Raw genomic sequence first — 49,747 nt, forward strand, 5'->3', positions numbered from 1 at the left:
GATCGGTTGCCTCTTTTCCGATTTCGTCCTGGCGCGGGCTATTAAGTGGCGGCAGGCGCTGCCCGTGTCTGCGCAGCGGCTGACCAAAAAGGCGCTGCGGGACCTGGCCTCAGACGAGAAGAAGGCCGAACTGGCAGTCCAGGTACGGATCCTCGAGTCCATCGAAGAGACGATCCGGTTGGCGCGAGATCTGGCCCCTCGAGCAGAGGCACTTCGGGCGGTCGCGCCAAAGCTACGAGCGAAAAGATCGGGCGCGGCGGTCGACGTGTTCCTGACGGAAGATGCCGTGGCCCCGGCTTCGATGCTATCCCCGTGCATTCGCGGGACGTCAATCCCCATGACTGATCGAGCGGCGCGACGGTTTTGCGACCGGCTGGTCGAGCTCGGCGTGGCCCATGAACTGACTGGGCGGCCGACCTTCCGGCTTTATGGGATCGCACCATGAATGTCGCGACTAGGAAACGGAAACCGGCGGAGGAGGGCGGCGCCGTCTTTGACCGAGAACTCGATGATCTGCCACAGGAGCTGCGCTGGCGCGAATGGATGGGGCGGATCGAGGCGGTGCTCTTCGCCAGTGTCTCGCCGGTCGGCCGCGACGACCTGGCCCGCGTGGTGGGGCAGGGGGCCTCGGTCGAGATGCTGGTCGAGGACATCCAGGCCGAACTCACCGGCCGTCCCTATGAACTGGCACAGGTTGCCGGCGGATGGATGTTTCGAACCAAGACGCAATTCGCCGATGCCATCAAGGCCGCCGCCGATCTTGGTGATCAGTCGCTCGCCTTTACCGAGATGGAGATGGGCGTGCTCTGTGCGATCGCCTACCACCAGCCCATCGACCGCGCTGGCCTCAAGGACATTTTCGGCAAAGAGGTGAGCCGCGATCTGTTGGCCCGATTGCGCTACAAGGACCTGATCGCGAGCGGACCGCGGTCTCCGCGGCCGGGCGCGCCGCATACCTTCGTGACAACGGAGACGTTCCTGGTGACGTTCGATCTGCAGAGTCTGCGGGACTTGCCGGAATTGGAACTCGACCTCAACTTCAATGCGAATGCCGAGACTTAACGCACTCCGTGATGCATCAATATCGCATTCGTGAATCGAACCGGAACCTCAGATGTAGTGGCGGAACGGCAGCGGCTTCGAACTGACTTCGGGAATGGCTGTTAGGATTTCCCCGACATCGTCGGCAAAGCGCAACGTGACCGGAAAGCCGTCGCCATAGATGCAGGTGTTGAAGTTGAGCTTGGTGAGCGCGAGGATATCATCGAGGACCTGCTCGATGGGCGTATCGCCGAACACAATTTTCACCTTGAGCGGCGTCGGGATTTCTCGTCCGGGATAGGTTTTGAGCTTCGGCACGTAGCCGGACGTCCAGAGAAAAGCGTTGCGCTTGTCGACCTTGAGCGCAAGGCCGCGCATCACGCCACGCTTTCCCTCTTCGCGGAACAGTTTCAAGTCGTTCGGCCGCCTGATCTGGATGCCACATACCTGCGTACCGTCCGGCGCGCCCTCACGGAAACCCTCGATTTCCTCGCGGTTGAAGTTTGTCTTGCCGTGAATGAAGACCTCACGGGGCGGCGTGTCATCGTGCCAGCGCCTGTAGCTTGCAACGCAGCGCCGGATGATGTCGGCTGCCTGCTCCCGCGGCAGGTGGAACTCGCCGGCACGTTCGGACGCCCATGACCCGACCGAACCCTTGAAGACAATGCCTTCGCCCGTGTGCAGGAACATCTGCGCGCCGCAACACGCTTCGAATTCATCATGCGGGCTATTCGTGCGTTTGAAGACGAGGCCGATATAGCAGACCCCGTCGCGGATATCGGCAAGCGTCCAGGGTTTGGCCCCCGCCTTGTAGTAGATCGCCGTCCCGAGATTCCAGGCGATGGTCGCAGCGTCCTGAAGGTTGCGGATCGGCTTTCCGATACTGTTGAGATGCGCGTCCGGCGCGATGGTCGTCTGCCGCACGATCTGCGTCACGGCCTCGCAGCCAAGCAATTTCGCCTTGAGCTGGTTGTGGAAATGGTTCTCGTAGCGGTGCTTTTCCGCGGCCTCGTTGATGTCGTCGAAAAGGTCCGGCGCGTCCCATAACGCCATCGCATTCCGGTGCGATAGCCCCGTATCGCTGGTCACCCCTTCGGCCTTCGAAATCGTCTGATTGGGGCGGCACAGCTTCCAGAGCTGTTCCGGCACGACAACGAACCAGAGCGCGACTTTCGCGTCCTCCTCGGTGACCCACTGCCTGATCGGTCCGGCAAAAAGATCGACGGCATCATAGACGCGCTGATGGGCGTCCCGGTTGCGGATGGTGCGGTCAAGATCGTCCGCATCGACTGTGATCGACACGCGCGGGTCAGCGTTCCAGCCCGTCCGGAAGGCGGTCTCGAAGCCGGGGAACATCACCGAACTGCCGACTTTCGGATCGGCATCGATGGCACCCGCGAGCTTTGCCGCCCAGGCCTTGAACTGGGCGATACCTTCTTCGGTGCCGATGACACCGTATTCGATGGCCGGATGGGATTTCGGCGGGCCGAACAGGAGCAGCCCGTCCTTCGGGTCTTCGAGCTTTTGCTCGTGCGCGAATAGCAGCCGCGGCTCGGCCAGCGGCAGCAGCTTGCGCGTCGCTTTCCGTTGTCTATTCCGCCGGGTCGCCATCCGGCTCCTCCCCGTCGTCGATAGCGGCGTCTTCGACCAGTTCGATTTCGGCGGTTTCATCGAGACCGGCCGCCCCATCCTCGAAATAGCTGACCGGGCTTATGATCCGCTCGGGCTTCATGGTGACGAGGAGAGGATCGCCGCCGGTAGCGACGCCCAAGACCCCCTCCTCGTCATGGAATTGCCCGCAGAAAGCGAGCAAACGGTCGCGCCAGGCGGCGTTCCACCACTGCTTGCAAACGCTCCGTCGTGCCTTGTGCATGCGGTCCGACTTGTCCCACGGCGTTTGTCCGTCATCGGTGAAGATCACGTGATGGCGCAGCACGATACGAGGAAACGCGCCGAACTGCGGCGAGGCCGAAACCCCGTAATGCCAGTAGCCGTCGGGGACCTTGCCGCCGCCCGCAACCGTCCGGCTCTTGCGTCCGACCAGTTGCCGCCAGGTCGGCTTGCCGTGCGCGGGCGTGAAATGTGCCTTGTTCTTCTCAAGTTGGCCATGGGGGAAGAACCGCGCGACAAGCCCGCTCGAAAGCGGAAAGGCACACAGGCCGCGCCGCGTCATTTCGGCTTCCCAGGCCTGCCGCACGAGATCGCTCACCATGTTCGACGCATCGAAGGGGGCAATGGCGAGCGTTTCATCGCCGTCGGAAGAAAACTCGCGGGTTTCCAGCACGGCCAGCTCGGCCTCATCAAAATCAACACCGAGCGCCATCACGACTTCATGGGCGGGCGCGAAAGTGAGAAGCCGGTCCCCGACAACACGGTAAGGGTGCGGGAACGCTTTCGCGAGCTTTCCGAGCGTGCCGGATGGCCCCCGATAGCGATGCGCAAAGAGCCGCTTCGGCAAGGTCAGCCGGAACCAGTTCGAGAGATAGCTGTCAGTGGTCCGGACAGGCTTGCGGTCGGCCTCGATGGAACGGGTGTACCAGTCCATGACGGTATTCGCGCCCGCCGCCTCGGATTTCGGGGCGCCTTCACGCTCAAGCAGAGCCAGCAAGCGCCGCAATCCCTCGGCCCAGCCGAGATCGAACCGCATGATATTCAGGTCCTGGATGCTCTCCTGCATGCTGTCGAACGGAAACGCATCGATCTTGAGCGGCACAATGAAATCACCCAGCCCGTGCTTCTCTTGCGCCGCCTGTGCCAGCTTGAGTTCGCGCAGCGTACCGGGCTTCTTGTTGGCATCGAGAGTCGAGACGAACAGAAAGCGGAAGGTCGCCTGATCAATGGCTTCCTCGATATTGTTCCAGAAGCGTTCGCCGCCGAGCAGCGCCGTCACATCGCACCAAACTTCGTAACCGGCGATGGAGAGCTGGCTTGCGAGCCACTTGGCGAAGGTATTGTCCTCGGGTGTCGCGTGGCTGAGAAACAGCACGCGGCGCGTCTGCGCATCGGGTGGGCCGACGTGTCCGGCCGCCGGTGCGGCCATCTGGTCTATCTTGGGAATCTCGGTCATGTCTAAGAATAGAACATACCGGCAACATTTTGTATAGGTGAACGCGACAAACACACATTCTTGTGGAAAATCGCGCCGCGTTCGAGTGAAGCAATCGAAGATTGCCGCTCGGTTTTCGGAAGCGTTCAGACGTCGCCCAGTACCCTACCAACAGGCCGGTCAAGGTTGTTGCCGAGATTTGGCAGACGCCCCGCGACATCCTCGAAGCAAAGCGCGAACGCGGCCTGCGCCTTGATGATCTCGGCCTCCTTGACGGTCGAGCCGTTGTGAACGATCTCCCCTCGCGCTTCCATGACCGAGTTCACGGCATCGATATACTCGTCGATCCCGCGTCTGCCTTTCAAACAGATGCGGAGCCGCCGTTTGACGCGCTCCGCCACGCCGCGGGCATACGCATCGGTCAGGAGTGTTTCAAAGGCGACGGCAAGTGCGACGACGGCCTCGTCGTCCGTTACACGGGCGCTGAAAGACTGCCGGTACCAATTGAGCGCCGTCACGACACGGGCAAATACCTTACGCCTGACGCGATCATTGCTCGCGGTGTTGACGTGCTCAAGATGTCCGGCCTCGACAAGCTTGAGGGCTTGCGTCAGGCGCCGCTGTGCATTGCGCACGAAAGATAGCCGCTGTGTCTCGGCACCCAGGGAAAGCGTTAGGTCCGAGAGGCGCGCCAGTTCGAGCGCGGCAACATTCATCGGTACGCGTCGCAACTCCACGGCATCGGATTTTTTCTTGCGCGCCTCGCCGACCAGATAGTGATGGATATCGAGGGTTTCCCAGTTGTTGACCCTTGCCGTTGTGTGAAAAGTGCCGACCTTCTTCCCGCGGTCCGCGGCAAGCGCATAGAGCATGGCGGCGAACGCCGCAGACACCCTGATCTTCAGGGTATAGATAAACTGGTTCTCGAAATAAGCGCCGGTATGGGAAGCGACGCGCACCATCATCAGCGGATTACTGGTCATCCAGTCCATGTTTCCGGCACGGGTATGATGTCCAAGATCGGAGGCGTCGATTTTGCCTGCCACACCAAGCCTTGAGGCCATGCTTGACACAAGCCGGCGTGTTGAATCGAAATCGTTGGTTTGTGCCGCGAGACACATGGCCATGCTTCGGAAGTGAAGATACGTTTGTGAATCGCGCCCCGACTGAAACGGAGTTTCTGTCCCTATGCCGAACCCGTGCAACGGATAGAGCACAAAACCCGGATTGCCCGCGCGCGATGTGGTCAGGAAGGAAAGCACCTCCTGAACGATATTCCCGGGGTTGTTCTTTGCGGCGTGAAAAACAAGTTCGTCGATGATCGAGACGCCTACATAGACTTCGGCTTTCCAGAGTGCGCGCGCTAACGCGGACCTGATAGCCATGAGATGATGTGCAAGGCCGCCGTAAGTACCTGATTCGAGAATGTCCTCTCCTTCGAGAATAAGGTGCTCTAGCGTGTCGAACCCGCTGAGCTCATTATGCTTGCGGCCGAGATAAGTCTCGGCGTCACTGATCGGCTTTCCGGCCGGCACCTTGACACTGCTCAGGGACATCTGTCGGAGACCTCAGGGCAAATGCCCCACACTTCACGCACAAATCCTATTCCCGACGGTCCAGCGGAGCGCTTGCAAATCCTCTTCATTCGTCGAGACTCAGCCATTCGATAAAGTCCTGCCGCTGCTCGAAAACGGCTCGAAAAGCATCCTTTATTGGCGACGTGCGCTTTGAAAGATTGATGACCAGTGTGTCCATCCCACGGGTTAAAGGGATCATCGTCCATTGTGCGGCGAATGCAGCGGCCAGGTCTTCCTGTGTTTCAAACAGCCCGCCCAGGTCCTGCGGAGCGTTCATCCATTGGCGGTATTTGTAGTCATAGAAATCATCGAATGCGTAGTTGATGACTGTCCAGCCTTCGAGTCCGCGGCAAGAGTCGTACTGCACGATCCGTAGCGCATCGCGATCAGTCGGATACTGTGCGCGAACGTCTACGGCCGTAGCATCCCAAATGAGGCCTCCTTCAGCATTTATGGTGCGTCCAGGTACAGAATAGGTGCTGTCTTCGTCGCGAATGACGAGTGACGGCGGTACGCAGGCGAGCAGGTCGACAGGATAATTCCCGAGTTCTGCCGCCTCGGCTCTCAGGCGCTCGTAGTTTGCGGTGTCATGTGCCATGTCGCCTTCAACAATCAGAACGCGGCCGCCGTTCGCGTCCGGATTGGGCTCAAGGTCCCAGTTCTGAAGATTGAGCCCCCGCGCAGTATCAGCAACAAAGTGTGCAAGATTGGCCTTCATGCGGAGGCAGCGCCGCAACCGCCTGGGGCGTAATTTTTCACGGGCAAGGCCCGCGTCCCAGTCCGCAACCGAGGCGCGCACATACTGGTCCACGCCGTCCGCAACGACAATCCGCTCTGGTGGATAAACTGCACGCAGAATGTCGATCTCGTTGGACGGCCAGTCCTGCCCTTCATCGACAAACACGACATCCCATGCGAACGCCTCGGCTTGTGCTTCGACGATTTCAGCGAGGTCTTCAGGTGAAACTGCGCCGCTCCGGACGTAGTCGAGAAGCGCCTCCTTGTGCTTCTCGTAGTTCTCCAGAAAAGAGTCATCGCTTCCGATGATCCCCAATTCACGCATCAGGCGTCCGATGAAAGCATGCACGGTATCGATGCTGATGCCGCCCTTCTCAAGCTGTCGCGGCACACCGAGAAGCGCCATTGTACGCCGCATATCTGCGACCAGTGCCTTGTTATAGGTGAGTATGAGCGAGCGCATACCGCTATTGTCATAGGCGCGGTATGCCATCTGAAGCAGGATAACGGTCTTGCCGACACCGCCCCTGCCTCGAATAACGATCTGTCGTGTGCCAAGATCGTCAAGCCACGTTTCTGGAAGCGCCGCTTTCACAATGCGGTCCATTCGCCGGCGATCAATGGGCGTTGGTTCAAGTGTCTTTAGAACATGGGCATCTGGCGCCAGGATCGCCTCGAACTTCTCGCCCGGCCCGAAACTGATGGTCACAAAACGGTCTCTCGCGAGGGGTTGTGAAATTTGACCGAGGATATTCAGTATCTTCTCGAAACTCGCATCGATACCGAATGAATTGTGTGGACGATCTGGAAGGTCGGCCTCGCGCAAACCCGAAAAGAAGATCATATCCTGAATGTATGGAGGAGAAAAACCGCCCCGCTCAAGATAGGTTTTGAGTTCAAAAACCTGTTTGAACGCTTTCTCCGTAACGCATTCCCACCCTCTCGGGTATTTCACGGAAGCGACCTTGTCATTGAATTTGACGCCGGTCGCATCATGGGATTTGACCTCTATCGCGAGCGCAAAGCTCCGTACCGAAGCGGCGCGTGGAACAATGGGATCGCCGTTCTTGGGATAGAACCGGTTCTCGACGTCAAACGAGCGTGGCTCAGAAAAATGTCCAACGACGAAGACATCGATGTCTTCATATTGCTGACCATAGAGTTTGAGACTGACGAAGATTTTGACATGGTCATCCGGACTTTGGCTGAGATCGGGCCACACAGCGAGGATTTGCTTACGAAGATGCAGCGCCGCTTCGTATTCCTGTCCTTCATTTGCGCCTGCCAGTTCGATCAACTTTCACTCACAATCCCAATTGCTGCAAAACCCTCCGGCTGACAGCCGGTAGGTTCCCGCGCACTTCAAGTTCATTCTCGACGATGACCCGATACTCTGTGCCGCTATCTCGCAAATCCGCGATACGTGCATCCGCCGGATGGCCGGTCGTCAAAGGCCCCGAGAGGGCAATGACATACTTCTTGCCACCCGTCTCAACGAGGATAGGGGCTTCCAGGGTCTTGCCGGAACCATAGGAGACTGTACTCCCTGCCGAAAAACTCACATCGTCTTCGCAACGTCGACGGAGATCATTCAGGAGCAGTTCTGTTGAGTTTCGCAGCCGTTGCTCGTCGAAGCCCGGACGCTGGCCGGACAAAAGATACTCCAGGAGTTCGACGCCGACATGCCGGTCAAGAAGGCGGTGCTCAAGTTTGTTCTTGAAGCTCCTCAAGCATCGATAGCACGAGCCGTCGCAACCCTCCGGGCAATTCTTCAGGAGATAAAGTGCGCGCTGGAATAGTTCGAGGCCGCGCCCTGCAATCTGGGTCGCAAACCCCGCGCCTCCCGGCAGCGTGTCGTAGAGAAATATTTCGACCTCCTTGCCCGATTTTCCGCCGATTGTCAGGGCCGGCCGAAACTCAGCCATCAATTCTCCCGGCTCAACCTCAAGGATTTGACATGCGGCCTTGGCAAGCGCCTCACTGGCAGTCCGCAGCGCTACCTGAGTTGAATAGTGGACAGGCCGCAATTCGATGGGCTTTTCAACGCGCATCGAAAACAGGGCAATGTCGGTGATGAAGTCGGTGCCCAGCACAAGGTGGCGGGAGGGATTCATCCCGTCGCACATTTGCTTGTCGTCGGCGTCGGGATAAGGCTTTCGATGGGGTCCCGCGAGGCTTGGCGTGGGCGTAGAACTCGCCTCGATGCGGCCGCACTTCACGCAGTACGTATATCCGTCGTCTTGCGGACCGGTGTTGGAGACGAGAAGATGCTCGCGCGTGCTTAGGCTCCGGATGCGGTCGTTGGCCGGAAACCAGTCTGCACTGTCACCAGGGGTACCCATCGTGAGTTTGGCGCGCGTGGCATAGCTTGTCTCCGGAATTTCGTCGGGGGATGTTACTTCATCTTCAAAGACGGGATGGGCAAAACCGGGCGGGCGCAACCAGTAGCGTGCGGGACCGAAGGTCCCGCTTTCGCCGCAGGCCTCGCAGTCTGCTGTATCTTTCCGGATCACCTCGCCCTGTTCGTAGGTTCGTGCATAGCCGCATTCCGAACACTCCATGTATAGGCGCCGGGATTGCCAAGCTTCATAGCGATCATCTTTCATGACAGAGTAGATCGCCCCAGATGTATAACATTTCCCGGAAATCCAGACCTGTTTGCCGGGGGCGTATTGCGAGAGGGCCACGGGAAGGCCTTGGGACGGTGCGAACTTCATGATGTGGCGGTAGGGAGACGAGCGATCTCTATCAAAAACATGGAATGTCGCGACATCTGTCGGGAACGCGTAGCGCGGAAGTTTCCCGCAGTATAAAAGCCGGTCGAGGAGCTTGTTTGGCTGCGAGCCCTGCTGTGGTCGCTCCTCACCTTCTTCTGCGGCCTCTTCGTCTCCACCGTCATCATTGTCGCTATCGTCAGAAGCGTCCGACGCGATCGCGTCATCAACGGCCTTCAGGCAATCATCAACGAAGCCGTCCAGCAACTCGGCCTTATCGTCATCAGAGAGGTCGGAGGGCAGCCAAGAGGCGATCCGGTCTTTCAAACGGGTTTCACTCTTGGCGAGCCAAGATGCGAAGTCGTCACGATTCAAGACGGAATCCGGGCGGCGGAAAGCCGATACGCTCCCAAGAACCGAGAACAGGTCATGAGGTTGGGTGGCATCAACGACAGGAAGGCGTTCTTGGTGGTAATTTTGTAGCAGGAACGCACGGATATGGCGGCGGGCAATCTCCGGATTATCGAGCGTTAGTTTTGGATCGATGACGCTGCCGCGGATCATTTCGTCCGGTCGGGAAAAATAGTGTTCGTCGTGACTGTCCGCGCTTCCAAAAGCCAAGACGGTTGCGACGGCATTGCCACGGCGACCGGCGCGGCCGGCGCGCTGCTGATAGTTGGCGCGGCCGGGCGGCATGTTTCGGAGCGCTACGCCGGAAAGTGCGCCGAGATCGATCCCGACTTCCATCGTCGTTGTACTCGAAAGAATATCGATAGCAGCGGACCGCGTACCTGATCCGGTGCCCGCGATTGCGATGTCCTGAAAGAGGAGTTCGTTTTCTTCCGCTTTCGAGAAGACGTCCTCATTCTGGGGCGCGTTGAGTTGCGCCGTGTGTTCGGCAGCAATGAGTGCCATCGGTTGACGGGGCGGGTCAGCGAGCGCTTCAGTTACAGGCTTGCGGTAGAAGCCCTTACGTGCCTGGAAAACGGCATCGGTATCCGGATCGAGTGCGTTTACACTTGCGCTACCGCAATCGAGGCAGGCTGCATAGCCGGGAATTGGCCGGTGGACGGACTTGCAACTGTTGCAGTGGACCCATTCACCGTCGAACTGGAGCGATAGCTCGCTTCCGTTGAGGTAGCGATTGCCGCCCGCGTTCGAGCTTGTAAACTTCGACAACAGCACGGGATGCCAGTGATCCCAGAAGGTCTTTCTCGCATTTTTGTCGGTGATGACCTTGTTGATGGCGTCGATCTTCGACTTTGGCTTGCGAGAACGGATTCTGTAGCCTTCGGACGCACTCCCATCGATCCAGGTTCCGGGCGAGTGCGTCAGACCGAATCCTGTCCAGCAACGCATCCAGAAGCGCGCCAGGGCGAGCTTGGACTCATCGTCCTCGGCAATGTCGGCAATTGAAGGCAGCCCTGTGACGTCGCCACGATTGCCATCGCGCTCCCGCAACGAGGCAAGCGCCAATGCTTCCATGCCGTAGAACCTGTCAGAGAGCGTCGTAAGCATGCTGCTAAGGAGCGCCTCGGGCGGCCTTTTGGCTCGCAAACCCATCAAGAGTTGAAGGAGTTTCATCGGATCTTCGTGGTCTTTGGCGTCGATTGCCTTCTCGACCATTTGCTCGGCTTCGATGAAGTTCTCGTTGAAATGAAGTTCCGGACGTAGGCGCACATTGAGTTCTTGCGAGGCAATCAACACCCCGAGGAACAGGTCGTCCAGATTTAGAAACGGGCCGAGTGCCGCTTGATCCTGAAGCCATTTGAAGCCGGCGATAATCAGTGGCCGAAGGGAATCCCGTTCGGAGAACATTTGTACGTTTGGTGCCAGGCGCGCCGCGACCTGCCGCGAGTCCGAAAACGCAAGAACCTTTCTTCCCCTTAACGGAGCGAAAGCCGTCGCTTCCTGCGGTCCTGGCGGCTGAATCTGGATTTGACGGGTCAGCAAGGCCTGAAAAGGCTGGTCACCTTTCGTCTGGTGATCTTGAACATAGCTGCGGCCGAAGCGCGCCGTCTTGCCGCATACAGCACATGGCACAAATTTGCCGGGGGGCTCCGGGTTTCCGCCGCCTTCGTCATCATCATCATTGCTGTCCGCGAGGCGGCCTTGGCGCAGATAAACGGTCCGCATGCGGGGACCGAGTGTATGGGGGTTCAGTTGACCGGTTTCCAGGTCATAGCCTGCCGGCTCTGCTGCATCCTCGTGCGCCGGGTCTTCGAGAAGAAGATCAAGCGGTTCGAGAGGAGCAGACTCGCCGCCGGCCATCCTAAGCGCTTCTCCTGGCTCCGCCCAAAGGTCGCGCGGCTCGTCGACGTCGTCCGTGTAGGCGCGGGCATAGGCTGTACCGCAGTTCCGGCATGTGAACAGTTCTAGCACGCGGGCGCCGCATCCACATTGGTCCATCGGTTGCGAGTACATCTTTCCGCAGATGCCCCCAAGTTCATCGCCAGAGATTTCGGTGCATTCCGGGTCCATACAGACCCATAGCCCCGGTAGGCCGCGAAAAAAGTTATGGACGCGACATGGCAGGAGCCCCGGCAATCCGGGCGCAGGCCGGGCAACGCTACCGAGTGCCACTAGGACGGTTACGGCCTCGTCAGCCAGTCGCTCCGACACGCCATCACTGAACAGAAAGGAGCCGAGTTCGGCGATAGGTTTCGCCTCTTCCATCGTTGCGTTGACAAGACGACCCATAGGCGCGAAATCCTTCAGAGCCTCATAGAGTGCACGTTCTACGGAGTCTGCCGCCGACATACCGCGATAGTCGAGCAGGGTCCGCACCGCCTCGATCCGGCCCTCCTCTGAATCTGCGTCGTAGAATGCTTGCAATTGCACCGCGGCAAGCATCTCGGCGTCTTTCTCTGAACCGGACTCATCGTTGGGCTTGAGGTCAAGAGACCCTTTCACCGGCACGAACGTCTCTGCGGGGACACCCGTAAGTTGCGCACCAAATTCTGGTGCGTATTCGTGGTCACTGAAGCTGGCCGTGGCGCAAATGACCTGAAGTCGCTCGTCCGGAATACCGAGACGATCCCGAAGCCTGCGAAGCAAGAGGCCGACCTCGGCACCAGCTGCGCCGCGATACAGATGGGCTTCGTCAAGGACCACAAGGAATGTCTCTTCAGGGTTCTTTTCGAGCCACTCGCGCGTTCTGTCGAAGATCGGTCGCTCGATGGGCCGCATCAGCATGTATTCCAGCATCGAGTAGTTGGTGACCAGAAGGTCCGGAGGAGCAATCTGCACTTCGTGACGTGTCAGGAGTTCCGAGTCGTTCGGAAGCGTCACAGCGCGCACAAATTCCCCTGTGCGCCTGTCCTGCCAGCCCGAACCCTTCTGTCCGAACCACGCAGCCAGATCAGGTTTTGCCGGCCACTTCCCTCTTTCCTTCAAGGCCTTGAGAAGGGTCTCGGCTTCCGCCTTCTCATCTGCATCGTCACTTTCCGCCCGCCGGAGGACGTCGACATAAAAATCGTCGAATGACTGGAGCCTTTGTGAGTCTTTTTTTGACGTACGAACACCGGCATACGGCGTCCGGCTTGTGTATCGGGCAAACCGGGGCGGCCGCCCGCACCAGGACTTGAATGTATCGACAAGGCGCGGGTCACCAAGCAGGGCACGAAGCCGACCCAATTGGTCGTTCACGAGCGCGTTCATCGGATACATGATCAAAGCCCGCATTGCGGGCTCTTCCGCGAAAGCTGTCGGTCTTTCTTTGGCTTCCCTTGCGAACTTGCCAAGGATCGGCAACAAGAAGGACTCCGTCTTGCCGGAACCCGTTCCGGTCATGATGACGAGGTTTTTTCCGTCGACGAGGCTCCCCTTCAGCGACTCTCCCTGATGGCGATAAGGCGGGTCGTAGATAAGCTTGGGTAACTCACCTTCCTGCGCACTGAGCCTATTGAAGAGCTCCAAGGCCGCCTCCGGAAGACCAGCCATGGAGCCGAAGGCATCGCCGGACTCATACTTCGGCGTAGATTCAAGATAAGGAACGCGATGTATCACACCGTCACGGTCGAGAAGCCGTTGCCGCTGGGCAATGAGCGAAGGCGCGCTAATGTGGTAAGTGGCTTCGATATAGTCCTTCAGCGACGCATGCAGATTTTCGATTGTTTGCTTGATCGTTTGCATCAGGCGCTCCTCCCTTCACCCGTGTCGTCTTCGCGCACGAGCCACAAGTTTGTTTGTAGAAAATCTTCTTCCTCGCGTATTTCGGCCGTAGGTATTTCGAAGGCAAACAGGCTTTTTTCGCCTGGACGTTTCTCGCCAAGAACCAAGAGACGCCTCTCGGCCCAGAGCGGCAGCGGAGAGAAAAAGTCGAGTCGGCAAATATTCCCGAGATCGGTAATACGGTATCGCTGCGGTCGGCCGTTTTCCTGATCAATCGCCATCTGTAGGTGCCATGCCGCATCGCATGCCCGCCAGCGATAGGTTCCTAGGGGAAGATCAATAATACGGACAAGTAGACCCGCCTGGAGTTCGGCAAAGCACCAGATCGGCGCACCAAATTCCTGTGGTCGCCGCGAAACGTAAGTGCCGCTTTGGCTTTTTGGTGCCGTCCAGCGCCCTCGATAGTATGTCGGTCGGGTTTCTGGATCGATGATTTCAAGGCCTGTGATCTGTGCGCATGTTGGCTCTGATACCAATCGCTGCATCGCTTTTTCGAGGTTCGCGCTTGCGGTTTGCGTCTTCGGTGCTTTTAGCCACGCATTTTCCGGGAGACGCGCAAGGCCCTCGGATGCCAGAAGTTCGGCAAGGTCCTCTTCGGATTGCGGCTCGATATAACGGGTGTTCCTGCTATACACGACACGACTACCGAGGGATTCAGGCAAGACGGAATCGTGGTCTGGAACGATGCCGGTCAGAAACACGCTGCCGCTCTTTCGTTCAACAAACGCAGGTGGCGCAGCAAAAACCCATGTCCCTTTAGCATCGGTCTCTGCTGTCGTGACGTCTGTTAGTTCCAGGAGATCACCGACGACAATAAGTTCGTCAGTTAGCTCCTCGATCCGCGAAGGAAGGTCGTCAAGATCGTGAAGAGACGAGAGAGATTCGACGATGGCAGCACGAAGCGCTGTTCTTGAGCAAGGGCATAGCATGCCTGCTGTTCGTCTGAGCAAAGCAGCGAGAAAGGCATCATCGACGGCCGCATTATGTGGCTCAATGCCGAGAGCCGACCGGCATTGCGTGATAACGTCCTGACGAGAGATTTCGGCTATCATGCGTTCACCTCAGGAATCAGGGACGGAGCGCTCTCCTCAACTTCCATTCGGCTAAGCACGGCCAGTCGCGCGCCCCTGACTAGAACTTGATGCGCGCCAGCGCGCCGTATCAGTTCCGGTAGGCCTTCCAAATAACGTTGCTGCAAAGCGTAGGGACGGACGGCCAGATCGATTGCGAAACGGCATAGCTGCTTGTCTGATGACATACGGTAGCGGGCCGCCGTTTCCGTATACCAGGACGATAGCGCGCCGTGGCCGCCGGAAACGGACGGAGCGTTCAGACGGATTGCACTCGCGAAACCGCTCTTCGGGGCCACGAGCGACTGGAGCCGGTCCAGATGTACTGTGGCATCCGGAGCGGTGGAAAGCTTTGCCTCGACACGCGCCCAGTCCCAACCCGCCATGATACCGACGAGACCATGCATTAGGGTATCAGTCACCTGGCGGCGCCGCGCACCGGCAAGGTTCCCCTCTACTCTTGCCTTGTGCCAATACCTCAAAACGCGCAGCAGTTTGATAATTGCTTGCGGAGACCCGCCAATATGGCCGTGGTTTGGCTGGACACCCAGTCCTTCCAATCCTTGTCCGGTCAGGCCGGTGCTGACGACGACCGCGTCCCTGTTCTTTCCTGCACTGGCGATGAACAGGCCGCCGGGTGATTCAACCGGGACGCCGTCGAGGACTTTTGCCACGTCCAAGCTCCGGAAAGAACGCGGGCGCTCCATCTCGCTGAAGTAACACTGCCTCTCGGCACCTTCGTCGCTGGTTTCGTCTACGAGCCGGACTGATACGCCCTCGCCACTTTGCCGCAGAACCCATCTAAGCGGCCGAACATTATGCTCGAAACGCATAACAAAGCGCCCGAGATCGCCTCCATCAAGTTCGAGAAGTCCCGTTGTTGCTTCAAGATATCGCCAATCGCACTTTTCCCGCTTCAGAAAATCAGAGAACCGTTTCTTCCAGGTATCAGGCGTAACCGGAAGTTCGAGGGGGCCACTGACCTGCCTCTCGAAGATCGTTTCTTCTTTGGCGTCCTGAAGAATAACGCGCGGTGTGACTTGCCGACTTGGCGGACCGTAGACCGACAAATCAAGTTCGTTCTCCCAGAGCGCGTTCAATGCGGCGTCATGGGGGTCGCCGGACGCAATAAGTCCGGCATGTGAGGCAGTGCCAGGCATCCAGGGCTCTGGCGCACGCACGCGCAGTTCCAGGAAGCCTTCATGAGGTGGCTGACGCTCTGCACTCGGGCTCGTACGTCGCGCACGGACTGTGAGAACGTGCCGGCCCGGTGGCAATTCTGACAATTGCACAAAGGTTGGCGAGCCGGGGCTGCCGGCTTCGAATGTCATCGACTCTTTGCCGTTGAGCCCGATTTCATATGTCTCGACTTCGTGGTCCGGCATGATCCCGAAACACGGCTTTTCAGTCGTCAGCCATTCACTTCGGCCTTCCCCGTCCCATTGACGCCCCGGGAAGCCTGCGGGCCAGACACGAATAGTACGCGCGAGTTCGAGACCCCTCGCTGCTAGCCATTGCGCGTAGGATTCGGTGAGCGCAGTCGGTACGGCCATCCGTATTGCATTGACGCCGGGACTGTTTATCTGACAGGGCTTCATCCCCTCCAGCAGTTGCTCAAGTGGCTCTTTTGTTACGACAATGTATTCGTAACCGGGGCGCACGATGCGTCCCCCGATTTCCCGCGCAACACCGTCACGACCAATCCGAAATAGCCAATATGGCCCTTCGCTCATGCGGCACTCGCTCTCAAGAAGATGCGTGAGCGTGCCGTTTTGCTTTTCGAAACCGACAAGGGGCTTGTCCGGGTCCGGCCATTGCTTGAGCAAGGCCTGTCTGCGGCCTGACAGAAGCCAGCCCGGTGGCTTCTTTGCCGATGTACCATTAAGTGTGCATCGCGTATTTCTGAGAAACTGTCTTACGTCCTGGCTAAATGCGGCAATATCCTTGAAACTCGGAATGTCGATCTGCAAATCCCACTGATCCTCTCCCTTATAATGTAGCCGCAGGTCAGGGCGAATATCGGGGCGCTGCTGCTTCGCGCTTGCGTGGCCAACATCTGCTGTATCCCTAGCCGACCGTGGTCCCGAGCCTTTACCGAGCCCGGAAAAACGATCAGACACCACGCGGCTAGTCTCTTTCAGCCAGCCCCGGGCGTTGCGGATGGATTCAAGATCATGAACGATCCGTTCAAGTGTAGCCGGCAATAAGGGCTCTTCACGCGGGGCGTCGTCTTTCTGCTGCAGAAGAGCCAAGACCATTCGCCCGACAAGTTCCTCCTGTTGAAGAAACTGCTCGAAGCGCGTGGACGCATCATAGGCGTTGGCTGCGATCATCCGGCCGATGGCAGCAGGCTCGATGTCGTCGAGACGTGCAATCTGGAAGCGAAGCACATAGAGCGTCCGCGCGAACTGTCGTTGAAGGTATCGCGGCAGGACGGCATGGGTAATCGGCCAGGCGATAATACTGAAGTGCGATGCCCATGGCCCGGATGGTTTGAAGCCGCTGTAGTCTTTTCGGAAGCGCGAAAACCATGCGGACACACGATACCGGTCACGGCTGTCCCACCCCGGCGTTACTTGCTCGAAGGATTGCCAGTACTCGCCGCCCTCGTATGTGTAACCGCGTTCGGCCGCGTAGATCGTCCAGAGAAGCCAGTGCGGTGCGAGGCGCGCGCCGCTGACGAGTCGCGCGCGCAACTGCCGTGACACATCGTCGATTTCATCATCACTCAGGCCATGTTCAAGCGCGAAGAGCGGCAACCCGGAAGATGCACGACGTTCCGCAAGCGCCTCGAAATGGCGCTCCATACGCTCCTGCCATTGATCGAGAGGAACGGCCATCGACAACTACGCTTTCGTTGCGGTCATCCGGGCGGACGCGGAGGAAGCGGCGTTTAAACGAAGAGCGCGGCTCTGACTGCCAAAGAGAGAAACGAGATCGTCGGTGGTCCACGTGCTGAATTCCGGCCGTCTTTTCGCGCGGGGTTTCATCCAGCGTTCGATGCCACGCTCAGCAATCTCTTTGGCTGAAAGGAGCGTACTCGTATCCGGTTCGCCCTGTCCGGTGCGCAAGAGCGAAGTGGCGTTCTCCGCCAGCCGCGCAATAAACACTTCACGTTTCACACCGTGTCTCAGCATGTCCTCCTTGAATCCGAGTGCCGACAAGGCTGCGCGCGTTGTTCGCAAGCGCCAATTCGGACCCTGTCCATAGCGATGTTGATCAGCGTATGTGTGGTCATTGTCGCGAAGGTAGTCCCGAAGTTCGACAAAAAGACGGTCGGGAATGTGAAAATGGCCCCAGCCTCCGGTGTAACCAATCGACTGTAGGTACTGGGTGCCATCAAGCTTCAGACGGTTGTAGACCGATGAGCGCCCCATCGATGACGATGTCGTCACAGCCAGCAAGCGAGCCTTCTTGTCTTTCCCAGAGATAATCCCCGTCGTGTCGCCATAGGCCGCCGCGAAGTCATCATAAAGATCGCGGCTCCGCAGGAGACATGCCATCAATTTGCCGCCCAGCAAGGCATTGTAGGGGGGGATCGCACCGAGAACGTAGGCATCCATGATGTTGACGAGGCGCGCACTGCGATCTTTGGAAGTCCAACCGATCAGTTTGTCCCTGACGGCAAGGTTGAACACGGGATCACCAATGGCTATGAGCCCCATGAGCTTGCCGTTGTTCTCGTCCCAGACGACATACCGAAGTCGACGCCCAAATCCGTTGGATACCGGTACCGACCAGGTAAGAGATGCTAGCCGGAAGAGGTCGCCGTTTCTGGTTCCGGAAGAAACGCGTTCAATGACAGGTGAGATGCGGTCCGGATCGACGTCCTGACCCGATGCAAAGTAAGGAAGAAGTCCTTCTGCCTTCGTTGCAATGAACTTGCTGTTTTCCTTCAGCCGGTCCTCACGCTGCACGCGGTGAAGCGCACGAACGATATCCTTCCCTTCGCCTTCTATAGCGAGTTCGCCGCTCTCGGATTTCGTGAAGCCGATGCTATGGAGATGCCTGCGCAGCTTGCGCTTTAGGTTCGCTTCGCGCGAGGCAACGCTAACAATCGAATGCACATCGTCGGACAATTTTGCTGCTCCCTCGTCTTTTCATCGGGTCTAGCAGATCGTTCCGGTGCCCGCCTCCCCAAATTCGTCAACAAAGTCCTTTTATCTTAGCTATGTCCAGCGCCATATGGGAAGTTTATTCTCACGATAACATATATTTACGATGACATTCTGCTTTGGTTCCGCCCTGCAGCGCTGGAGCCGTCCGCCAAGGATCTCGGATCGCCCGCTTCTGAATGTGAAATGCGCGAGTGTCAGGAGAGATCCTGAGGCACATTTTTTTGTCCCTTCACTCAATCTTGGCGTCGTCTGAACCTCACTTCGTCGGAAGCCATCTTTGACGAGCGAGCTCACGGTCTGCTTGTCCGAAATATGTAGCAAACTTCGGACTCGCGTATGTCCGAAATATGCGGTAATCTTCGGACATGACGGAGACTAGATCACCTGCGACCTTGCCAACTCAGATCCTTGATCGGATCAATGCCGAACCTGCCAAGGTTTGGACGCCGGGAGATTTTGCGGATGCCGGTTCGCGTGACGCCGTCGACAAGGCCCTCCAACGGCTTGCCAAGTCCGGAGAACTCCGTCGTATCGAACGCGGCCTCTACGACAAGCCGCGACTCAACAAGCTGACCGGGAAACCGTCGGCACCGGACTACCGCGCCGTCATCGAAGCTGTCGCGCGGCGGGACAAGGCGCGCTTTGTTGTGGACGGAATGACCGCGGCCAACACTCTCGGTCTGACCAACGCCGTTCCAGCCAGGATCGAGGTTCTGGTCGATGCCCGCCTGAAACCCATCGAACTGGGCAACCAAAAGATCGTCTTCAAGCATGCTGCGCCCAGTCGTCTGTATTGGGCGGGACGTCCTGGAATGTATCTTGTTCAGGCACTGCACTGGGTCCACGATACCATGCGGGCTGAGACCGAGCGCTCGAAAGTCGATCGGACCATTCGAAAGCTCCTTGCCGATAGTGATGGGGGGCCAAAACTCACCGAGGACCTTCGCATCGGCCTCTCGGCGATGCCGATATGGATGCAGGACATCCTGCGCAAACCGATCATGTCGGCAGGTGCGGAGAGAAACACATGACGACAGAGGCATTCTTGGAGGTCATGCGCGCCGAGCCCGCTGACCGCGCCGACCTCTTCCTCACGACGGCCCGGCGGCTGGGTGCACCCCTGATCAACATCGAGAAAGACTTCTGGGTGTGCTGGACACTCAACACCCTCTACCATCGGCTGCCGAAGGGCGGCCCGCGTCTTCTCTTCAAAGGCGGCACGTCGCTTTCAAAGGCATATGGCCTAATCAACCGGTTCTCGGAAGACATTGACGTCACCGTCTTCAGAGATGACCTCGGTCACCCTGGGAGCACTGCTGAGATCGCGGCACTTTCCAACAAGAAGCGGAAGGCTGCTCTTGACGCGATTGCAGCGGATTGTAGCCGCTATATCACCACAGAGCTTCTGGAGGCCGTCGCCGAAAATCTGGCAGCCGACACGGGTGGGACGGGTCGCGTCGAGATCGACGATAGCGATCCAACTTCTCAGACCTTGCTGGTCTGGTATCCGCGGGTGGATGCATCTGAGACCGGATATGTGCAGGCCGCAGTCAAGATCGAGTCAGGCGCAAAGTCCGCACTCGATCCGAACCGTCCCGTTACCATTGGGCCCTATATCGATGCTGATCTCGAAGCACTGGATCTTAGGGTGCCGGATGTCACGACGATCCATGCCGAGCGAACCTTCTGGGACAAGATAGTGATTGTTCACGGTTTGCGCAGCTGGTTCGAGCGGCGCGGTGAGCTTCGCCAGGACGGCCAGCGGATTTCGCGACATTACTACGATCTGCATTCGCTCCTGCACTCGGATATTGGCGCCTCGGCCGTCGCCGATCTGGCTCTCGGTGCGGATTGCATTGAGCATGCCCGAACGTTCTTCAGTAGACCGGACTACGACCTCGCGGCCGCTGAACCCGGTACGTTCGCCCTTCGGCCCGTAGGTGACATGATTGATCGACTGGAACGGGACTACCACAACACAAGGGCGATGATCTTTGGCGATGCACCCGATTTCGAGTATATCCTTTCTTCCATCGGTGAGATCGAAGACACTCTCAACAGAAATACCTGATGCGGATAGCCAAGGATGTCGTCGCGCGAGATCGGTTCATTGATCTGGTGAAGATTGGTATAGCGGGCGAAAGTTCGCAGATCCTGGGCATAGGCCCTGCGCGTGTGATGGCCGACGCCGCGTTCATCGCGGCAGGCAGTGACGAAGGCCGTGTGATCGAGATGGGGCATGGAGGACTCCTGTTGCGGTGTCCTGGCAGTCCATCACAGGGTCTGAATGGGTCGAAATCGGCCCCTTCTCCGGTAATGATAATGGCCCGCCCCTATCGTTGCCTAAGCCTACAAGCCCATGGGTGTTGCGGACTTTCGCTGCGTTTGTCACGAACTGGCAACATGCGGGACTTTTGCTGCCGTTCACTGCCGTGGCCCTAATGACCGCTTACGGCCAACGGAGCAAACGGTTCTTCGTGTCCTTCAGGCTTGCCGGCTTACCTGACCCTCATTCTCCAACTCCGCCAATCGCTCCCGATCTCCGTAGATCAGAACATGGTCTCTGGGATTGAGCCGCGTGTCCCCATCTGGCGCACCTTCATAGCTTCCATCGGAATGTTCGACCCCGAGAACATTGAGACCGGCTGCCGGCAACCTCAGCTCCTTCAGCGTCTTGCCGGACCAACTGTCAACGGCGGCCACCTCCACCCTAGCGACGCCATAGTTGTCCCTGAGATGCAGGAGGTTGGCATAATCCCGCAGATCGAGGTCCGTGCTTCTCTGAAGCAGGCGGCGGATCACGGGAGTCGCCACACGTTCGAGGCGTCGAGACCGCGCGACCAGGAATATCCCAAAGACACCCACGCCAAGCACGAGCAGCCGGTCGATCGTCGCCGCCCTGTCGGCGCCGATCATCGACAGCATCAGGGTGGAAATCGCCGTCACGATCCCGACCGATCCGAGCCGTATCAGCATTCCGATGATTCGTCGTCTTGCCGGCCCAGCGACCACCTTTTCGGCCTCGTCGGTGGTGAACCCCGCGCCGGAAAAGGCCGACAGTGCCTGGAACTTGGCCACCTCCTCGGTCAGGCCCGTCATCGTGAGGGCGATGGCGCCGATACGCACGATCAGCAACGACAGGGCGATGACCAAAAGAAGCGAGAAGATCGCGATCATCAGGTCCGGCCGACCTGTTTCAGCGCGGCGATGCGCTTCTCAAGCGGCGGGTGGCTGGCAAAGAGCGCCTGCACCCGGCCAGCGCTGATGGCGAAGGCGCGCATTTCCTCCGGCAGGGGCGGCGCGTTCTGCGCCCGTTTCAGACGCTCCAGCGCCGCGATCATCTTGTGGCGTCCGGCTAGTGTGGCACCCCCGGCATCGGCGCGGAACTCGCGCCAGCGTGAGAACCACATCACGATCATCATGGCCAGCACGCCCAGGATCATCTCCATGATCAGGGAAACAAACCAGAAGCCGGGACCATAGCCGCGCTCGATCCGCAGGATCAGCCGGTCGAAAAGAAGCCCCGCGATGCGTGACAGGAAGATCACAAAGGTGTTCACCACACCCTGGATCAGCGCCAGCGTCACCATGTCGCCATTGGCGGCATGACTGACCTCATGCGCGAGCACGGCCTCGACCTCGCCGCGGTTCATGTGGTGCAAGAGCCCGGTGCTGACCGCGATCAGTGCGTCGTCGCTGTTCCAGCCGGTGGCGAAGGCGTTCGGGGAGGGGTGATCGAAGATTCCGACCTCCGGCCGCCCGATCCCGGCGCGATCGGCCTGCGCATGAACCGTCTCGACCAACCAGCGCTCGGTGGCGCTGCGCGGCGTGGCGATGACATGGACGCGCATAGCCGCCTTCGCCATGCTCTTCGACATGAAGAGCGAGATCAGCGATCCGGCGAAGCCCAGCACCGCGGCGAAGACCAGCAGGGCGGTCAGGTTCAGATCGACGCCGTTCGCCGCAAGCAAGCTGTCGATCCCGAAGAGCCGGAAAGCGACCGATAGCACCGCTAGGATGGCGAAGTTGGCAGCAAGATATAGACCGATCCGCAGCATCTTCGGTTTCTCTCCCTGCCCCTCTTAATCGAACAGGCGCTGCTTCAGCCGGATGAAGCTGTCTCCGATCCGGTCGAAGATGCCGCCGGTGTTGTCGGCAAGGTCGATCTTCTCGTCGAGTTCGTCGAGGTTGTCGTGAAGCTCCTCGAAATCACCTTCTTCGCCATAGCCAAGCGCCTCGGCGATCTTCAGCTGGCTACGCGCGGCCGCGACATACTCGCCAGGGGAAATTGGTTCCGGCTCGGCGCTCTCGACGGCGTCTTCGACCGCTGACGCGTCCGCATCCCCGGTGCTCTCCTCCATTTCAGCAAGCGCCTCCTCTGCCGCGTCGATCAATAATTGCGCGCGCAGAACCGGCAGAGCGATCACCTCTTCGGTGATAACCAGGGTGCCGAGCGCCGTTTCGAGGGTCTGTTTCGCGGTTTCGATCTCGCCGGCGTCGATCTGGGCCGTCGCGCGCAAGAGCGCGTCTGGATAGGTCGCCAACGGCAGGTTGGTGGTCTCGATGACGATCTCGCTGGCGAACTCGCGCATCAGCGGACGGGCCTCCTGGAGCCTGCCATCGGCCACCAGATCCTCGATGACCTCGCGGGAGGCCTCAATCGTTTCCACATCACCGAGCAGGTCACGCTGGAGCAACCGCACATCGACAGGTGCCAAAGCGAGGCTCGGATCGCGGGCCACGACGCTTTGCAACTTGCCGGTCGCCACCGCCAGAGCCTCCAGCGCGGCTTCGGTGTCGTCTTCGTCAAGCGTGGTCGATGCCGTCTCGGTTTCCTCCAGCGCCCGGGTCGCATCGTCGAGCAGCTTTTGGCGTCTTTCGTCGATCTGCGCTGTGGCTTCATCCCGGACGCCCTCGCTCACGGCCTCGTTTGTCTGGGCGGTCGGGGGTTGCGATGTCTCCTGGGCAAAGGCAGGCGGCAAGGCCAGCATGCTTGTCAGCGCGAGGACACTGACCGTCGAGGTGAACAGGTTACGATATGGCATGGGTTTCTCCTCCTTTCAGTTCGCGATACCGTTGCAATTGCGGCCCAGGTGCAGGGCGGGCACGGAATCGGGCCGCTATCCCGCGCCCGTAACATTCAGCGTCCCCCCAGGGTCGTGCCGGTCCAGGCCGGAGGATCGGAAGCGGGAAAGCTCTCCAGCAATGCTAGATCCACCGGATCGGTGCCGATTTCTTCTGTCGGGGTTACCTTTGTCGCGTCCTGACCGCGCGGCTGCGGTTCGTCCAGCTGATCGAGGGGCCGTAAGATCGGCTCCCGTCGAGGTTTGGAGCTGCGCCGGCATTCGTCGCGCACGATGTAATCCCAATCGTGGCGCTCGGCATAGTCGATGGCGCTTTCGCGGTCCGGGAAGCTGAGCCGGATCGGGCGATAGGGATCGCGCGTGGCGGTCCAGCCCATCAGGGGCTCGATCTGCGGGGATGCCGCGGGTTCGAACTCCAGTATCCAGTGACGGGGCCGCGAGCCCGATTGCATCGCATTGCGGGACGGGCGGTAAATGATCGCCGTCGGCACGTCCGGCGACGGCAGGTCGGTGCCGGGGATTTTTGGCCGGAAGGGTGGCCGGTTGTGTCCTCTCATGCTGAACATCGTGACCTCCTTTCAGAACAGGTTACTTTGCCAGGGTTTCAGGCTGTCTTCGCCGACGCGCTGCCCCCCGATCCGCCGTCGGTTTTGCGCAGCTTCAGTCCCAGCAGGATCATCGTCACGCCGAAGACGGCGGCGTAGATGGCCAGCACCCAACCGAGCGCGAAAAGGCTGCTTGCCGGGCTGAACGTCAGGAAGAAGATGACGACCGCACCCAGCAGGATTGACAACAACCCGCTGAGGCCCATCCATATCTCGCCTTCGATTTCCTTGCGCAGCCGGATCGCCGTAGCGATCTCGAACGCGCCGGAAAAGATCGACCAGACCGCGATGCTGGCCCAAAGGAAGAAGGTCAGCACAATCGTCGCCACGAAGGGTGTGATCAGCACGACAAGACCGGTCAGGATGCCAAGGACACCGCTGAAAGCGAGCCAGCCCCAGCGTTCGCCCTCGCGCATCTGGCGCACGGCCGCGATGAGGCCGAAGACGCCATCAGCAAAGGTGAAGGCGCCGAATACCAATGCGAGCGCAAGCACGGCTTCGACGGGCATGAACCAGGCAAGTCCGGCGATTATCACAGCCAGAACGCCACGCAGGACAAAGGCCCACCAGTTCTTCGAGAGCGAGCAAAAGCCCTCGATCTTATTCGTGACATCGGTCATTGCTTGGTCCTCCTTTCTCATTTCGCCGGTGCCTCCTCGGACGCATCGGACTCCCCTCTTGTGTCCGTGGTTTCACTGTCTTCATCGCCATCGGCGGTGCCGGACGTGTCAGCCGGTTTGTCTTCCGGTTCGGCGCTGTCCTCCTCCGCCACCTCCTGTTTCTCGAAGGTGATCTTCTGCTCCTCCGCCGACCAGACCGCACGCACCTTGTCGCCATCCTCGACCGAGCCGGAGAGCATCGCGCGGGCCAGTTCGGTTTCCAGTTCCGACCGGATCAGGCGGCGCAATTCGCGGGCACCGAATTCGGGCTGGAAGCCCACGGCGGCGAAATGATCGGTCACGCTTTCGTCGAACGCCATCTCGACGCCCTGGCCAAGCGCGGTGCGCGCCACGCGGTCGAGCTGCAACTCCACGATCCGGCGGATTTCCGGGCGGTTGAGCGAATGGAAGACGATGATCTCGTCGATCCGGTTGATGAACTCGGGGCGGAAATGCTGCCGCAGCACCTCCATCAACTCACTGCGTTGCTTGCCCTCGTCGAACTCCTTCGTGCCGCGCTTCTTGAGGTTGCGCTGGATGATCCCCGAGCCGAGGTTCGAGGTGGCGATGATGATGGTGTTGGTGAAATCCACCACCCGCCCCTTGCCGTCGGTCAGCCGCCCGTCGTCGAAGACCTGCAACAGGATGTTGTAGACATCCGCGTGGGCCTTTTCGATCTCGTCCAGCAGAACCACCGAATAGGGGCGCCGGCGCACGCGCTCGGTCAGCTGGCCGCCCTCGTCATAGCCCACATAGCCCGGCGGCGCGCCCACCAGCCGCGCGACGGCGTGGCGTTCGCCGTATTCCGACATGTCGATGCGGATCATCGCGTCCTCGTCGCCATAGACGGTCTCGGCCAGCGCCTTGGCAAGCTCGGTCTTGCCGACGCCCGTGGGCCCGAGGAACATGAACGTCGCCGTGGGGGCGGACCCTTCGCGCAACCCCGCGCGCGCCAGCCGCACCGCGTCGGCCACGGCACCGATCGCCTGATCCTGGCCGATGACACGTTCGTGCAGCTGGTCCTCCAGCTTCAGCAGCTTCTCGCGTTCTTCGGTGGTCAGGTCTGTCACCGGGATGCCCGTCAGTTTCGAGACGATCTGCGCGATGTGATCGGTGCGCACCTCGGCGCTGGCCGACGCGCGGTCGCGTTTCCAGGTTTCCAGCAGGGCATCCAGTTCGGTCTGCTTTTCCTCCAGCTCCTTCTTCAGCTCGCCTGCGCGGTCGAATTGCTTGCGCGCGGCGGCGTAATCCTGTTCGCGCTGGATTTGCTTCGTCTCCGCTTCCAGCTCCTGCACATCCACCGGCCGGGCGGTTGCGGAAATCTTCACGCGCGCAGCGGCCTGGTCGATCAGGTCGATGGCCTTGTCCGGCATGAAGCGGCCGGTGACATAGCGGTCGGACAATTCGGCCGCGGCGACGATGGCCTCGTCGGTGATCGTCACCTTGTGGTGCGATTCCAGCGTGTCGCGCAGGCCCCGCAGGATCATGATGGTCTGCGCCACCGTGGGTTCCTCGACATAGACCGGCTGGAAACGCCGCTCCAGCGCCGCGTCCTTTTCGATATGCTTCTGGTATTCATTGAGCGTGGTGGCACCGATCAGGTTCAATTCGCCCCGTGCCAGCGCCGGCTTGAAGGTGTTGGCCACGTCGAGCCCGCCTTCACCGCCGCCCTGGCCCGCGCCCATGATCGTGTGCAATTCGTCGATGAAGAGCACGAGATCGTCCTTGTTGGCCTCGATCTCCTTCAGCACCTTCTGGATGCGCTCCTCGAATTCGCCGCGATATTTCGACCCGGCCACCATCGAGTTGATGTTCAGCTCAACCAGCCGCTTGTCGCGCAGGGCCTCGGGCACCTCGCCCGCGACGATCCGCTGCGCGAGGCCTTCGATAATCGCGGTCTTGCCGACGCCCGGTTCGCCGATCAGGACGGGGTTGTTCTTCTTGCGCCGCGCCAGAACCTCGATCGTGGTCTCGATCTCGCGGGCGCGACCGATGACAGGGTCGAGCTTACCGTCGCGAGCCAGTTTCGTGAGGTCGCGAGAAAATTCATCGAGGTCGGGCGTGTTCGAGGGCGTCTCGACCCGGCCTTCCTCGGCCCCCTGACCCACAACCTTCGTGACCTGCTGGCGCAGCGACTGCGGTGTCAGGCCGAGCTTGCGAAGGATGTCGGCGGCCAGGCCTTCGCCTTCTTCGGCGAGTCCGATCAGCAGGTGTTCCGGGCCGACATAGGAATGGCCCAGCTCGTTCGAGGCGACGAAGGCGCGGTTCAGCGCATCCTTCAGACGTGGGCTGACGCCGATTTCGTCGCCTTCCCTGGCTTCGCCGCGAGGGGCCTCCTTGTCGATCTGGCGGCGCAGATCGTCCACGTCGATCTTGAATTGTTCCAGCAGCGTCCTGACCACGTCGCTGTGGCTCAGCGCGAAAAGCAGATGTTCGGTATCCACCTCGGCGCGGCCAAGCTCACCGGCCTTCTGCGCGGCCTCCTGCAACAGCTTGTTGCCCTGTTCGCTCAGACGGTCCGCGATGCTCGCCCCACCTTGTCCGCGCCGGCTGCCGCGGTTGACGGGGATGCGCTGGCCCTCGCTTTCGTCGCCGATACGCCGACCCATCCCGCCAAGCGGGCTGTCACCGAAGAATTCGTCGAAGAGCGAGCCGCCGCCGAACAGCGATTCCAGTGGAGAAGACGACCGCCGCTGCTGACGCGCGAGCTTGCGGTAATCCTGGTCACAAAGCTCCATCATCTGGCGTTCGCCATTGACCGAGACCTGCGCCCTAAACGAGGCCGGGCGGCGCTTGCAGATATCACAGATTCCGTTTGCCATATTCGTTTCCTCCTTCGGGCGTTCTATGAATTTACTAATGAATGGGGGCGGTTGTTCCCGCCCCCGAGGGCGCGAGCCGCGGACGGCCCGTGCAGGTTTCACCCGGACTTGACGTCGATCCGCTTCACCTTCGCCCTGGCTTCCTCGGTCTTGGGCAGCGTCACGGTCAGCACGCCGCGCTTGAACTCGGCCTCGGCCTTTTCGGCGTCCACGCCCGGCGGCACCGGGATCATGCGGTGGAAGCTGCGCCGGGACTGCGAGGTGAAGCCCTCCTTCTCGGACTTTTCCTCGTGCTCGCCGCGGATCGTCAACATGTCGTCGGTGACGTTCACCTCGACGTCCTTGTCATCGAGGCCCGGCAGATCGACCGAAACGAGCATTGCCTCGTCAGTTTCCGAGATGTCGGTGCGCGGCCCGCCAGCGGCCATGCCGCCGAAAGGGCTGTCGAACCGGCCCCAGAAATCCTCGAAGACGCGGTTCAGGTCGCGTTGAAGGGACATCATCGGGTTGTCGTCGTCACCTCTTCGGTCGGGCATGTTGTTGCGGTCCCGACCCCAGGGAATGAGATCGCTGAATGCCATTTTCATTTCCTCCTTTCTCTGGCTGGCCCGGGCCGCGTCACGCGGCCTTGACCTTGATCTGCTTCGGCTTGGCGGCCTCGCTCTTCTTCAGGGTGAGCGTGAGGACGCCGTCGCGATGGGTGGCGTCGATCTTGTCCGCGTCGATGGTGTCGGGCAGGCTGAAGGCCCGCTCGAAGGTGCCGGGCGCGTATTCCGCATAGATGCGACGGTAGCCCTCGGGCACGGGTGCCTCGATCGTGCCGCGCACCGTGAGCGAGCGGTTCTCGACCGAGACATCGACGCTGTCCGGGACAACGCCCGGCATGTCGATGGTCAGCGTCACCACATCGTCCTTCTCGAAGATGTCCGTGGCGGGACGGAAAGTCGGGCCCATGTCGCGGGTTTCCTCGTTGCGGGCCACTTCACCGCCGGTTTTCTGCACTTCGTTTGCCATGGTTCTTTCCTCCTCTCGTTTCGGCCGTCAGCTTGCCTTGACCTTGATCTTGCGCGGCCGTTCCGCATCGGGGCGGCCCATCTCGATCTCCAGCACGCCGTTCTTCGCGCGTGCCTCGACCTTGTCGGGATCGACACGCAGCGGCAGGCGGATGGAGCGCGAGAATTCGCCCGAGGGGCGCTCGCGGCGGTGCCAGGCGGCATCGTCGTCATCGGTGGACGGATTGCGCTTGCCCGAAATGATCAGGGTGTTCTCGCGCACCGTCAGGTCGATATCGTCCTTGCCCACACCGGGCATCTCGGCGGTGACGACGACGCTGTCGTCGCCCAGCCACATGTTGACGGGGGGCCAGTTGCCATCGCCCGCGCGCTGGCTGCGCCCGCCACCTTCGAACATGCGGTTCATCTGCGATTGAAGCTGGCGCAGTTCCGCGAAGGGATCCCATTGCGCCTGGGACAGTCCGTAGTTCAGCATCGTATCCTCCTCTTCCTGGTCACAACATCGGGGGTCCGCGGCGGAGCGGACCACGTTTTCACGTTGCGGGACTGTCGCGAAGGGAGGAGCTCGGAAAGAGAGCCTGCACGAAGACGCATGGCGACCACGTGTTTCGATACGCAAGGCCAGTTCACTGCACCTCGCGGCCGATGACGGGACCGAAGCGTTGCATCATGCACACGCCTCGTATCTCACCAACATCTCCGGGACCCATTCAGCGGCATCCCGCATCCAAGCATCTGGGAATGATCTAAAAACTTGTCAAGATGCCGTGACGGAATTTATGCTCGGCGGCAGCGAGCCGGGAGAATTGCCGCCGATGGACAAGAAAACACAGATCAATTTCTGGTATATCCTGCTGGCGATCTTCGGGGTCGTCCTGCTGCGCGATTTCTGGGTCCAGTCCCAAACCATTGCCGCGATCCCCTACAGCCAGTTCGAGGATTATCTCGGTGAGGGTGTCATCGAGGAGGTTGTGATCGGCAGCGACACGATCCGCGGGACATTCATCGAACCGCAGGACGGCAAGACCGGTTTTGTCGCCACCACCGTGCCCGCTGACATGATCGAGCGTCTTGAAGAGGCGGATATCACCTATACCGGGGCTGTCGAGAATACCTGGCTCACAACGCTGCTATCCTGGGTGCTGCCGGCGCTTGTCTTCGTCGGCATCTGGATTTTCTTTATCCGCAAGTTCGCCGAGCGGCAGGGGATGGGCGGGTTCATGTCGATCGGCAAGAGCAAGGCCAAGATCTATGTCGAAAGCGACACCAAGGTCAGTTTCGACGACGTGGCCGGCGTGGACGAGGCCAAGCAGGAACTTCAAGAGATCGTCGAGTTCCTGAAGGACCCCGAGCACTACGGCGGGTTGGGCGCACGGATGCCTAAGGGCGTTCTGCTGGTCGGCCCGCCCGGCACCGGCAAGACGCTGCTGGCCAAGGCGGTGGCGGGCGAGGCGGGCGTGCCCTTCTACTCAATTTCCGGCTCGGAATTCGTCGAGATGTTCGTGGGCGTCGGCGCGGCGCGGGTGCGCGACCTGTTCGAGCAGGCGCGCAAGGCCGCGCCGGCGATCATCTTCGTCGATGAACTGGACGCGCTCGGCCGCTCTCGTGCGGCGGGTCAGCATCCCGGCGGCGGCCATGACGAGCGGGAGCAGACGCTGAACCAGCTTCTGACCGAACTTGACGGGTTCGACCCGACCGAGGGCGTGGTGCTGCTGGCCGCAACCAACCGGCCCGAAATCCTCGACCCTGCCCTGTTGCGCGCCGGGCGCTTCGACCGGCAGGTGCTGGTGGACCGGCCCGACCGGGCCGGTCGCGTGCAGGTCCTCAAGGTCCACATGAAGAAGATCAAGGTGGCCGATGGCGTCGATCCCGACCAGATCGCGGCGCTGACCACCGGGTTTTCCGGCGCGGACCTTGCCAACCTGGTCAACGAAGCGGCCCTGATGGCGACGCGGCGCCGCGCGAACAGGGTCGAGATGGAGGACTTCACGCAAGCGGTAGAGCGAATCGTCGCCGGGCTGGAAAAGAAGAACCGCCGTCTGAACGAGAAGGAGCGCGAGATCGTCGCGCATCACGAGATGGGGCACGCCATCGTCGGCATGGCCCTGCCGGGCGTGGACGAGGTTCACAAGGTGTCGATCATCCCGCGCGGCATCGGCGCGCTCGGCTACACCATCCAGCGCCCGACCGAGGATCGTTACCTGATGACGCGCGAGGAGCTGGAAAACAAGATCGCCGTGCTTCTGGGCGGTCGCGCAGCCGAGAAGATCATCTACGGCCACCTGTCCACCGGCGCGTCAGACGATCTGGCCCGCGCCACCGACATCGCCCGCTCGATGGTGGCGCGCTACGGCATGGACGACGGGCTGGGCCATGTGGCCTACGACACCGATCGCGGCAATTTCCTCGGCCAGGGCAACCAGGACTCATGGGTCAATCGTCGCTACAGCGATGCCACTGCCGAACGCATGGATCAGGCGGTAAAGGACGTGATCGCCAGAATATTCGAGCGCACGCTCGCGCTTCTGGACGAGAACCGCGCGTTGCTGGAAAGCTCTTCGGCCCAGCTGCTAGAGCGCGAGACACTGGAAGACGCCGATCTGAAGCAGATCGCCGAAGACGTCAAACATCCGGCCGAAGCGGCCTGATACAGCTCACCGCGGCGCGGGATCCCCTTCCGCCCGATCCGGTGCGTCCCGATGCAACGGCAACGCCGCATGGCTGGTGCTGGGCGTGGCGATGTAGGACTGCTTGTCCGAAACGATCGTCTTCTCCCGAAGTCGGATACGTAAGGCGCCGTAGGCCGCGAACAGGCTCAGGACCGCAACGATGAAGTAGAACAGGCCGGACGGTCCCACCCATCCCATCGCCACGCTTGCCGCAAACGGTCCGGCGGCGGACCCGACGCCATAGACCAGCACGAAGCCGCTCGCCGCGGCGATCAACTCGCCCTCGTCGATCCGGTCGTTCACCTCGGCCAGACAGACCGAATAAAGCGGCAGAAGAGCGCCGCCCAGAATGAAGGACAGGGCCACGACAGTGAACTGCGCAGCACTCGGCAGGACCAGGCCGAGCGAAAGCGCGGCGACTAGACCGGTGAGGCTGCTGCCGAGGATGATGAGGCGTCGATCGGCCTTGTCCGACAGCCAGCCCAAGGGCCATTGAAGGACCAAAGCTCCGATCAGGGCCGCCGAGAGGATCGTGCCGGTCTGGGTATCCTGAAAGCCGACCTGCTGGCTGGCCACCGGCCCCATCCCGAAGAAGGCCGCGATCGACGCCCCCATCACGAACGCCCCGGCAAGGGCCGTCGGCGAGATCGCGAACAGTCGCCTCAGCCCCAGACGCGTTGCAAGCACGACACCCGGCTCGCCCGCGCGGCTCAGCGTGATCGGCACCAGTGCCAGCGACAGGCAGATCGACACGACGGCGAAAAGAACGAAGCCCGATGTCGGTGCCAGTCCGACCATCGGCTGGCTCGCGGCCCAGGCCGCGTACATCACGATGGAATAGATCGCGAGCACACGTCCGCGCCAACGGTTCTGCCTCAATTTGTGTGGCGCAACTATCCTGAGCTTGGAACATTCGGGAGGGATAGTCGTGATTTCAAAAAAGCACTGGTCGCCCGGGAGCGACGTTTCGGTTCAAGGCGTTAAGCGACGTGATTCCGGCCGGTGGCTTGTATCCGGTGTTTTGGCACCGAGAGGCATCTGCCCAGATTGTGGTTTGCATTCTCGGCGTCGTCACGGGTGGCGGCAAAGGCGGCTACAGGATTTACCTGCACTTGGCGACAAGGTAACAATCGCACTCTGGGTCTGCAGGTGGCGATGTCGCGCTTCCACGTGCCCGCGGCGGACTTTTTCGGACTACACCTCGTCAATTGCGCGTCCATTTGCACGTCGAACTTCGCGTGCTGATGAGATTGTAGTTCATCTGGGGCACGCCACGGGTGGACGGCCTGCCGAGCGGCTCTTGCGCCGTTTAGGCGTCGGTGTCAGCAATGACACGGTGCTGCGACACCTCAAGAAGTGTGCGGAAAGCGTCGCCCCGCCGCCAACGGTCATTGGCATCGACGATTGGAGCTGGCGCAAGTCGCAGACTTACGGAACCATCATCGTCGATCTCGAGCGGCAGACCGTAATTGATATTCTTCCGGATCGGAGCGTTGAAAGCTGTGCGAGCTGGCTGCGGCAGCACCCTGAGATTGAAGTCATCAGTCGGGATCGTTGTGGCGGATATGCGAAGGCCGCACGTCAGGGTGCACCGCAAGCCCTGCAGGTCGCAGACCGTTTCCATCTCGTCCAGAACCTGCGCCAGGCCATTGAAGAGCAGATGAATATGCATGGCCGCGCCACCGGGCGGGCGCTATTGTCAGATGCCGAAAACATCAGCACGGCCAATCATCTACTGCGATCGCGTCTTGCTCATCGGAAATCACGTGAGGAAATTTTCCGAAACATCCATGCGCTTCGTGATCAAGGGCTGTCTTGTAGCGAAATTGGACGTCGGACCGGCTTCCCGCGTCGTAGTGTGGCGAAGTGGTTGAGCTCCGACTCGCCACCAGACCGCCGCCGAGCTGCATTGAAGCCCACGTCGCCGTGGTATTTTGAGAGCATACTGGCCGATCTCTGGAAACAGGGTATCCGGTCCGGCCAGGAATTATTGGTCGAAATTCAACGCCATGGCTATGAGGGCAGCTTGTCTCATTTGCAACGTCTGCTGGCCGGATGGCGAAGGGATGAACAAACCGTTCTAGCAGGCCCGACCGACACGCCGCTGCCCCTGGCGCCTGTGCGGGACCCGCAAACCGGTCACGCCATTTCGCCGGTTGTCGCAGCGGCGCTCTGTATCAAGCCGCGACGCAAATTGACCGCAGACCAGGCCCAAAAGGTAGATGCATTGAAGGCCGGATCGCCAAGCTTTGCCACGATGCGGAGCCTTGCCATGCGGTTTCAGGGCATTTTGCGCGGCGACCAGTCCGCCCCGCTGGACGCATGGATCGACCTGGCCATTGAGACTGGCATCCCACCAATCATGCGCTTTGCCCGCACGCTGCACCGCGACATCGAGGCCGTGCGCAATGCCATCGAACTTCCGTGGAGCAACGGTCAGGCTGAGGGCCAAGTCAATCGCCTGAAGACCCTCAAGCGCGCCATGTACGGTCGCGCCGGACCAGAACTCCTCAGAGCCCGAATGCTGCCACTGCGCCACACAGATTGAGGCAGAACCTTTAAATCTGAGACATGGCGCTTTGAGCGTCGAGTTTTGTCCTTAACTGTCACTGTACCCTAATTAATCAGATTCTGCGGGTTCAGGGCATTTTGGGGCACTTTTGTACCCTTAATTACAATATATCCACAGGCTGCTCGCTTCAGGATTTAACCCCACTTGAGCGCGTCCAGATTGCATCGGCGCGCGCCAGTAACGCTTGACGATTTGCATCGTGTCCGAGCTCTGAGATGGCCTGACGTGCTGCTCGCAAAGCGCTCTCGGATGCATTTGGGCGGCTCATTCCGTGTGTTTCCTGGCCGGTCGGATGCCCCGTTTCGCGCAGTCCCGTCAACTGTTGATCGAGGTCACGCGACAACCCACGGACCCGCTCGATCACCCTGCGATGCTGAGGAAAGACGCGGCGCAACTCCCGAACCACCTGGCCGTTTCCTCTCAGCATGATGGCGGCACCCAACAAGGGACGGGTCATGCCGACACCAACCGCAGCAAGTGCCATCAATCTTTCGAGTTCGTTCATGGAGATGACGGACGCTGAGTTGCCGACGCCCAGAATCGATACAATAGACAGGGTCAAATCCATTCGGCGCAAACGCCTGAGATCGTTGCTCGCCACAGCCGTTTCCCAGACCTGCGCGCCACGTGCAGCGCGCGCAAGTAGCCGGTCTGATACGGCTTCGGCTGGATGTTTCGCCGCGAGGGATTGACCGCAGGTTTCGCAGGTCATCGACCACGCGAAGCGCCAATGACGAAGAGCGAGACCGGGTGTTTGCTCCGTGCACCCCGGACAATACTGGAAGTCATGCCGTGACACGTATCGTACGGCATGATGCACCGTATCCGGAAGGGTCATGGCGGCGATTTCATTCCGGGTCCGTTGAACTGCCGAGCAGAGGCGGGCCCAGTCCATCTCTCCGGGATCGTTGATACGCTCCGGCACCCTGCCCTGCCCCAAGCCGAGATAGCCGCAAAGCTCTTCGACAGAACAGTGATTGGCTTTTGCCAATCGCCCGATCCAACTGGACAGAAGCTCATCGCGCGCTGGCGGTGGCCGAAACGGTAGCGGTTTGACGTTCACCCGAATGTAGCAACGGGCTGGCGAGGAATGCTCCAGGCATGCTTCGTCCAAACCGGTTGCCAGGCCTGAACTGCTTCGTCCGTGATCCGCTCTTCTCCGGTCTCAATCGCATCGATAGCCAGGGACTTGATCATGATAAACACGCGGGAGGTCACACCCCCGGTAACCTTCAGGATCGTCCGAAGCGACGCCACCGTCAGGCCTGAGCGTTGCTCAAGCGCCATCGCCGCGATCAGTGTCTGGATCAGGCGAGAGAACTCCACATCGTCTTCCCAGAGCGGCAGGTAGTGTTCGTCTAGACGTCGGGCCAATTGATCGTCTCCTCGAACCGTCTCCAGGGCTTCGTTCACACCGAAGACAACGAGTGAGGCGCAGAGATCGTTGGCGAGGAACCGGAGCATGTTCAGGAAACGGCGTTGCTCCCGGTAGCTGCCAGCAAGCAGATTGTGCACCTCGTCGATCATCAACATCCTAAGGTCCATGTCCCGAAGGTGACTGAGCGCGCGCACCTCGAGCTCGGACACGGTATGCCGGCCCCACATCGGCGCCCCAATCGTCGCCAGGATGTGCTGATAGAAGCGTCTTTCGTCCGGTGCGGGCGGGGCCTGAACCAGCAGTATGGGTGTCTTCGTGGCGCCCAGTTGGGCGTTGTACTGCGTTGGATATTTGCTCGCCATGCGCTTGGCGATCATCGTCTTTCCGATGCCAGAGCTGCCATAAACCATCAACCCTGGCATCCGGCTTTGCTGTGGCATTTCCATCAGGGATGTCAATCGGTTGAGAACGATGGTGGCACGGTCGAACGCGATCCAATGATCGCCGCGGATACGGTCAATTCTTTCGTCTGGGGTCATTAAACTCATCAATCTCATAGGTTGGCAGATCAGGATTGCCCGTGTCGATCGCGAACATTTCGCGTGACGGATCGCGACGTGGTTGGTGCCGGGGAAGCCGAGCACCTCTTTCGTTTTCCAACCGGGCAGTCCTTGTCTTTTGGCGCGCCGCTTCGGCCAGCCGCCGTTGCGCGTCAATCAATTGGAATAGGACCCGCTCGTTGATCCGGCCACCGTGTTTTTCCTGCCAATCTTTCCGCGCCCGCCGACTTTCCCAAAGCGAGATCCGCGGGTGGCAGAGATCCCGGTAGCGCGCCGGGGTCACACGGCCATCACCGGTGATGACCCAGACCTGCGACAAGTCTCGCGGATCGTATTTCACCTGCACCTTGCCCTGCCCGCGTCCGACCAACGACGCGAAGACATCACTCCAGTAATGGACCCCGAAGAGCGTGATCCCGGTACGCCCGAGCTGGCGCCACTCGAAGGGCAAGAAGCTCGTCCGAAAGGCTTCGACGTCAACGACCTGCCGCCCCGCAGTATCCCCGCCGAGGTCAGCCCAGGCAGCCAACGGCGTTCGGCCGAGGGCTTCGTGAACCGTATTGTGGTAGCGGCAGATTTCGAGATGAAGCCAGTCCTCGAACTCGGTCAGTGTCAGGGCCGCATGCTTCTCGCTGTCATAGTCGCCCTTCTCGACGATTGAGGAATGCGTCGTCCCGGGCAGTACATGAACGGCACCCATGGTCGTTCCGATCAGCCGTTCTACATGGCCGCCATAGTGTTTGCCGCCAAGCGGACGATACTCGACAGAAATGCCCCAATCTTCGCAGGCCACTTTGAAGGCATCGCTGTGGAACTCCTGCGCATTGTCGACGTGGATCGCCTTCGGAATGCCCGCCGTCGGCCAAACCAACTCTTCCATAGTTCCAGGGACGTGCACCGATTTCCGGCGCACGCAGTGATCGAGACATAGGGCGATCGACAAGACAGATGGCTCATCGAAAGTGACATAGACCCCAAGAACGATCCGGCTCGCGACATCGATGGCCACCGTCAGATAGGGGCGCGCAAGCGGCCGTCGATTGACGTGATCGACCAACGTGATGTCCGAAGTTGTATGATCGATCTGAACGACTTCCAGCGGGGCCGAAACTTCAAGGCGGCCAGGACGCGCGGCAAAAACCTTGTCAGCCTCCTCTGCCCCGCGCCGTTTCCGGAAGACCTCTCGCTGATCCATCGCGTCGAGACGGGCTTTGACCGTTTTCCGGGTCGGGGGCTGAAACCCCTTCGCTTCGCACTCGGCACGGATCTCGCGCCAGATGCGAAGAAAGCTCGAGCGCTCACGAACCAGATAGTAGCGCTCCAGACTCTCATCGATGATGATTTCGACGTCTTGTGCGATCCGTTTCGACCCCGGTTTCGGCCCGCGACGGTCCAACTCCAACGCCGTGGCACGTGCATCGTTCTCTCTCAGACGCCGGTAGAGCGACCATGTGTGGCTTTTCGCCAAGCCGAGTTCCCAAGCGGCGTCCCCGATAGCAGCGCTGATCGGCTCGCCCCTCTTCTCAAGCTCCAGGATCGGCCGAAGAACCGCTGCACGATGTTTCGCAATACGCTCGCTGGCCACGTAAATCCCCCACCCCAACAGGCCGACACTTATCCACAGTTCCGACCGTACGGCAATTAAGGATACAGTATGGTAATTAACGGTACAATATGAAAATTAAGGGTACAAACCGCCATTGATTTTATGGGACAAATTCAGGCCCGATTCTGATTAATTAGGGTACAGTGACACCTGGTGTGGTCGATCTGGACGATGTCGAGCGGGTGTTTCGCCGTGAGCGTACCAGGCGTGGCCAGGTGAATGCGTTCGGCTTTGTCCTTGCCCTCGCGTCTGGCCATGAGCCGTGCCTGGTCCCTCAGGCCCAGCCAACGCCCCAGGCGGCGGATCGAGGGTGGTGCCAGCCCCCGCGCCTGGCAATCGGCCGCGACCTCGCGCCAGAACCGCGTCTTGGTCGGTTTGCGCCGTGTGGCATAGAAGTCTTTGAAATGGTGGGCCACAATCGCTTCTACTGCCGGGTCCAGCGGCTGCATGCCCGGCTTTGGGCCGGACGTGTTCGGCAGAAGTGCACTGGTCCGCGCATCTTCGCGAAACTGCTTCGCCAAACGATAGACCGTCGCCCGGCTCACATCCAACTGCCGCATCGCCCAAGCAACGTCACAATCCGTGAGCTGTTCCGGCAGCTCGGCAAGCACTCTTGCGCGAAACTCGGCTTCTTCCCAATCTTTGTCGGCTACGGGATTATCGGACATGACTTGAACGGTGCACGGATGCTGTGTAGTCTCACGAATAGTGACTCATATCCATGTACAGTCTCATGAACTCCGACTCAATCTGAAAAATGAAGAACCGGGAAACCCTTGAAAACAAATGCATCGAAATCTCAGAAATTCCGGCAGTCCGACAAGCGGTACCAAATCAGCCTCCGAGGCTGAGATATCGAGCTCCGCACCCCATGAAACGCCGCACGGTGACGAGCGCGACGAGAGAGAGCCTGCAAGTGGCGATGGGATCGCCCTGCCCTCCCATGTCGCGGGCTCCGGCACGCTGGATCGCCTGGTCGACACCGCCCGCGACTATGCGAAGGCGTCGACGGCCGAGAACACCAACAAGGCCTATGCCGCCGACTGGAAGCACTTCGCACGCTGGTGCAGGCTGAAAGGCACGGACCCCCTGCCCCCCTCTCCCGAGATGATCGGCCTTTATCTGACAGATCTGGCCGCACCAACAGGCGGACCCCCTTCGCAGTCGGCGTCCCGACCCCTGTCGGTCTCGACGATCGAGCGCCGCCTGTCAGGCCTCGCCTGGAACTATGTGCAGCGGGGCTTCGCCATCGACCGCAAGAACCGCCACATCGCGACGGTGCTGGCCGGGATCAAGCGCAAACACGCGCGCCCGCCGGTGCAGAAAGAGGCGATCTTACCCGAGGATATTTTGGCCATGGTGGCCACCCTGCCCTACGACCTGCGCGGGCTCAGGGACCGCGCCATCCTACTGATCGGGTACGCCGGTGGCCTCCGTCGCTCCGAGATCGTCAGCCTCGACCACGGCAAGGACGATACCCCCGACAGCGGCGGCTGGATCGAGCTCTTCGACAAGGGCGCGCTGCTGACGCTGAACGCCAAGACCGGGTGGCGCGAGGTCGAGATCGGTCGGGGATCGACGGACCAGACTTGTCCCGTGCACACCCTCGAGCAATGGTTGCACTTCGCCAGGATCGACTTCGGGCCGATCTTTGTGCGCACCTCCCGCGATGGCAAGACCGCCCTGCCCCACCGCCTCTCGGACAAGCATGTCGCCCGCCTGATCAAGCAAACCGTCCTCGATGCCGGGCTGCGCCCCGACCTGTCCGAAAAGGACCGGGTCGCGCTGTTTTCCGGTCACTCGCTGCGCGCCGGGTTGGCCAGTTCCGCCGAAGTCGATGAGCGCTACGTCCAGAAACAGTTGGGGCATGCCTCGTCGGAGATGACCCGCCGCTACCAGCGCCGCCGAGACCGGTTCCGGATGAACCTGACGAAAGCCGCGGGGCTCTAGCGGGCAAATTTGATCTCGACGCTCTTGCCCGCCGGGCGCGCCCAGGGCTTCCTTTCGGAGGACAGAGTCAGCGCGAACTCCTGCAGACACCCGATGGCCCCGCTTGAAGCCGGGGCTCGATGCGCAATTATCTCCGTCATGAGGCGCCGAGGCGACGGTTCAGCGCCGTCGTCGGCTTCATGGAGCAATCGGACCAGAAGCAGCTGCCATTCTAACCGGTGAACCCGCCCCGCCAGGGAGTCGAATGACCGCCGACGCTATCCCCTGGCTTCTGACGGCCAGGACGCCGCCACAATCAACTGCCGCCCAAACCTCCCGGCGCACTTTGACGCGATAGATGGCAAGCCGTCCATCACGATCGCGCGTTCCGAAAGCGCCTGCCCGTGCGATCTGGCCCTGATCGAAAATCATTGCACGCGCTTAGAGATCTTCCGTCTCGCTTTCTAGCTGCCCAAGAAGGGCGTCGATCTATTCGCGAATATTGTCCTGACCGGAATATTCCTCTTCCAGCGCCTGATACTCGGCAAAGAACTCGGTATGGGTGCAGCTTCGTCATCCGTCATCGGCGCCGGATCACCCGCCAGACGCCGCGAGCCGAGGCTGAAGCGTTAGGGCAGGTAGGGCGACACCTTGATCCACTTCCAGCATTCGGTGGCGATTGTCTCGGCCTCGGCTCGCGGCGGCCCGAGGCCCGGAGCGAGGTCTCCGTCAGCATCCGCTGGATCCGGTTCGGCTCCTTGTTCCAAGACGGCTCGATGGCTTCCCAGACCTGCAACTGGCGCCAGTGGTCCGGGTTCGCCGTGAACGCCATGAGCTGCTCCAGCATCATGTCACCGTCGGCGTAGAACTCGAGCAGGGCAGGGGTCACCGACGCGAGTTTAGGGCGCTGTTTCACCACCTGCTGCGTGACGAAGAACGCAGCGGCGATCTCCTCATCGCCCTGACCCTTTTTCCGCAACGCTACGAAGGCGCGGAACTGGTCGAGCGGGTGCAGAGCAACCCACAGCATGTTCTCGGCCAGCAAGTCATCCTCGGTGAGGATCGCGGAATCCGCTTCCCGCACGATGCAGGGGATCGGCGTCGTTTTGTTCAGGCGCTTCTGCTTCACCAGCAGCGACAAGACCTGGAAGCGCCGGCCACCGGCCGGGATTTCGAACGTGTCGGTCTCGAGACCGACATGATCCAGCACCGCACGTACGCTCAGGCTCCGTAGCAAGCCGCGGCGAGCGATATCCTCGGCAAGGTCCTCGACCGATACGCCAGCCTTGATGCGCCGCACATTAAATTGGCTCAACACCAGCTTGTTGAACGGGATATCCCGCGAGAGGGACAGGGTGATTTTCTGGGTAGATTTCACCATCAGGTCGGCTCCAGGACAGGCGCGGGAAGCCACTCTCCCGATCTCACTTCCCGAAACCCTCAAATCAACAATCCTTTTACTCTCACCGTTCAGAGCCGCGGCACAGTCAGACTTAACAGCTGTTAAGTCTGGGTGGGATCGGATTCCAATCGCGGGTTAGCGTACCAAAATTAACAGCTGTTAAGCCGCGCTCCGCCTGCCGATCAGCGCCATCACCATCGGCCCGCAGGAGAACTCGCCTGCCGCTGCCTTGGCTGTCAGCGCCCGCAAGTAGCCACCCGGGGACCTGATCTCCGCAAAACGTTCCAGCATCGCCACGACGACAGTTGATGCCTGCTCTGGCCCCATGCAACGCTGAGCCTCCTCCCAAGCCGAGGGACTGATGCCCATCGCTGGACGCACGTGAGATGCCGCGTCGAAGAGTTGGTGCCAGTGTCGGATCTCACTCTGGTAAAAGGTCTTGAGCGACGGACAGCCCGCAATAACGAGATGAAGCGGAATCTTCGGCACTTGTCTCTTGTCAGGCTCTTCAGTCCCGCCCTCCGGCACGTCGGGTTGGTCTCCTGGCGCTACGGCCGCCGCCCCGGCTTTTTCTAAGCCAGGTTCAGAATCTATAGATTCTTTATTTGAATTATGATGGTGACGCTCAATACAGGCATCATTGGTGACCATTTCTTCTGTTTCGGGGCCATCAATTACGTTGCGCGCGCGATCGAGCAAGGCTTCAAGTTCTACCCGATACTGGTTAAGGTCTTCGAGTGACAGCTTGCGGCGAAGTGCCCGGGCCGTCAGGACAGCGGCGTCGCGTGACTGGTCCCACAGGCCGAGGCCTGGCTTCATCTCTTCGCCAAACTCCGCCAGGGCCGCGAGGTCGCGCCGCATAAGGCTCACGATCTCTCTAAGCCGCCGAACCCGGTCCTCTGCCTCACGCACGGCCTCTGCTGCACGCCCAATCTCCTCCGATCGGCAGTAGAGCGGAGACAAATCGAAGCCGAAGGCCACGCGTTCATCGCCATGCTTGCGGACGTAGCGCTTGCCATTCGGACTGTCGCGCCGCACAAGTAGGCCCGCGTCGACCAGTCGGGCGAGATGACGCCGCATCGTCGAGCAAGGCATGCCATTGAGCCGCTCGCAGATGGCCTTGTTGGACGGGAAGACGACCATCTCGGCGTTCCCGCCAAGCGCATCGTCGGGAAAGAAGCTGAGAAGCCCCTGAAGAACCGTCAGATCGCGCTCAGTAACGCCGAAGGTGGCCTGCGCTTTTGAAAGTTCCCGGAGCAGCTCCCATTTGTTGATCGGCTTACCCGGAACGGATGCCTCCGGCTTCTCGATCACGCGCAGATGGGCGTGCGAGATCGGCCGCATAAACGGCGAAAGTGGTGTGTACTCCATGAAAACGCTCACGAAGGCAAAAATTCTACGGCCCGCGAATCGCTTTGCGCTTGCGGGATAGGGGCCAGATCGCTACATTCAGAGGTGCGAAAACTGAGATTTGTAGCGGGTCAAGCCCGTTGCGAAACCCTACAAAGGTCTCGTGAAGCTAGCTTCTCGGGGCCTTTTTCTTTTTTGCCTGTATCGTGCCTCCTTCTTGTTGGTTGCTCTTCCTCAGTCTTCTGAACGCGTCCAGCGTTCATGAAGCTCGGTTATCAGCTGTGGTGCATTGCCATTCAGCCAGCTGACGAATCCTGTCTCTTCAGCTATCAGATCGATTTTCAGTTGCTTGCCTCGACGTCCGGTCGTAATGGTCGCCGATCCGACCCCCCGGATCAGAACAGCGGGAACTCGTGCGTCGGCCGATGGGCCTGGGCGCACTGCTTTTTGCGCTGCTGAGAGGACCGCAAGAAACGCCTTGTCAGACTTCTCATCAATTCCACCGGGATGGCTCGCTTTGGCCTCGTTGGCTACAGTTGCCAGCTGATCCCGATCCGACTCGACAGTTCCCAAGGACTTCTTGAGTTCTTCCCATCGCGGACGGCCGATGCCGGGGGCGGCGCCAATTGAGAGGACCAGATCTTCGCCCACAGTTCTGACAACACTCAACAGCTGTGAGACACCAGCCTCAGTCAGATTCAAAACCTCGGCGACGCCCTTGTTCGTGCGTTCCGTCTCGTTCAGGTGATCACCGTCCAGCAGAGCAGCGGCGACAAGCGCCCGCTCTATAAAACTCAGATCGCGGCGTTCCTGGTTCTCGAGAAGCTGATCGCGGAGAGCCTGATCTCCTTCAACCTCGGTGACAATGGCGCGGACCTTAATTCCAAGCTCGCGGCAGGCTTCGAGACGCCGACGGCCATAGATCAGGCTATAGCGATCACCTTCCAATGGCCGCGCCAGGACGGGCACGCGCTGACCGTTCTTGGAGATCGACGCCTTCAAACTTTCAATCTCGATCTGGAGACGGTCATCAAGCCGTCCCGCCGTCTCGATTTGCCCGGTGTCGATCTCGAACACTCCACCGCGAAGACGACGTCCCTCCAAGGCGTCGGGCGCATTGCGAAGGGTCTGCAATGGCAGACCGAGTTTAGGCTTTCGTGCCATTGCGCCCCCACGTGCTTTGGATGATCGCAGAGATCTCGTCGTTTACGGCGTTCATCGAGTCGATAGCCCGATCAAAGGTTTGCCGCGTGAACTCCCGCCGATCGGCTTCATAAAGTGTCTGCTTGGTCAGCCCGGCATCCGATATCGCCGTGGACTCCACCATATGGTTGGTGAGGACCGATCGGCCAAACAGGCCGCGGATGAAGGCAATCACTTCGGTTTGTGGAGCATCACCTACCTTGTAGCGAGTTGGCAGGAAGCGCAGCCAGTCAAAGCGCAGGTTTGCGCCCGCATCCCGGATGACCCCTAGCAAATCAGCCGTCATCCGCAGGAACTGTGACATTGACATAAGATCGAGCATTTGTGGGTGAACGGTCACTAGCACCCCCGATGAGGCGGAGAGAGCCGACATGGTCAGGAAGCCGAGCTGCGGCGGGCAGTCTATCACGACGACGTCGTAGCTCGCTTCCACGCGATCCAACGCATCGCGAACCCGGGCGAAAAAAGCCCGCGCACCGCTACGCTGGATCGCGGCAGGGGTCTCGTGCTCGAACTCCATGAGTTCGAGGTTTCCAGGAATCAGGTCGAGGCCGCGAATGTAAGTCTTGCGGATCACGTCCGAGATCGGAACCGGATCGTCGTAGCGGACCGCATCGTAGAGCGTCCCGCCTTCCATGAGGTCAAGCTCCGGCTGGATGCCGTGGAGCGCGGAGAGGGACGCCTGCGGGTCCAAGTCGATCGCGAGGACCCGATACCCCTTAAGGGCAAGTCGTTGTGCCAGATGTGCCGAGGTGGTGGTTTTGCCCGACCCGCCCTTGAAGTTCACAACGGATACGACCTGAAGCTCGTCCCCTTCGCGTCGCCCCGGCAGGTAGGTTCCTGGCTTTTTTGTATTTGTTTCCAGCGTCGTACGGATATCCCAGATATCATCAAGCGTGTAGCGGCGGTGACTGCCGGCTGTCGTCTCGACATCTGCGATTTTTCCTTCTCGATGCAGCTTGCGAAGGTAGGTATGATCGACGCCGAGCAACTCGGCCGCCTCGCCGCTGGTCAAAGTGCGCATGACCTTCTTCGCGTCCGGGGGAAAGTGAGCCGCACGCTGAGCATGCAGATTCGACGCGAGAAGTTCCGCGTAATGCCCGATGGCGATGTCTAAGTCCTGCTCGGCTTCGCTCATGTCTGCCCCGATCCGTGGGCGCGTTTTTTATGTGACCGCGCGTTATTTTTCGAGACTATTGCCCGAGCCACCAGATTCGTGCAAGCACTTTCTAGATTTGGTAGGCGACTTACCCGTCACCACAAGAGGCCTGGAAGGCCAGCTTGATTTCAGAGGCGGGTGGATATACATGTTACTCAGTATATCCAAACTAGGGAGGCCGAGATGCAAATAGCAAAATGGGGCAACTCGCTGGCAGTCCGCTTGCCTGCGGAGCTGGTGCGTAAGCTCGGCCTCAAGGAAGGTGACCAGATCGACCTCGTGAAGGACGGCGGCAGGTTCAAGGTCCAGCGCCAGCCTCGCGCCGATGAAGTTCTCGATGGGCTGCGTCGTTTTCGTGGCAAACTGCCCGCTGCCGAGCGGTTGACACGCGATGCCGCGCATGAGCGCTGAGTTCGCAGACACGAATGTCATTCTCTACTTGCTTGATGACGGTCCTAAGTCTGATCGAGCCGAGGAAATCCTGGGACAGGGGCCCCGGATCAGTGTTCAGGTCCTGAACGAAGCGCTGGTCAATTGTCGGAGGAAGGCGGGCCTGAGCTGGGACGAGACGGGCGCTTTCCTGGCCGGCATTCAGGCACTCTGTCCCGTCGAGGATCTGACCCTGCAGACGCACGAGGTCGGGCGCGCCCTGGCGGAACGCTACGACTTTTCGGTCTATGACGCGATGATCGTGTCTGCCGCACTGATCGCGAAGTGCACAACATTGTGGAGCGAGGACATGCACGACGGACTGCTGGTGGAAGATCAGTTGCGCGTCGTCAATCCATTCTCCTGACACGTCATGGCGGGGCTGTGTTCCAACAATCCAAGTCGCTCGGCGCGTTCCAGCAGCATCCTCACGGAAGAAGGCTGCCAGCTTGTCCGGCCGCGCGGGGTCCGTTCGCGCATGGCCTCCAGCCTGTCGCAGATCGCCTGGAGCGTGATGTCAGGATCGGCGCCCTTGATACCTGCCACGATGGCGGGCAAGCGGTCGTCGGTATCGCGCCGCCCTGCACGGTCAAGGACGGTCTCCGGCAGGAAGCCGTCGCGCACATAGGCTTTCACGGCACGGAGCAGGCGGCTTTGGGTCCAGCGCCGGTCATGGGGCAGGGGGCCATTGATGATCCGCAACATGTCCTCCCAGGCCATATCGGGACGCAACCGACGGACATGTGGAACCCAATCCTGCGCCGTCTCGTTCAGACGCTCCATATAGCCGTCCTGTCGCGCCAGTCGGACCTTACGCAACGCGGTCGGGTCTTTGGCGCGAAGGCCGGGGTTGCCGCCGACTCGGCCCGCTTGACGCGCGCTGGCAAGACCGGCCTTGGTGCGCTCTCGGATCAGCGCGCGCTCGAACTCGGCCGCGGCACCCAGGACCTGCAGGGTGAACTTGCCCTGTGGCGAGGAGGTGTCGATCGGATCGGTCAGCGAGCGGAAGAAGGCACCCTTGGCCTCCAGTCGCTCGATTACTTCCAGAAGGTGCGACAAGGATCGCGCCAGACGGTCGATGCGCACGACGACCAGCGTATCGCCCCTTCCGATACGCTCCAGCACACGCGCAAGTACCGGCCGAGCGCGATCACCGCCTGAGGCGTGCTCTTCGAATATCTCGACGCATCCCACGGTTTGCAGGGCCTCAGACTGGGGCAGGGGGGTCTGATCCTCTGTCGATACGCGCGCATAGCCTATCAGGGGCATGAAATTCGGCCGTTTGCAATTTAAGATATCGCCAATAAACGACCGTTTGGTTCCGTTTTGTATGAGCCGTTCTTGCACTTTGGCAAACTTTGTCATACATGCTACTAATAAGGAGATCACCATGGGCACCATGAATATTTCGTTGCCGGACCAAATGAAAAACTGGGTCGAAGAACAGGCAAAAACCGGACGATATGCGAATTCCAGCGACTACGTTCGCGATCTGATCCGGCGCGACCGTGCCCGTCGCGAGGCCATTGCTGAAATTCAGGCTGCTGTCGACGCAGGCCTCTCCGGTGGTCCCGCGACCTCGCTTGATCGCAGCACGTTCAAGTCTCGGATGCACGCCAAATATGCCGGAGAATAACGGTTGGGTCATTCGACCCGCGGCTGAAACCGACTTGTCCGACATCTGGCACTACGGCGCAGACACCTGGGGCATCGAACAGGCAGATCGCTATGCTGATGGCCTGTTTTCGTTATTCGACCTGCTTTCCGACTTTCCAGAAATGGCCCGGGAACGCGACGAGTTCTCACCCCCGGTTCGCATTCATCCCAGTGGCGTGCACCTGGTGATCTACCGAGCGGAGGGGCAGGGGATCGAGATCATTCGCATATTGCATGCTCACCAGAACCTCACGGCCTATCTGCTTGACGACTGATCGTCACAATCCCGCGGCTTTGGTTAGGTTCACCCTGAACCTGTCTCGACGGCGCTGGTAGCGACGGGTCATCTCGGCAGATGCGTGACCTAGCTGCTTCTGGACGTAGCGCTCATCAACTTCCGCTGAACTGGCGAGGCCGGCGCGCAACGAGTGACCGGAGAACAGCGCTAGGCGGTCCTTCTCGGGCAGGTCGGATCGGATGCCGGCATCCAGGACCGTGCGTTTGATCAGGCGGGCCACATGTTTGTCGGAAAGGCGGGCTTCGAGCGCTTTCTTGCCGTCGCGGGAGGTGCGCACGAACACCGGCCCGAAGTCGATCTTCGCGAAATGCAGCCATTGTTCAAGCGCATGGACCGGGCAGGTTTGCTCGGATGACCCGCGCCCAATCTCGACCTCGCGCCAGCCGGTTTTGGCATTCAATGTCAGTATCACACCATTCTCGAGGATTTCGATCCAACCACCACTGTTGGGCGTGTTATCCTTGCCGACATCCAGGCTGACGATCTCGGAGCGTCTGAGGCCGCCAGCGTAGCCAATCAAAAGGATCGCCCGATCTCGCAGCCCGCGCAGGTCATAGGGCAGGGTGGCCACCATCGCCAGGATGTCCTCGGCCAGAATGGCTTCTTTCTGCGCCGGCGGTCGCGCGTGTTTTCGCTTGATCCCCGCCAGCACCGTGGCGATGTGCCGGTTCTTGCGATCGAGGGTGAATCCCCGCTGCGCGTAGTTCCAGGCGAGACCCGAGAGGCGGCGGTCTATGGTGCTGACCGAAAGGGTAGAGGAGGGGCCTGACCCGGACGCAAGATCCGCGAGGTACAGGCCGATCATCTCCGGCGACGGCGGCAGCGGCTCAGCGCCCTTCATCCGGCACCATCGCGCAAAATGCGTCCAGTCCTTGGCATAGGCTTTCAGCGTGTTCTCCGAGGCCGCGGCACGGGCGTAGTCGCGAGCGGTTTCGACCAACCGGTCGAGCGCGCCGGATCCGGCCACAGACGAAGGGAGGCTCAAGGCCTCTCCGTCCTGGCGATCTCGCTCGTTGTCATCGTTGGAAGAAGACACGTTTGCCGCTTCTGAGCTCGATTTCTCGATGTTTTCTGCCATGCCGCTGAGCATATCGTTTTATGTCCGATAATGCAAACTTATTGGACATAGTGGAGAGCTGTAAGGTGGGGCGGTTTCTACACAATATGGTAGGCAAAAGCGCCGCGACGGGATAGTGTGGTGGCATGACCTATCAGTCCACAGCGATCTCCGACGACCCAGTTACCCTACCAAAGCTGCCCGGCTGGGTCACCTCCGAACGGGCGAAAACCCCTGAAGATGTGGCCTTTATGTCCGGCGCTGCACTGAGCCATCAGCATCTTGTGTTGGGTCACGACGCGGTCCCCCAGGTTTTGCTCCGCGCGCGGTTGGCTTTGCGCGCCGCAGAGCGCTGTGTGGCGAATACGGGTCGATCCGAACGGGCAGCAGAGTTACGCGATGCCGTCGGGTTTCTGCAGCCAGGTGACAGTCCCGGGCCTGCCGGTGAGATCACCCTATCCTGGCAACGGGCGGTGGAGCGGCCAGTCTCGGTCAGTACACTTAATCGAGCATTGCCTGCTTTGGATCCTGAGGCGATCGCTACTTGGCTTGATATGGGGCAGGGGGCACCGGTCGCGCGGGCGTCGACTGTCTTGGAGGCAGTCCTGGAAGATCGACCCCGCGATCAAACGGCTGCGCTGCTCCTGACCGAAGCGGCGCTGGCGCAGGCGCTCGGTTGGTCATATGTCCTGCCGCTGCTGTCGATGGGACTGAAGCGTGGCGATTTGCGGAAGACCGGCGCGGAGCTGCGATTTGCCTGTCATCTGGCGATCGGTACGGCAGCGGTCGAGGCGACGCGAGAGACTAACGATTTGTCACGCCGGGCCGCTCGGCTTCGGGCGATAGCGCCGAAGTTGCGGGCCAAAGGCGCAGAGGAGGCGGTGGCTGTGTTCCTGACACACGATGCCGTGGCTCCGACAGCGCTGACCTCGCTGCGATCCGATCGAGCAGCGCGGCGGTTTTGCGACCGGCTGGTCGCGCTTGGCGCCGTGCGCGAGCTGACCGGGCGCGACACATTCCGGCTCTACGGGATCTAAGCGATGGCGAAGGATCATACTGAATCCGAGCTTGACCGCGAGCTCGAAGACCTGCCGGCCGAGCTGCGGTGGCGGGAATGGATGCGCCGGATCGAGGCGGTGCTGTTCGCCTCTGCGTCCCCGGTCCCGCGCGAGGATCTGGCGCGCGTTGTGGGGCAGGGGGCATCGGTCGACATTTTGGTCGAGGACCTGAAGGCCGAACTGGCTGAGCGGCCCTATGAAATTGCCTGCGTCGCTGACGCCTGGATGTTGCGCACGCGACCCGTCTATGCGGCGGCCATCCGGGCAGCCGCGGATGTGGGCGAGCAGGACCTCGATCTGCGTGAATACGACATCGCCGTGTTGGCCGCCATTGCCTATCACCAACCAATCACGCGCGACGGGCTGAAGGACATCTTTGGCAAGGACATCAGCCGTGACCTGATCGGGCGGTTACACGCGCGTGATCTGATTGGAACCGGCCCACGATCCCCGCGGCGCGGGGCACCCTATACCTACGTGACGACCGAGCAGTTCCTTGTCGCCTTTGATCTCAAGTCGCTGCATGACCTGCCGGATCGGGAACAGCTCGAGGATGCCGGCGTATTGTCGGCGGTGGGGACCTAAGCCAGCTCCCAGAACACAAACTGAGGTCGGCTTCCGCTACTTGGCGGTGTCGGCGCGCGAGCAGATCGGTTCAAGCGTTGTCCAGATGTCATCGACGACCTGCGCGAGGCTCATGCCTTCGATGTCGGTCGCCTCGGAATAGGCGATCCACTGTGCAGACTTTGTTGCATCTGTTG

The 49,747-nt window shown here is 60.3% G+C and carries 40 protein-coding genes and 1 pseudogene; 13 read left to right on the top strand and 28 right to left on the bottom strand.

From position 1 onward, the window contains the following. On the top strand, window positions 1-445 hold a 445-nt coding region (locus BSG08_RS17470; protein WP_139274591.1), incomplete at its 5' end, for a DUF1403 family protein. Next, complete coding sequence (gene scpB / locus BSG08_RS17475) at window positions 442-1,062, top strand: SMC-Scp complex subunit ScpB (RefSeq protein WP_093039139.1); 621 nt, start codon at window positions 442-444, stop codon at window positions 1,060-1,062. The genes BSG08_RS17470 and scpB (BSG08_RS17475), both read left to right, overlap by 4 nt. A gap of 48 nt (window positions 1,063-1,110) precedes the next feature. On the opposite strand, the gene BSG08_RS17480 is transcribed toward scpB (BSG08_RS17475), so the two are convergent. The 8 genes from BSG08_RS17480 to BSG08_RS17515 form a co-directional block, all read right to left on the bottom strand. Continuing rightward, window positions 1,111-2,652 carry an argonaute/piwi family protein gene (locus BSG08_RS17480; protein ID WP_093039140.1) on the bottom strand — a complete coding sequence of 514 codons (1,542 nt, stop codon included), beginning with the start codon at window positions 2,650-2,652 and terminating at the stop codon, window positions 1,111-1,113. Beyond that, window positions 2,633-4,108, bottom strand: a complete 1,476-nt coding sequence (locus tag BSG08_RS17485; RefSeq protein ID WP_093039141.1) for a toll/interleukin-1 receptor domain-containing protein — start codon at window positions 4,106-4,108, stop codon at window positions 2,633-2,635. The genes BSG08_RS17480 and BSG08_RS17485 overlap by 20 nt, the downstream gene beginning before the upstream one ends. A 125-nt stretch (window positions 4,109-4,233) precedes the next feature. Next, window positions 4,234-5,643, bottom strand: a complete 1,410-nt coding sequence (locus tag BSG08_RS17490; protein WP_093039142.1) for a HEPN domain-containing protein — start codon at window positions 5,641-5,643, stop codon at window positions 4,234-4,236. An 85-nt stretch (window positions 5,644-5,728) separates the two neighbouring features. Beyond that, window positions 5,729-7,699 carry a DEAD/DEAH box helicase gene (locus tag BSG08_RS17495; protein WP_093039143.1) on the bottom strand — a complete coding sequence of 657 codons (1,971 nt, stop codon included), beginning with the start codon at window positions 7,697-7,699 and terminating at the stop codon, window positions 5,729-5,731. Window positions 7,700-7,706: 7 nt separating this feature from the next. Further along, on the bottom strand, window positions 7,707-13,250 hold the full coding sequence (locus BSG08_RS17500) for a DEAD/DEAH box helicase (protein WP_093039144.1): 5,544 nt from the start codon (window positions 13,248-13,250) through the stop codon (window positions 7,707-7,709). Beyond that, window positions 13,250-14,341: a hypothetical protein gene (locus BSG08_RS17505; RefSeq protein WP_093039145.1), complete on the bottom strand. Its 1,092-nt coding sequence runs from the start codon at window positions 14,339-14,341 to the stop codon at window positions 13,250-13,252. Before BSG08_RS17505 ends, BSG08_RS17500 begins: the two co-directional genes overlap by 1 nt. After that, on the bottom strand, window positions 14,338-17,199 hold the full coding sequence (locus BSG08_RS17510; protein WP_093039146.1) for a hypothetical protein: 2,862 nt from the start codon (window positions 17,197-17,199) through the stop codon (window positions 14,338-14,340). The genes BSG08_RS17505 and BSG08_RS17510 overlap by 4 nt, the downstream gene beginning before the upstream one ends. A gap of 6 nt (window positions 17,200-17,205) precedes the next feature. Beyond that, on the bottom strand, window positions 17,206-18,438 hold the full coding sequence (locus BSG08_RS17515; protein ID WP_093039147.1) for a Druantia anti-phage system protein DruA: 1,233 nt from the start codon (window positions 18,436-18,438) through the stop codon (window positions 17,206-17,208). Window positions 18,439-18,842: 404 nt separating this feature from the next. On the opposite strand from BSG08_RS17515, the gene BSG08_RS17520 reads away from it, so the two are divergent. Then, complete coding sequence (locus BSG08_RS17520) at window positions 18,843-19,508, top strand: DUF6088 family protein (RefSeq protein ID WP_093039148.1); 666 nt, start codon at window positions 18,843-18,845, stop codon at window positions 19,506-19,508. Then, window positions 19,505-20,548 carry a nucleotidyl transferase AbiEii/AbiGii toxin family protein gene (locus BSG08_RS17525; RefSeq protein ID WP_093039149.1) on the top strand — a complete coding sequence of 348 codons (1,044 nt, stop codon included), beginning with the start codon at window positions 19,505-19,507 and terminating at the stop codon, window positions 20,546-20,548. Before BSG08_RS17520 ends, BSG08_RS17525 begins: the two co-directional genes overlap by 4 nt. Window positions 20,549-20,961: 413 nt before the next feature. Here BSG08_RS17525 and BSG08_RS17535 read toward each other — a convergent pair whose 3' ends face one another. From BSG08_RS17535 to BSG08_RS17575, 9 genes are all read right to left on the bottom strand, one after another. Beyond that, window positions 20,962-21,654, bottom strand: a complete 693-nt coding sequence (locus tag BSG08_RS17535; protein WP_093039151.1) for a TrkA C-terminal domain-containing protein — start codon at window positions 21,652-21,654, stop codon at window positions 20,962-20,964. Further along, window positions 21,654-22,535: a protease HtpX gene (gene htpX / locus BSG08_RS17540; RefSeq protein WP_093039152.1), complete on the bottom strand. Its 882-nt coding sequence runs from the start codon at window positions 22,533-22,535 to the stop codon at window positions 21,654-21,656. The genes BSG08_RS17535 and htpX overlap by 1 nt, the downstream gene beginning before the upstream one ends. A gap of 24 nt (window positions 22,536-22,559) precedes the next feature. Beyond that, on the bottom strand, window positions 22,560-23,522 hold the full coding sequence (locus tag BSG08_RS17545; protein ID WP_093039153.1) for a YfdX family protein: 963 nt from the start codon (window positions 23,520-23,522) through the stop codon (window positions 22,560-22,562). Between the two features lie 95 nt (window positions 23,523-23,617). Continuing rightward, window positions 23,618-24,127 (bottom strand): ETC complex I subunit, encoded by a 510-nt coding sequence (locus tag BSG08_RS17550; RefSeq protein ID WP_217649909.1) that lies wholly within the window; start codon window positions 24,125-24,127, stop codon window positions 23,618-23,620. Window positions 24,128-24,165: 38 nt separating this feature from the next. Then, window positions 24,166-24,786 carry an HdeD family acid-resistance protein gene (locus BSG08_RS17555; protein WP_245770738.1) on the bottom strand — a complete coding sequence of 207 codons (621 nt, stop codon included), beginning with the start codon at window positions 24,784-24,786 and terminating at the stop codon, window positions 24,166-24,168. A 17-nt stretch (window positions 24,787-24,803) separates the two neighbouring features. Beyond that, window positions 24,804-27,647 (bottom strand): ATP-dependent Clp protease ATP-binding subunit, encoded by a 2,844-nt coding sequence (locus tag BSG08_RS17560; protein ID WP_245770739.1) that lies wholly within the window; start codon window positions 27,645-27,647, stop codon window positions 24,804-24,806. Window positions 27,648-27,745: 98 nt separating this feature from the next. Then, window positions 27,746-28,228, bottom strand: a complete 483-nt coding sequence (locus BSG08_RS17565) for an Hsp20/alpha crystallin family protein (protein ID WP_093039155.1) — start codon at window positions 28,226-28,228, stop codon at window positions 27,746-27,748. Window positions 28,229-28,265: 37 nt separating this feature from the next. Further along, complete coding sequence (locus BSG08_RS17570; RefSeq protein WP_093039156.1) at window positions 28,266-28,661, bottom strand: Hsp20/alpha crystallin family protein; 396 nt, start codon at window positions 28,659-28,661, stop codon at window positions 28,266-28,268. Between the two features lie 27 nt (window positions 28,662-28,688). Next, window positions 28,689-29,135 (bottom strand): Hsp20/alpha crystallin family protein, encoded by a 447-nt coding sequence (locus tag BSG08_RS17575; protein WP_093039157.1) that lies wholly within the window; start codon window positions 29,133-29,135, stop codon window positions 28,689-28,691. Between the two features lie 340 nt (window positions 29,136-29,475). Here BSG08_RS17575 and ftsH point away from each other — a divergent pair, with 340 nt between their 5' ends. Next, a complete protein-coding gene (gene ftsH, locus BSG08_RS17580) occupies window positions 29,476-31,308 on the top strand; it encodes an ATP-dependent zinc metalloprotease FtsH (RefSeq protein WP_093039169.1) in 1,833 nt (610 codons plus the stop codon). A gap of 6 nt (window positions 31,309-31,314) precedes the next feature. Here ftsH and BSG08_RS17585 read toward each other — a convergent pair whose 3' ends face one another. Beyond that, the gene (locus tag BSG08_RS17585; RefSeq protein WP_093039158.1) at window positions 31,315-32,208 is read right to left on the bottom strand and encodes an MFS transporter; all 894 of its coding nucleotides are present in this window, start codon (window positions 32,206-32,208) and stop codon (window positions 31,315-31,317) included. A 49-nt stretch (window positions 32,209-32,257) separates the two neighbouring features. Between BSG08_RS17585 and BSG08_RS17590 the strand changes: the two genes are divergently transcribed. Then, window positions 32,258-33,877 (top strand): ISL3 family transposase, encoded by a 1,620-nt coding sequence (locus tag BSG08_RS17590; RefSeq protein ID WP_425439307.1) that lies wholly within the window; start codon window positions 32,258-32,260, stop codon window positions 33,875-33,877. 151 nt (window positions 33,878-34,028) lie between these two features. On the opposite strand, the gene BSG08_RS17595 is transcribed toward BSG08_RS17590, so the two are convergent. The 4 genes from BSG08_RS17595 to BSG08_RS17610 form a co-directional block, all read right to left on the bottom strand. Beyond that, complete coding sequence (locus BSG08_RS17595) at window positions 34,029-34,964, bottom strand: TniQ family protein (protein WP_175544817.1); 936 nt, start codon at window positions 34,962-34,964, stop codon at window positions 34,029-34,031. Beyond that, the gene (locus BSG08_RS17600; protein WP_245770741.1) at window positions 34,961-35,818 is read right to left on the bottom strand and encodes a TniB family NTP-binding protein; all 858 of its coding nucleotides are present in this window, start codon (window positions 35,816-35,818) and stop codon (window positions 34,961-34,963) included. Before BSG08_RS17600 ends, BSG08_RS17595 begins: the two co-directional genes overlap by 4 nt. Next, window positions 35,796-37,424: a Mu transposase C-terminal domain-containing protein gene (locus BSG08_RS17605; protein ID WP_093039161.1), complete on the bottom strand. Its 1,629-nt coding sequence runs from the start codon at window positions 37,422-37,424 to the stop codon at window positions 35,796-35,798. Before BSG08_RS17605 ends, BSG08_RS17600 begins: the two co-directional genes overlap by 23 nt. A 134-nt stretch (window positions 37,425-37,558) precedes the next feature. Next, window positions 37,559-38,113 carry a hypothetical protein gene (locus BSG08_RS17610; RefSeq protein ID WP_175544818.1) on the bottom strand — a complete coding sequence of 185 codons (555 nt, stop codon included), beginning with the start codon at window positions 38,111-38,113 and terminating at the stop codon, window positions 37,559-37,561. Window positions 38,114-38,231: 118 nt separating this feature from the next. On the opposite strand from BSG08_RS17610, the gene BSG08_RS17615 reads away from it, so the two are divergent. Next, window positions 38,232-39,395, top strand: coding sequence for a tyrosine-type recombinase/integrase (locus BSG08_RS17615; RefSeq protein WP_093039162.1), 1,164 nt, complete (start codon window positions 38,232-38,234; stop codon window positions 39,393-39,395). Between the two features lie 312 nt (window positions 39,396-39,707). Here BSG08_RS17615 and BSG08_RS17620 read toward each other — a convergent pair. From BSG08_RS17620 to repA, 4 genes and pseudogenes are all read right to left on the bottom strand, one after another. Beyond that, window positions 39,708-40,755: pseudogene (locus BSG08_RS17620) on the bottom strand (ParB/RepB/Spo0J family partition protein); the annotation flags it as partial. A 180-nt stretch (window positions 40,756-40,935) separates the two neighbouring features. Then, complete coding sequence (repC, locus tag BSG08_RS17625) at window positions 40,936-42,147, bottom strand: plasmid replication protein RepC (protein WP_093039163.1); 1,212 nt, start codon at window positions 42,145-42,147, stop codon at window positions 40,936-40,938. A gap of 213 nt (window positions 42,148-42,360) precedes the next feature. Further along, window positions 42,361-43,290, bottom strand: coding sequence for a ParB/RepB/Spo0J family partition protein (locus BSG08_RS17630; protein WP_093039164.1), 930 nt, complete (start codon window positions 43,288-43,290; stop codon window positions 42,361-42,363). Beyond that, window positions 43,274-44,467, bottom strand: coding sequence for a plasmid partitioning protein RepA (gene repA, locus BSG08_RS17635; protein WP_093039165.1), 1,194 nt, complete (start codon window positions 44,465-44,467; stop codon window positions 43,274-43,276). Before repA ends, BSG08_RS17630 begins: the two co-directional genes overlap by 17 nt. 204 nt (window positions 44,468-44,671) lie before the next feature. Here repA and BSG08_RS17640 point away from each other — a divergent pair, with 204 nt between their 5' ends. Beyond that, window positions 44,672-44,899, top strand: coding sequence for an AbrB/MazE/SpoVT family DNA-binding domain-containing protein (locus BSG08_RS17640; protein ID WP_093039171.1), 228 nt, complete (start codon window positions 44,672-44,674; stop codon window positions 44,897-44,899). Continuing rightward, window positions 44,889-45,284 carry a PIN domain-containing protein gene (locus tag BSG08_RS17645; RefSeq protein WP_093039170.1) on the top strand — a complete coding sequence of 132 codons (396 nt, stop codon included), beginning with the start codon at window positions 44,889-44,891 and terminating at the stop codon, window positions 45,282-45,284. The genes BSG08_RS17640 and BSG08_RS17645 overlap by 11 nt, the downstream gene beginning before the upstream one ends. On the opposite strand, the gene BSG08_RS17650 is transcribed toward BSG08_RS17645, so the two are convergent. Continuing rightward, on the bottom strand, window positions 45,254-46,186 hold the full coding sequence (locus BSG08_RS17650; protein ID WP_093039172.1) for a recombinase family protein: 933 nt from the start codon (window positions 46,184-46,186) through the stop codon (window positions 45,254-45,256). The genes BSG08_RS17645 and BSG08_RS17650 overlap by 31 nt on opposite strands. Before the next feature lie 121 nt (window positions 46,187-46,307). Here BSG08_RS17650 and BSG08_RS17655 point away from each other — a divergent pair, with 121 nt between their 5' ends. After that, the gene (locus BSG08_RS17655) at window positions 46,308-46,553 is read left to right on the top strand and encodes a type II toxin-antitoxin system ParD family antitoxin (protein ID WP_073037535.1); all 246 of its coding nucleotides are present in this window, start codon (window positions 46,308-46,310) and stop codon (window positions 46,551-46,553) included. After that, window positions 46,540-46,848, top strand: a complete 309-nt coding sequence (locus BSG08_RS17660; protein WP_073037536.1) for a type II toxin-antitoxin system RelE/ParE family toxin — start codon at window positions 46,540-46,542, stop codon at window positions 46,846-46,848. The genes BSG08_RS17655 and BSG08_RS17660 overlap by 14 nt, the downstream gene beginning before the upstream one ends. Before the next feature lie 3 nt (window positions 46,849-46,851). On the opposite strand, the gene BSG08_RS17665 is transcribed toward BSG08_RS17660, so the two are convergent. Then, window positions 46,852-47,961, bottom strand: a complete 1,110-nt coding sequence (locus BSG08_RS17665; protein WP_175544819.1) for a tyrosine-type recombinase/integrase — start codon at window positions 47,959-47,961, stop codon at window positions 46,852-46,854. A gap of 113 nt (window positions 47,962-48,074) precedes the next feature. Here BSG08_RS17665 and BSG08_RS17670 point away from each other — a divergent pair, with 113 nt between their 5' ends. Both BSG08_RS17670 and scpB (BSG08_RS17675) read left to right on the top strand, forming a co-directional pair. Beyond that, the gene (locus BSG08_RS17670) at window positions 48,075-48,965 is read left to right on the top strand and encodes a DUF1403 family protein (protein WP_093039166.1); all 891 of its coding nucleotides are present in this window, start codon (window positions 48,075-48,077) and stop codon (window positions 48,963-48,965) included. Window positions 48,966-48,968: 3 nt separating this feature from the next. Continuing rightward, window positions 48,969-49,571: an SMC-Scp complex subunit ScpB gene (gene scpB, locus BSG08_RS17675; protein WP_093039167.1), complete on the top strand. Its 603-nt coding sequence runs from the start codon at window positions 48,969-48,971 to the stop codon at window positions 49,569-49,571. Window positions 49,572-49,747 lie beyond the last annotated feature (176 nt).

The sequence above is a fragment of the Roseovarius azorensis genome, assembly GCF_900109455.1.
Lineage (GTDB): Bacteria > Pseudomonadota > Alphaproteobacteria > Rhodobacterales > Rhodobacteraceae > Roseovarius > Roseovarius azorensis.

What these genes read in the sequence shown, in the direction of transcription:
- htpX (WP_093039152.1), bottom strand. Translation starts at nt 22,535, where the DNA reads ATGCTGCGGATCGGTCTATATCTTGCTGCCAACTTCGCCATCCTAGCG.
- BSG08_RS17545 (WP_093039153.1), bottom strand. Translation starts at nt 23,522, where the DNA reads ATGCCATATCGTAACCTGTTCACCTCGACGGTCAGTGTCCTCGCGCTG.
- BSG08_RS17610 (WP_175544818.1), bottom strand. Translation starts at nt 38,113, where the DNA reads ATGTCCGATAATCCCGTAGCCGACAAAGATTGGGAAGAAGCCGAGTTT.
- BSG08_RS17655 (WP_073037535.1), top strand. Translation starts at nt 46,308, where the DNA reads ATGGGCACCATGAATATTTCGTTGCCGGACCAAATGAAAAACTGGGTC.
- BSG08_RS17645 (WP_093039170.1), top strand. Translation starts at nt 44,889, where the DNA reads ATGAGCGCTGAGTTCGCAGACACGAATGTCATTCTCTACTTGCTTGAT.
- BSG08_RS17550 (WP_217649909.1), bottom strand. Translation starts at nt 24,127, where the DNA reads ATGTTCAGCATGAGAGGACACAACCGGCCACCCTTCCGGCCAAAAATC.
- BSG08_RS17670 (WP_093039166.1), top strand. Translation starts at nt 48,075, where the DNA reads ATGACCTATCAGTCCACAGCGATCTCCGACGACCCAGTTACCCTACCA.
- BSG08_RS17505 (WP_093039145.1), bottom strand. Translation starts at nt 14,341, where the DNA reads ATGATAGCCGAAATCTCTCGTCAGGACGTTATCACGCAATGCCGGTCG.
- BSG08_RS17510 (WP_093039146.1), bottom strand. Translation starts at nt 17,199, where the DNA reads ATGGCCGTTCCTCTCGATCAATGGCAGGAGCGTATGGAGCGCCATTTC.
- BSG08_RS17490 (WP_093039142.1), bottom strand. Translation starts at nt 5,643, where the DNA reads ATGTCCCTGAGCAGTGTCAAGGTGCCGGCCGGAAAGCCGATCAGTGAC.
- BSG08_RS17565 (WP_093039155.1), bottom strand. Translation starts at nt 28,228, where the DNA reads ATGGCATTCAGCGATCTCATTCCCTGGGGTCGGGACCGCAACAACATG.
- repA (WP_093039165.1), bottom strand. Translation starts at nt 44,467, where the DNA reads ATGAGCGAAGCCGAGCAGGACTTAGACATCGCCATCGGGCATTACGCG.
- BSG08_RS17555 (WP_245770738.1), bottom strand. Translation starts at nt 24,786, where the DNA reads ATGACCGATGTCACGAATAAGATCGAGGGCTTTTGCTCGCTCTCGAAG.
- BSG08_RS17570 (WP_093039156.1), bottom strand. Translation starts at nt 28,661, where the DNA reads ATGGCAAACGAAGTGCAGAAAACCGGCGGTGAAGTGGCCCGCAACGAG.
- BSG08_RS17535 (WP_093039151.1), bottom strand. Translation starts at nt 21,654, where the DNA reads ATGATCGCGATCTTCTCGCTTCTTTTGGTCATCGCCCTGTCGTTGCTG.
- BSG08_RS17560 (WP_245770739.1), bottom strand. Translation starts at nt 27,647, where the DNA reads ATGGCAAACGGAATCTGTGATATCTGCAAGCGCCGCCCGGCCTCGTTT.
- BSG08_RS17575 (WP_093039157.1), bottom strand. Translation starts at nt 29,135, where the DNA reads ATGCTGAACTACGGACTGTCCCAGGCGCAATGGGATCCCTTCGCGGAA.
- BSG08_RS17665 (WP_175544819.1), bottom strand. Translation starts at nt 47,961, where the DNA reads ATGCTCAGCGGCATGGCAGAAAACATCGAGAAATCGAGCTCAGAAGCG.
- BSG08_RS17650 (WP_093039172.1), bottom strand. Translation starts at nt 46,186, where the DNA reads ATGCCCCTGATAGGCTATGCGCGCGTATCGACAGAGGATCAGACCCCC.
- ftsH (WP_093039169.1), top strand. Translation starts at nt 29,476, where the DNA reads ATGGACAAGAAAACACAGATCAATTTCTGGTATATCCTGCTGGCGATC.
- BSG08_RS17500 (WP_093039144.1), bottom strand. Translation starts at nt 13,250, where the DNA reads ATGCAAACGATCAAGCAAACAATCGAAAATCTGCATGCGTCGCTGAAG.
- repC (WP_093039163.1), bottom strand. Translation starts at nt 42,147, where the DNA reads ATGGAGTACACACCACTTTCGCCGTTTATGCGGCCGATCTCGCACGCC.
- BSG08_RS17520 (WP_093039148.1), top strand. Translation starts at nt 18,843, where the DNA reads ATGACGGAGACTAGATCACCTGCGACCTTGCCAACTCAGATCCTTGAT.
- BSG08_RS17525 (WP_093039149.1), top strand. Translation starts at nt 19,505, where the DNA reads ATGACGACAGAGGCATTCTTGGAGGTCATGCGCGCCGAGCCCGCTGAC.
- BSG08_RS17600 (WP_245770741.1), bottom strand. Translation starts at nt 35,818, where the DNA reads ATGACCCCAGACGAAAGAATTGACCGTATCCGCGGCGATCATTGGATC.
- BSG08_RS17485 (WP_093039141.1), bottom strand. Translation starts at nt 4,108, where the DNA reads ATGACCGAGATTCCCAAGATAGACCAGATGGCCGCACCGGCGGCCGGA.
- scpB (WP_093039167.1), top strand. Translation starts at nt 48,969, where the DNA reads ATGGCGAAGGATCATACTGAATCCGAGCTTGACCGCGAGCTCGAAGAC.
- BSG08_RS17640 (WP_093039171.1), top strand. Translation starts at nt 44,672, where the DNA reads ATGCAAATAGCAAAATGGGGCAACTCGCTGGCAGTCCGCTTGCCTGCG.
- BSG08_RS17480 (WP_093039140.1), bottom strand. Translation starts at nt 2,652, where the DNA reads ATGGCGACCCGGCGGAATAGACAACGGAAAGCGACGCGCAAGCTGCTG.
- BSG08_RS17630 (WP_093039164.1), bottom strand. Translation starts at nt 43,290, where the DNA reads ATGGCACGAAAGCCTAAACTCGGTCTGCCATTGCAGACCCTTCGCAAT.
- scpB (WP_093039139.1), top strand. Translation starts at nt 442, where the DNA reads ATGAATGTCGCGACTAGGAAACGGAAACCGGCGGAGGAGGGCGGCGCC.
- BSG08_RS17615 (WP_093039162.1), top strand. Translation starts at nt 38,232, where the DNA reads ATGCATCGAAATCTCAGAAATTCCGGCAGTCCGACAAGCGGTACCAAA.
- BSG08_RS17660 (WP_073037536.1), top strand. Translation starts at nt 46,540, where the DNA reads ATGCCGGAGAATAACGGTTGGGTCATTCGACCCGCGGCTGAAACCGAC.